This window comes from Luteitalea sp., from assembly GCA_009377605.1.
GTDB lineage: Bacteria > Acidobacteriota > Vicinamibacteria > Vicinamibacterales > Vicinamibacteraceae > WHTT01.
On record WHTT01000012.1, the window covers coordinates 57,672 to 102,066 of the forward strand.

The following is a 44,395-nucleotide window of genomic DNA, read 5'->3' on the forward strand; positions in this document are numbered from 1 at the left end:
CGGCAAGATGTCGTCATTGGAGGAGGGAACCGTGGAACGCAGGAATAGCGGGTGGAGCTCTTGGTCCGCTGCGGCGGGCGCTCTCACGGCAGCGGCTGTTGGTGTCGCCGCGTTTGCCGTGTCGGTTGCCGGCTCTCCGCGCACCCAGAACGGCTCATCTGGAGCCGGCGAGGAGGGGCGTGTCGAAATCGTGCCGCACGACGAGCAGCGCCGTGTGGACATCGAGGTGGACGGCAAGCCGTTCACCTCCTATATCTGGCCGACCACGCTCAAGAAGCCGGTCCTTTACCCGTTGCGAACGGCCGAAGGCGCGGAAGTGACGCGAGGCTTTCCTCCGAAGCCTGGCGAGCGTGCCGACCATCCGCACCAGGTCGGGCTGTGGTTCAACTTCGGCAACGTGAACGGCTTCGACTTCTGGAACAACTCCGAGGCCATCCCGGCTGATCGCGAGCCGAAGATGGGAACGATCCTCCACGAGAAGATCACGGAGACGCAGAGCGGCCCCGGAGAAGGGCGCCTGGGTATTCAGGCACTCTGGCGGCAAGGCGACGGGAAGGAGATCCTGCGCGAGGACACGACATTCGTCTTCAGGGCGAGCCCCGGCGTGCGAACCATCGACCGCGTGACGACGCTGACGCCGCTGGCGGCGTCGGTCGCGATGAGTGACACCTCCGGCGGCGAGCCCGCAGAGGCAGCCAAAGAAGGCGTGCTCGGTATTCGGGTGGCCAGAGCGCTCGAGGATCCAAACGAGGAGGGCGGGCAGTTCACCGATGCCTCCGGCAAAGTAACCAAGGTCGAACAAATGGATACGTCCGGCGTCACCGGCGTCTACACCAGCAGCGAGGGCAAGACGGCCGGGGATGTCTGGGGTACGCGCGGCCGTTGGACCATGCTCTCTGGTACCGTGGACGACAAGCCGGCGACGATTGCAATTCTCGACACGCCGAGCAATCCCGGCTTTCCCACGTACTGGCACGCGCGTGGCTACGGCCTCTTTGCCGCGAACCCACTCGGCCAAGCGGTCTTCAGTGAAGGAAAGGAGCGGCTCGACTTCTCGATCGCCGCCGATGAGCCAGCGAAGTTCCGCTATCGCGTGCTCATCCTGAGCAGCCAGCCGTCTGCCGAGGAAATGGAAGAGCTCTATCAGGAGTGGGTGAAGACGAACGAAGGTGAATCGGTGACAAGGTGACAGGGTGACAGGGTGACAGGGTGACGACACGTAGCGCGCGAGCGCGACGAGGGGCCCCTCGCTACGTACCAAGTGAGCTACCGAAACGTGGCGTTAAGGTAAGATGGGTTGATGTGCTGGCGTGGCCAACCTGAACCTCGAGAGGGCTTGCAAACGTGAAACGCCTTGTCGGACTGTCACCTTTCATCTTTGCAGCGAGCGTCGTGCTCGCCGGAGCGTTCTTTCTCGGATCCAAGCTCGTGATGGCGCAAGAAGCGGGAACGGCTCAAGCGTCGGCGGATCCGAAGGCCGAGGAGATCTACACGACACGGTGCGTGGCCTGCCATGGCGCCGACGGCGACTCGCAGCTTCCGGAGATGAGCTTTACCGACGGAGTCTGGAAGCACGGCTCTTCGGAGGGGGAAGTTGCGAAGACCATCACGGACGGCGTGCCTGGCACCGCCATGATGCCGTTCGAATCGCAGCTCTCACAAGAAGAAATCGAGACGCTCGCCAAGTACGTGCGGCAGTTCGATCCGAAGCTGCGCGAGGGGGACAAGGAATAGGGATCTAGGGATCTAGGGCTCTAGGGTTCCAGGGTTCCAGGCGTAAAGGGGCCGACGCTTCCACCGTCGGCCCGAAGAGCCTACCACCTGCATTCGCACGACCCGTTCCCTAGATCCCTTGGCCCCTAGATCCCTTGCCCCGTCACCCTTTCACACATCACAAAGCTGCACCGCTTCCCCGAGCGAGGTCAGCGGCTCGCGCGTTGGGATGAACTCGTGCGCGAAGTACCCCGTGTAGCCCTTGTCGACGATGGCGCGCGCGATGGCATCCCACTGGAGCTCTTGCGTGCCGTCGAGCTCATGACGGCCTGGTACGCCGCCCGTGTGGAAGTGGCCAATGTAGTCCCAGTTATCCGTGATCGTCCGGATGACGTCCCCCTCCATGATCTGCATGTGGTAGATGTCGTACAGCAGCTTGACGCGAGGTGAACCGACCGCCTTCATCACCTGGACGCCGAACGGTGTGTGGTCGCCCTGGTAGCCCTCGTGATCGACCTTGCTGTTCAGCAGCTCGACGCAGACGGTCACTTCGTGCTCCTCAGCGACCTTGACTACTTTGCCCAGCGCGTCGGTACAGTTGCGCACCGCTTGCTCATCGTCGATGTTCGGTCGCCGGTTTCCGAAGAAGACGATCACATTCGGCACGCCGGCCTTGGCCGCCCTCGGGATGGCCGAGGTGAGCGCCGACACAATCTCGTCGTGATTCGCTGGATCGTTCAGACCATCTGGAATCGAGCCGGCACGGACCGATCCCATCGAGCAGGTCAGACCGTACTCCTTGGCAACCGACCAGTCTTCCTCTCTCAAGAGGTCGATGGCCGTGAGGCCGAGGTCCGCGACGCCTTTACAAAACGTGCGGAATTCGACCTTCTCGTAACACCAACGACAGACCGACTGCTTCAAGCGCGCCTTCGAGACGACGTTCTCCCCCGCCGCCCCAGCGGCTGCGATCCTCGTGGCACCGGCACCCAAGGCTAGCGCCGCACCGCCCGCGGTCGTTAGCACATCCCGCCTCGTGATGTCCATGTTGCCCTCCCTTACCAGCTGTGCATCGTCCCGTCGACCCGCCGATTCACCGGGAGGTAAGCGGGGTCGTACGGGTACTTTGCCGCGAGATCCTCGTCGATCTCAACGCCCAAGCCTGGCTCGTCGCCCGGGTACATGTAGCCGTCCTGGAACGTGTACGCGTGCGGAAACACACGATCGGTCTCGTTCAGGTGCGGCATGTATTCCTGGACGCCGAAGTTGTGAACCGACAGATCGAAGTGGAGCGCCGCCGCGATGCAGACCGGGCTCATATCGGTGGCGCCGTGGCAGCCCGTGCGTACTTGGTGCATTTCGGCAAGGCTGGCAATCTTCCGCAGGTGCGTGATCCCACCTGCATGAACAACGGTTGTCCGAATGTAGTCGATGAGCTGTTCCTGTATGAGCTTATAGCAATCGAACACACTGTTGAACACTTCGCCCACGGCAATGGGCGTTGTCGTGTGCTGGCGAATGATACGGAAGCCTTCTTGGAGCTCGCCGGGCGTCGGATCCTCCAGCCAGAGCAGGTGAAATGGCTCGAGCAGTTTGCCGGCGCGCGCCGCCTCTATTGGGGTGAGGCGATGGTGGGCATCGTGTAGCAGGTGCACATCTGGGCCGAACTCGGCACGGACTCGCTCGAAGAGCCCGGGCAGAAAGTTCAGATACGCCTCGGAGCTCCAGCGGCTCTCGGTCGGCGCGGCGCCACGCTCAGCCGGCTCATAGAACATTGCGCCACGGCCGACGCCGTATGTGCTGGCCAAGCCGGGGATCCCGGACTGCACCCGCACCGCCTTGTATCCAAGGTCGAGGTAGTGCGCAACGGCCCGCACGGCATCCTCGACCGTTTGACCGTTGGCGTGCCCGTAGACGAGCACACCCTCGCGTGAGGCGCCACCAATCAACTGGAACACCGGCACGCCGGCGGCTTTGGCCTTGATGTCCCAGAGGGCCATGTCCACGGCCGAAATCGACGCCATGGTCACGGGGCCCCGGCGCCAGTACGCGCCTACGTACAGATACTGCCACGTGTCTTCGATTCGGCGGGCATCGCGGCCGATGAGCAGCGGAATGACATGGTCGTTGAGGTAGCTGACAACGGCAAGCTCACGCCCGTTGAGCGTTGCGTCGCCCAAACCGGTGACGCCGTCTTCGGTCACGAGCTTCAACGTCACGAAGTTACGACCCGGACAACACACGATCACCTTCGCATCGACGATTTTCATAAGACCTTGGTCCCTTACCTTTGCACGCGCCCGCTGACGTCTCCCTTGGCCACGCGCTCCACCTCGGCGACGGTCACCCGGTTGAAGTCTCCAGGAATGGTCTGCTTGAGCGCGCTTGCGGCAACAGCGAACCTGAGCGCGTCGGCCGGCGCCTTGCCGGCGATCACGCCGTAAATCAGCCCACCCGCAAAGCTGTCGCCGCCGCCAATGCGATCGACGAGACGCACGTCATAGCGCTGGCTATGATGGAACTCTCCCGAGCCCGCATCGTAGAGAGCCGCGCTCCATCCGTTGTCACTTGCCGAGTAGCTCTCACGCAGCGTCACGGCCACCAGCTGCACACCGTATTCGCGGACGATGCGCTCGGACACGGCGCGGTACCCCTCCAGATTCAAGCGACCGGTGGCGACGTCCGTGCCGGCCACCTCCAGGCCGAGAACGGACTGAATGTCCTCTTCGTTGGCGATGACCACGTCGACGAGGGAGACCAGGGGCCGCATGACCTCCTGCGCCTGCGCCTCGGTCCACAGCTTCTTGCGGAAATTCAGGTCGAGACTGACGCGGGCGCCCGACGCCTTCGCCGCCTCAATCGCTTCACGCGTGCAGGCGGCAGCCGAGGCGCCTAGTGCCGGCGTGATGCCGCTCGTATGAAACCAGGCAGCCCCCGTGCACACCTCGGCCCAGGGCACCATGCCAGGCTGCAACTCCGTGATCGCCGATCGCGCGCGGTCGTAGATGACGTTGGATCCGCGCTGCGACGCGCCGGTCTCCGCATAGTAGACGCCGATACGCTCGCCACCACGTTGAATGTGGTCGGTGTGTACGCCTTCGGCACGCAGTGCACGCACCGCCGCCTCGCCAATCGCGTGCGCCGGCAGCCGTGTGACGTAGTGGCTCTCGCAGCCACACCACGCCAGGCTCACCGCGACATTGGCTTCACCGCCGCCGAATGTCGCCTGAAAGACCGGAGACTGAAGGTAGCGCTCGAAGCCAGGCGGGCTCAAGCGCAGCATGATCTCGCCAAATGTCACGGTCTTCATGATCGCTTGCCGGCTCCTGCTCGCGCCGCGGTGATGTCCTCTATCGCTCGTCGAGCATTTGCCGTGAGCACATCGTAGCGCCCCTCCGCAATGGCCTTTGGATCGAGCATCGCGCTGCCGACGCCCACCGCCGACGCCCCCGCCTTGATCCAGTCGCCCACGTTCTCGAGGCTCACGCCGCCGGTCGGCACGATCTTGATCTGCGGCAACGGCCCCCGGAGGTCGCGGATGAAGCCGGGCCCGAGCGCCGTGGCGGGAAAGACCTTGACCAGATCGGCGCCCGCCTGCCAGGCGCTCAGGATTTCGGTCGGCGAGAAGCAGCCGGGCACGACCGCCGCATCATAGCGATGACACAGCTCGATCACGCCATGGTGAAGCGTGGGTGCGACGACGAAGCGCGCGCCAGCCAAGATCACGTGCCGCGCGGTCTCTGGATCGAGCACCGTACCGGCGCCAAGAAAAAGGCCCTTCGGGAGCGACGCCGCAATCTCCTCGATCAGCCGCGTCGCGCCCGGCACCGTCATTGTCACCTCGAGCGCACGCACGCCGCCTTCGGCCAACGCGTCGAACACCGCCCGCACGCGTCCCGCGTCCTGCATGCGGATGATGGCAACCACGCCACTCTCCTCGATGCCACGAACGATCTCTACACGTGAAGTCATAAAAGCAGGGACCTACCTTGAACCTCGAACCTCGAACCTCGAACCTCGAACCTCGAACCTCGAACCTCTTACCTTAGATCCACCGGCTCCAATCTCGGCGCGAGCAGGTGCACGCACCCTAGCGCGACGAGATAGGCAAACCCGGCCACCAGAAAGATGATGAAGTAGCTCCCGGTCGTTTCCAATAGCCGGCTCGTGATATCAGCGATGAAGAAGCCCCCGAGTGCTCCCGCCATCCCCGCGAGACCGATGACCGATCCCACGGCCTGCCGTGGAAACATGTCCGAGGCCACCGTGTAAATGTTGGCCGACCACGCCTGGTGCGCGCCGGCCGCCAGGCCGACCAGCCCCACGGCGGCCCACACGCTCGAGACCTGCGACGCAAACACGATTGGCGTGACCGACACCGCGCAAATGAACATCGCCGTCTTTCGCGCACGGTTCGGAGACCACCCACGCTTGAGGAAGTGCGACGACAGCCATCCGCCGGCCACGCTTCCGACGTCGGCAATGAGGTAGATGCCAATGAGCGGAGGCCCCATCGACATCAAATCCAACCCGTGGTTGCGGTGCAGGAAGTCGGGCACCCAGAAGAGATACAACCACCACACCGGATCGGTCAGGAACTTGCCGGCCGCCACCGCCCACGTCTGGCGCAGCGGCAGCAGTCGGCGCCAGGCGATCCTCTGTGTTGGCTCGGCGGGATCGCTTCGAATGTGCGCGAACTCGTCGCGTGAGACACGCGGATGCGTCTCCGGCACGCCGTAATAGCGCAGCCAGGCCACGAGCCACAGAAAGCCGAGCACTCCGGTGAACACGAACGCCCAATACCATCCGTAATACACGACGATGGGGGGAACGATGAGCGGCGTGAGGATGACGCCGACGTTGGTGCCCGCGTTGAAGATTCCTGTCGCCAGTGCCCGCTCGCGCTTCGGGAACCACTCGGCCACCGTTTTGATCGACGCCGGAAAATTGCCCGCTTCCCCCACGGCAAGCAGGAATCGGCTGATCGAGAACCCGATGACCGACGGCGTCCAGGCCAGGCCGACGCCGGCAAACAGCGCCACGAGGGGCGCGCCGATCGCTGGCGCCTCGGCGTGCAGGATGGCCGCAAGCGACCAGACGATGACGGCGATTGAGAAGCCGATCCGCGTGCCGACGCGATCCATCAGCCAGCCCGACGCCGCCATGCCGATCATGTAGGCGACTTGGAAGGACTTGACGATGTTGCCGTAGTCGAGCTCGGACCAGCCAAACTCCTGTTGCAGCGTCGGCTTCAGCAGGCCGATGACCTGACGATCAACGTAGTTGATCGTGGCGGCGAAGAAGAGCAACGCGCAAATGATCCAGCGGTAGTGTCCGATCGTGGAGCGCGGCGCCTCTGCACCGGGCGCCTCTGGAGGCGGAGAAACCGCCGGCCGAAGGTCAGTGGGCACGAGTATCCTTGGGCTGACTGCGTGTCATTGATTGACGCCGCTCGCGAGGAACCCGCCGTCGACAACCAGCACATGGCCCGTGATGAAGCTGGCCGACTCCGACGCCAGGAGCACGGCAGCGCCTTGCAGCTCTTCGACATGGCCGAAGCGCTTCATCGGAGTGCGCAGCAGGAACTCTTGCCCGCGCGGCGTACCATCGAGCAGCTGTGCGTTCAGCTCCGTTCGGAAGACGCCAGGCGCAATTGCGTTGACGCTCACGCCGTGCGGCGCGAGCTCGATCGCCAACGACTTGGTGAGCGACGCCACCGCCATCTTGCTGGCCGAATACGCCGCGACCTCGTGAAGCGACACGAACGATCCCAGCGATGCAATGTTGATGATGCGGCCCCAGCGGCGCTCGACCATGACCGGCGCAAAGACCTGACACACCCGCCAGGTGCCGGTGAGGTTCGTCTCGAGGATACCCTTCCACTCCTCCTCCGGCTGGGTGAGCGTCACCGCGCGCTTGGTGCGCCCTGCGCAATTGACCAGAATATCGGCGGCGCCCAGCGTTCTCAGTGTCTCGTCGCGCAGCTGCTCGAGCGAGGCGCGGTCGCCGACGTCCGCCGGACATCGCACTGTGCGCCGCCCGCGCCGCTCGATCTCGGCCGCGACTTCCTCGACGAGCGCCGTCCGGCGCCCCGTCGCCACGACGTCGGCCCCTGCCTCTGCGAGCCCCATCGCCAAGGCGCGACCGATGCCTGACGTCCCGCCAACAACAACCGCCACACGCCCAGTGAGATCGAGTCCACGAAATGCCATGATGAGGGTGACAAGGTCTGACCACGTGGAGCGCTAACCGTGACCCAGATGCCCGGTTCTTCTATCATCCGCCCCACGGGCTGTCAAGAACTAATGCGCTGATTCTAGGTAGGTTCCGCGCACCGTGCGCTGCCAATGCGGCTTGGATCAGACCCGAAGTGGTCAACCGACCGCATGCCCTACGTGTCTGATGGTATCTTCTCTGACGGTAAACTCCCGCCGTCTGCCTCCGCTGCGGCCTCGGGTCCGCCGTTGGCTGGTTCCCCGCTCGTGTCTTCGGCGAGCAGCCGCTCCCGCGACGTGCGCAAGTGCCTGTCCATTGCATTGCGCGCGCGGTCCGGATCGTGCGCCCGCAACGCCTGATAAATCGTGCGATGCAGGTCCGCCGCCTCCTTGAGCTGCGGACCGTGCGCCCGGCCGGCAGTCTGCCGCCGGTGCTCATAGAACAAGGCGGAGACCATCTCCACGAGCGACGCCAGAATCGGATTGCCCGAGGAGGTCGCGACCGCGCGATGAAAACGGATGTCGTGGACGAGGAACGCTTGCTTGTCGTCCATCGACGCGTACATGCCGGTGATCTCCTCGGCAATCGTCGCGAGCTGATCCCCCGTGGCGCGCTCAGCCGCAAGACCGGCGACGCCGACCTCCAGCACGCGCCGCGCCTCGAACATCTCCGTGGGCGTGAAACCGTGCAGCGCCGCGAGAAAGCTCAGCGGCTCGCTTCCCAGCATCGGTGGCCCACCACGAATGAATGTTCCGGCGCCGTGACGAGACTGCACAACACCCATCGCCGCGAGCGCGCGCAACCCCGCCCGCACACTTGGCCGACTCACGCCGATGTGCACAGCGAGCTCGCGCTCCGCCGGCAAGCGATCGCCCGGCTTCAACCCGCCGTGCTCGATGAGCTGGCGCACATGAGCCACGACCTTCTCGGCCGCAACGCTGTGAAATCGTGTGAGCGCTGAAACATCAACCGTCGAGGTCATACCAATGCACTACGTCTGATCAGGTTTTGGCTCTCGAACGGTACCACTTCCACAAGAATCGTGTCAAACGACGCCGATATCGACGCTCGCACCGTGAGACACGGCGCCCCGGCGATGAAACAGGGTGATGATTTGACACGCCTCACAAGTAGTGGATTAACCATTCGACTCGCCTTCCGCTCACCTAAACGGCGAGCCACTGACAGGGAGAATGCCCTGAGCGAGGGAGCGAAGCGACCGAGTCGAAGGGCCGAATCCTGATTCCTGCTAGGACCGATAGGCTTGCCGGCCAATTCCTTGCACGGGAATGCCCTGCGCCTGCAGGACCTCGTGCTGCAACGCGTACATTGCCGCCGCCGCTCGATCGATCGCGCGGACGAACGCAACCGACCCTTTCAGGATCGGCGCGACGCGCTCGCGGTCTTGAATGCGTGCCTTGGGGTACTCGTGCTCGACGATCAGGAAGGTCTCGGAAACGTCGAGCTTCAGGAGCTCACGTGCCGCCACTTGATGATCCAACCAGTCGACGGTGCGGTTCTGCAAGTACGCGAGCGGGTCGTGACGCGCCGTGCCTGGGAGCTCGTGCTCGCACAAGACGATCTGTTTCTTCCAGGCGTTCAGCTGATCCGCCGGATTCGTGGATGGCTGGCCGTTCACCCAGTCTCCACGCTCGAGCGTCTGTCCGCCGTAGCCCCACGCCGAGACCCCCACGGCGTCGATGACCTGCCCCTTGACGTGAAAGCCGCCAATCAGGAACTCGTACCCTTCGTCTTTGAGATATTGAAAGATCGAGCGCGTATCCTGGCCCATCAAGATGGCATGCGACGGATCGTAATGAATACGGAACTGGTCGCCGACGCCGTGCCGCTCGCAGATCCGATGGAGGGCGATCCACGCCCCCGGCGTGTACGCAATATTGTTGTGAAAGCTATCGCCCGTCGTCCAGCCCGGCATCGGACACTGTTCGACGCGATAGATCAGCCCCCGCGCCTTCGCCTCCTTCAGAAGCGGTATGAAGCTCTCCTCGAAGTCGCGCAAGTCCTGGTCCATGCTCTGGTCGAAGTTGCGACCAACGAAGCCGCAGACGGCCTCCACGCCGAGCAGCTCGCACGCCTCGAATACACGGCGCATGAAGTCATGCTTCTTCTTGAGAAGCGCCGCATCTGGGTGGAGCATGTTGTCGAAATAGCCGACTTCCGAGATGCCGATCTTGTGCGCGTCGAGCGCAGCCTGCACACGGCTTGCGCGTCCCTTCGTGAATGGCTGCCGTAGGTCGAGTGTGTTGGCCACCGGATCGAGCATGGCTTCAGGCGGCACGTCGGCCTGCGAGGGATGCAGCGCCGCGGACAGTTGGATGTAGTCCACACCGAGGTCATGCGCGAACGCCACCCAGTCTTCGATAGCGCGATCCGGATCCGCGTCGCGAACGTCGCGCGGCGTGAGCTCCTGCAACGCCGCCGTGAGGATGCCAACCTTCATGTACTTCGGTTCGAACGCTTTCACCGTCATGAACAGCCTCCGAAAAAGATGCCTGTCATCTTTTCCTCAATACTCGACCTTCACCCACTTGTTGCCTGCCCTTGCGCTCTCGAGCATGGCATCCACCAGGCAGTTTGCGCGGTAGCCGTCCTCGAAGGTGGCAAACGCGGGTGGTTGCTCGTCACTCCTCGGATCCCGTCCCTCGGCGATGTAACCGTACACGTCGCGCATCACGTTACAGAACGCATCGGTCCAGGCTTCTTGGTGTCCGCCGGGGAGGTGCGCATACCGGCGTGCCGGCTCGTCGAGCAGCGACGGGTCCTTCAGCAGGAGCTGGTTCGGCTGGTCGCGTCGGCCAATCCAGAGCTCGTTTTGCTGCTCCTGGTACCAACGCAGCGACCCGGTTGCGCCGTTCACTTCGAGGAACAGGTCATTCTTGTGGCCGGCGCTCACCTGGCTCACGGAGAACACGCCCCGCGCGCCCGAGTCGAACCGCACGAGCACTGTCGCGAGGTCCTCGACCTTCATCTCCACTTCTTCCAACTGCTCGTCGGCCCTGGCCGCCGCAAACGCCTCGCGCGAGCCGGTCGGCTTCTTGCGCTTCGGAATGGTCGTCGACAGATCAGCAAGGACCTCGGTAATGCGTGTGCCGGACACGTGCTGCGCCACGTCGCACCAGTGTGAGCCAACATCACCGAGCGCCGACGAGGCGCCACCCTTGTCCGGCTCGAGCCGCCACGAGTAGTCGGTGTCCAGCAATAGCCAGTCCTGCAGGTACTGGCCGAACACGAAGTGCGGCCGGCCGATGTCGCCGCGCGCGATCATGAGTCGCATCTGCTGCACGAGCGGGTTGCCCCGATAGTTGAACGTCACGGCATGAACGACACCCTTGGCGCGGGCGCCATCGAGCAGCTTGCGGGCCTCCACGGCATTCATCGCCAGCGGCTTGTCCGAGACGATGTGCTTGCCCGCTTCGATGACTGCGAGGTTGACGGGATAGTGCAGGTAGTTCGGCGTGGTGTTGTGAACCACCTGAATGTCCGGGTCTCGAATGAGCGCTTCATAGCTCGCGTACGACTTCGGCACACCGAGCTGCTCCGCCTTGGCCTTCGCCGATGCCTCGCTGCTCGCAGCAATGCCCACCACGTCCACGAACCCCAACCGCCGCACGGCGTCGAGATGATGCGGGCCGACAAAGCCGGCGCCAACGATACCCATGCCAACACGCTTCATATGTCTCCTCGCTTCATCTCTTCCTTGAGGAAGTCCATCGTCCGCCAGCACATGGCGAGGATAGACCAAGTGGTGTTCTGCGTGCCACCCGAGACGAACGGCGCCGCGTCCGCGAGGTAGACGTTCGAGACGTCGTGCAGTCGACAGAACTTGTCGGTGACCGACGTCTTGGGATCCTCGCCCATGCGCGCGGTCCCGATCTCGTGAATCGACCAGCCAGGCGGCAGCGGCTCGCGACGAACCTGGATGTTCTCGGCTCCAGCCACTGTCAACATCTCTTCGATCTGCTCCGCCATGTCCTCGACCATCTTCATCTCGTTGTCGCCGAACCGGTAGTCGAAGCGCAGCACCGGAATGCCCCACGCGTCCTTCACCTCCGGATCCAACAGCACACGATTCTCTTTGCGCGGCAACACCTCACCGAACCCGCCCAGGCTGATGGGCGCCGGATACCACTCGCGCACTTGCTCCTTGAACGCAGAGCCGAACCCCTCGATCTCATGCGCCATGGCGGGATACTCGGCGCAGCCACCGCCACCCTGAAAGTGATAGCCCCGGATGAAGCGCGGGTGGCGGTCCGTGAGGTTCCGAAAGCGCGGCACATACGGCGCCACTGGCCGCCCATCGTCCAGCGTCGGCGCCGTGCCCTTCCGAATGGGAATGTACCCGCTTCCCCCGATGCCCATGAGATGCTCGCTGAGATAGCAGCCGAGGACGCCCGACGAGTTGCCCAATCCGTTCGGGTAACGGCGCGACCGCGAGTTGAGCAGAATACGTGTGGACTCGAGGGCGCCGGCGCCAAGGATGACAACACGCGCCTTGAAGTCCATGACATCGCGCGACACCCCATCGATCACGCGGACGCCGGCTGCCTTGTTGGTGGCCTCGTCGAAAAGCACTTCCGACACGATCGACTGTGGACGAACGGTCAGATGCCCGCTGTCGCGCGCCGGATAGATCAGCGCCGTGGGCGAGTGGAACGATGCGTTGAGGTCGCACCCGCGGCCGCAGCGCCCCCGCCCCATGCAGCGCGCGCGGTACTTACTGAGAACGCCATCGGTCGTCACACCCGCGCGTCCGGGGATGTAGTGGCGGTCGAGCTTCGCGATAGCGCGCTTGAAGTGCACTTCGACGCAGTTGAGCTTCGACGGACGCTGGAAGATACCGTCCGGCACCTGCATGAGCCCTTCCTTCGTGCCCGAACATCCGAGCAACTCGTCGACCCTGTCGTAGTACGGCTTGACGTCCTCGTAGGAGATCGGCCAGTCGACGTCGTACCCGTCGTGACTCGCAGCCTTGAACTCGAGCGGGCCATAGCGCAAGGCGCCACGGCCCCAGAAGTTCGTCTTGCCACCGAGGATCCGCGCCCGAACCCACGCAAACGGCGTCCCGGTTGTCGGGTGCTCCTTCTCGTTCACCACCCAATTGCGCGTGAAGGTGCTCCCGGCGTACGACATCAACTTCTTGTACGGTGCGAACTCCGGATGATTCCCGTACGGCCGGTCGTACATGTTGTACTCGGCCACGGCGATGGGCCGCTCGCCCTCGGGTAAGCGGCCGCGTCGCAGCGACGCGTACGGCCACTCCATCGTGCGGTACTCCTTTTGACCGTCGATCATCCGCCCGGCCTCGAGGAGCAGCACCTTGACGCCCGCCGTGGCGAGCTGGAACGCCGCCATGCCCCCGGCGGCACCGGAGCCCACGATAATGACATCCCATGCGCCTGAGCCCGGATGGATGGAAGAGGCGAGCTTGCGCGTCTCTTCCATCGCCGCGGTCAGATCAGGTCCTTCGATCGTCAGATCTCTCTCGCCTTGCATCGCCTTCCTCTGCCACATTGAACGCGGGGCCTTCCACCTTCGCGCTTTGCGCGTCGGTGGACGAGTCAGGCCCCGCGACCGAATCTCACGGTTTCTGGCCGCAATGGGGGCACGGCTCGCCGTCGACGGTCTTGCAGCCGACGAACTCGGGCAGATGCTGGTTGCCCTTGTACCCGAGCTCTTTGTGGATGCCAATCTCCGACGTATAGTAGCCGCGGACGGTGGCCTCCTTGGTGGTCTTGAAGAACTTCTCGAGTCCCGACTGCGGATCACGTTCGTGCTTGCTCATCTCCGTGAGCAGCTCGGTCGTCTGGGCGGCATTCAGCAGTGCGAATGACGCTTGGAACCGCTCCCGGCTCAGGCGATCCACCTCTGACAGACCGTCGGTCCACGTGGCCTGGGTCTCTTCATCCGATTCACTGAGCAACAGGTCGATGTAGTCCGCCACGCGCGCCGCCCGCGCACCCGGGGAATGTCGATCGGCAGGAATGATGGCTTCCGCCAACGCGTCCAGGTCCTTGTACTGTGCCGGGGTCAGGAAGCGGAGCGTCGGCGGCGCCTGCGATTGCTGAATGCGGGCAAAAGCACGGGCGCCCTCGTCCGAGAGGTACGGCCACAGCGCAAAGCCGCCGACGCCGGCGCCCAACGCCTTGAGCGCCCCCCGCCGCGTCACGCCTCCGACCGAAACCAATTCCTGCTCGCGAAGATCTTCTGGCACGTACCCAATTCTCCACACGTAGCGCGCGTGGCCTTCAGGCCGCGCTCGCTACAGGCGAAGGGGCTAAAGCCCCCCTCGCTACGTCCTTGCCCTTGATCCCTTGATCCCTTGATCCCTTGATCCCTTGATCCCTAGATCCCTTGCCCCCTAGATGGTCCGTCTCTTCATCTCTTCCTTGAGGTAATCCATCCCGCGCCAGCAGAGCGCCAGGATCGTCCAGGTCGGGTTCTGGCAGCCGGCCGACACGAAGATGCTTCCGTCGACGACGAAGAGGTTCTTGACGTCATGCGTCTGGCCGAAGGAGTTCGTAACAGACTTCTTCGGGTCGGTCCCCATGCGTGCCGTGCCGAGCTCGTGAATCGACCAGCCTTCGGTCAGCACGTCGCGCGTCACCTTGATGTTCTCGGCGCCCGCCGCGTGCAGCATCTCCTCCGCGGTGTCCGCCATGTCCTTGGCCATCGCCAGCTCGTTGTCACCGAAGCGGTAGTCGAAGCGGAGGACAGGGCTCCCCCACGCGTCCTTCACCGCAGGATCGAGCTCCACCCGATTCTCGTGCCGCGGCAAGACCTCGCCAAACGCACCGATGCTGATGGTCGCCGGATAGTGCACACGCACTTGCTTCTTGAACGGCGATCCAAAGCCGGAGAGGTCGTGCGCGAAGCCTGGGTACTCGGCACAGCCCCCACCGCCTTGGAACCCATAACCACGCAGAAACGCGGGATGCTTCTCCTCGATGTTCCGGAACCGGACGATGTAGGCGCTTTGCGGCCGGCCATCGTCGAGGCTGGACGCACGCCCCTTGAAGACTGGAAGGAAGCCGCTTGCTCTGGGCCCCATGATGTGCTCGCAGAAGTGATGTCCCACGAGGCCCGATGAGTTCGCCAGCCCATTGGCGTGCTGCTCCGACTTGGAGAGGAGCAGGAGCCGCGTGCTCTCGAGCGTGGAGGCTGCGACGACGACGACGCGCGATTTGAAATCGAGCACGTCGCGCGTCTCCGAGTCGATGACGCGGACACCGCTGGCCTTGCTCGTCGAGGGATCGACCAGGATCTCCGCCGCTATCGAGTTCGGCCGCACCGTCAGATTCCCGGTGTCGCGCGCCGGAAAGATGAGCGCGGTCGGCGAGTGCATCGGTGCTTGCAGATCGCAGCCGCGACCACATCGTCCTCGCCCCATGCAACGCGAGCGGTACTTGTTCGCCACACCGTCGGTCGTGACACCCGCGCGGCCGGGGATGATGTGCCGCCCCATCTTGGCAACCGCGGTCTTCAGGACCATCTCCGGACAATTGAGCTTGACCGCTCGCTGGAACTTGCTGTCGGGCAGCTGCGCGAGGTTCTCGACCGTGCCACTGATGCCGAGCAGGTCGTCGACCTGGTCGTAGTACGGAGCAATGTCCGCGTACGAGATCGGCCAATCCTCACCGAAGCCATCACGGCTGGCCGCTTTGAAGTCGTAATCCGACAATCGCAGGGCGACGCGGCCCCAGAGGTTGGTCTTGCCGCCCAAGATGCGCGCGCGCACCCAGGCGTACCGCGTGCCGGTGGTCGGATGCTCCTTCTCGTTGACGAGCCAACTGCGCGTGAAGGTGTTGCCAGAATAGGAGAGCAGCTTCTTGTGCTTCTCCAACTGCGGCGCCGTGCCGTACGGCCGGTCGATCATGTTGTACTCGGCGACGTCGAGCGCGTGCTCGTCTGGCGGCAGTCGATGGCGTCGCTCCGTCGCGTACGGCCACTCCATCGTGCGGTATTCCTTCATGGGATCCAAGAGGCGGCCCGCTTCGAGCAGTAAGACCTTCACGCCGGCGGTCGCGAGCTGGTACGCGGCCATGCCGCCGGCCGCGCCCGAACCGATCACAATCACGTCGTACGGTTCCTTGCCCGGCGTGATACGTGCAGCCTCCGCGCGCGACTGCGCGAGCTGCGCCGTCACGACCTTCTGCTCGTCTTCGTATTTCGGCTGCGCGGGTGCCTTTGGTGCGGATTGCATGGTGTTCATTGTGCCTTCGGGTCTTTGTATCCGTGCTCAGGGTGCGTGCATCCAACGAACTCGGGCAAGTATTGATTGCCCTTGTACTCGAGCTCTTCGTGGATGCCGATCTCTGAGGTGTAGTACCCGCGGATGGTCGCGTCCTTGGTTGCGACGAAGAACTTCTCGAGCATCGACTCGGGTGCTGACTCGTTCTTACTGATCTCCGTGAGCAGCTCGCCGGCCTGCGCGGCCGAGACCTTGGCGAACGGCGCGCCGTGGCGTTGCTCAGAGGATTTGTCCAGGGCCGCCAGTCCTTCTGTCCAGTTCTTCTGCGTGTCCGCGTCGGATTCGGCGAGCAGGAGATCGATGTAATCGGCGACGCGTGCCGCTTTGGCACCCGGAGAGTGATCGTCGGCCGGAATGATCGCCTCGCTCAGGATCCCCACCGTCTCGTACTGAGCAGCCGTGAGGAACTCGAGCGTCGCCGGTGCCTGGGTCCGCTGCACGATCGCCAGTGCCTCGGCCGCCTCGGACGAGAGAGACGGCCAGACGACGAAACCACCCACGCCGATGCCAAGCGTCCTCAGCACCGCCCGGCGCGTCATACCCTGTTCAACGCGCTGCGCTTCCTCGTCAATTCGTTGCTGCGCCATGACTGCTCTCCTCGATGACCGCTCGGGCGCGGCCAGCTTGTCCGCCGAAGCTTTATGCGAAGGCGGAAGCCGCAACCCACCACCATCACCTTGTCACCCTACCACTTCGTCACACCGTGTCACCCGCTGGCCTATCGATCTCCACCGGCGTGCCGCGTCGTGCCGACTCGTAAATGGCCTCGACGACCGCGACGCTACGACGACCTTCGCGCACATCGCATCGAGGACGCGAGCCATTATCGAGCGCGGCGAGAAAGTCCTCGAAGACGCGGCGATGCGGTGTCGCGTCGGCGACCACGGGTGAGCTGGCGCTCGCCGTGGCACCGACGTGGGCGCCGGAGGGACGCGACTCTGCCGTGGCATCGATGAGATCGCGACGAACGACACGATCCTGCTCGACCACGATCGTACCGCGGGTTCCGGTGATCTCGATGCGCCGGTTGGCCCCAGGGTACGCCGCCGTAGTGGCTTCGAGGGTGGCGACGGCGCCGCTGGCGAACTCGAGCAGCGCCACGACCGTGTCCTCCACCTCGATGGCGTGCAGCGTCGTGCGTGTCCATGCGAAGACGCGCTCGATGTCGCCCATCAACCAGAGCAGCAGGTCCACGGTGTGGATGCCCTGGTTCATCAACGCACCACCGCCGTCGAGCGCCCACGTGCCGCGCCATCGTGACTTACTGTAGTACTCGAGTGGACGATACCACTTCACCTGTGCCGTGGCGAGCGTGAGCCGGCCCAGAACGCCTGCCGCCAAGTCGTTCTTGAGCGCTTCGAGGTCCGGGGCGCACCGCTCCTGGAAGAAGACGCCAACGGCGAGCCCGGTGCGATCGACGGCGTCGATGATGCGATCGACACGCGCCGTGCTGATCTCCAGTGGCTTTTCCACGAGGACTGGCAGGCCGCGGGCGATGGCGGCGGCAATCTGCTCGCCGTGCAGGCCAGAGGGGCTGCCGATGGCCACCAGCTCGAGAGGCCGGTGTGACAGAAACGCCTCGATGTCGCTGTAAGCGACCGCCTCGTGCCGCGCCGCCAAGCGCTCCGCTTTCTCGCGGTTCGCGCCGCAGACCGCGCTCACGCGCACGTCCGGCAGCGCCGACGCGGCGTGGGCGTGCGTATCGCTGATGTTGCCCCCCCCAAGGATTCCCACATGAACCGTCATCGCTTCGGAGGTGCTCCTGGCTCGTCGGCGTGGCTGCTGCCTCGCGGCGGACCGGCTGCGTCCCGGGTCGTATCGAATGGGGTCAGGAGTGAGACCGGAAAACGGTCAATCCCCTCGGTGCTCATCGCTTGGGACTGCGCGAGATGCTGGCTCATCGCCGCCCGTGCCGCTTCCGGATTGCGGGCGCGCAGCCAGTTGTAGATGGTGCGGTGCATTTCGGCCGCCTGCTTGAGATCGCGCTCCCGGCCGACGTTGCGGCGCCGGCGCTCATAGAACATCGCCGATATCATTTCGACGAGCGAGGCGAGGATTGGGTTTTGGGAGGCGGTCGCCACGGCGCGGTGGAATCGGATGTCGTGTACCAGGAACGTCTGCGGATCCCCGAGCGACGCAAACATGCTGGCCATCTCGTCGGCAATGGCGGCAAGATCCTCACCCGTCGCCCGCTCAGCCGCGAGGCCGGTGGCGGCAATCTCGAGCACCCGCCGCGCCTCGAACATCTCTTCGGCAGTGAACTTGTGCAACGCGACGAGGAAGCTGAGGGGCCCGGTCGCCAGCATCGGCGGACCGTCGGCAATGAACGTCCCTGCGCCGTGCCGCGTGTGAATCACCCCCATGGCCGCGAGCGCCTGCAATCCAGCGCGAACGCTCGGCCGGCTGACGCCGATACGCGCGGCCAGCTCCCGCTCGGAGGGCAACCGCGCGCCCGGGCCCGCCTCACCTCGCTCGATGAGATCGCGGACGAAGCCGACCACCTGGTTCACCGTCATCTGCTCCGGCGACTTGGGTGCCCGGACCATGCGAACGCCTCACGCGCCGACGAGACAAACGCCACCGCGTATGACCAAAATATCTCCTTCTCCCAGCATGTCTTCGCCAAACTGCCGCTTCGGTCGGAGAATAGCCGGACCAGGGCATCAATGCAAGGGACCAAGGGACCAAGGGGTCTAGGGGTCTAGGGGTCTAGGGGTCTAGGGGTCCAGGGGTCCAGGGGTCCAGGGAAAACAGCTCAGCGACCTGAGCGTAGTGGTCGTCGCTACTGCTTCGTCCGTCCCGCCAGCCCGGCGCGTTCGCGCAACGCCCTTGATCCCTTGCCCCTTGGGCCCCTGCCCCCTTGATCCCTTGATCCCTTGATCCCTTGATCCCCTTGGCCCCTGTCTCTGTTATAGGATCCTCCCCGCCATGCCACATGTCCTCGGTATCGACGTCGGCACGGGCGGCACGCGCGCCCTCGTGGTCGATCAGCAGGGGGCCGTCGTCGGCGCCGCCACGGCGGACCACGTGCCGTTTGCCTCACCGGAGACAGGATGGGCGGAACAGGATCCGCGCGACTGGTGGCGCGCGACAACCGAGGCAGTGCCGCGCGCGCTTGCCCAGGCGAAGGTCGAGGGAGCGTCTATCGCGGCCGTTGGCTTGACCGGCCAGATGCACGGCTCGGTGTTGCTGGACGACCGCGGTGAGGTCGTGCGGCCTGCGCTCCTCTGGTGCGATCAGCGCACGGCGCGCGAATGCGCGCACATCACGGAGACCGTCGGCGCGGCGCGACTCATCGAGCTCACGTCGAACCCGGCGCTGACCGGATTCACGCTGCCCAAGCTGCTGTGGGTGCGCGGTCAGGAGCCGGCGGCCTGGAAGCGAGTGGCCAGCGTCCTCTTGCCGAAAGACTACGTGCGGTTTCGGCTCTCCGGCGTCCGCGCCACCGATGTGGCCGACGCCTCCGGCACGCTCCTCTTCGACGTCAGCCGCCGCACCTGGTCGGAGGCCATGCTCGACCTGATGGATCTGCCGGCGTCGTTACTCCCCGACGCGTTCGAATCCCCTGACCAGACGGGTGTCGTCTCGGGAGAAGGTGCCGCGGCAACCGGCTTACGCGCCGGCACGCCGGTCGTGGCGGGCGGCGGTGATCAGGCTGCGGGCGCCGTCGGGATCGGCATCGTCCGGCCGGGTGCCGTGAGCGCGACGCTCGGCACGTCCGGCACGGTGTTCGCGGCGACCGACCGACCCGCACGAGATCCGCATGGTCGGGTCCACACGTTCTGTCACGCAGTGCCCGGTACGTGGCACGTCATGGGCGTGACACAAGCCGCCGGCTTATCGCTCCGCTGGTTCCGCGATCAGTTCGGCCTTGGGCCCCAGGCAAACATGGATGGCGATCCGTACGATCACCTGACCGATGAGGCTGCCGATATTGCGCCTGGCGCGGACGGCGTGCTGTGGGCCCCTTATCTCATGGGGGAGCGCACGCCCCACCTCGATCCGCACGCGCGCGCCGCGCTGGTAGGCTTGGCGGCCAGCCACACGCGTGGACATGTCATTCGCGCCATCCTCGAAGGCGTCGCGTTCAGCCTGCGCGACAGCTTCACTATTCTTGGCGAGATGGGCGTCCCCGTAACGGCCGTGCGTCTTGGCGGCGGCGGCGCCCGGTCGAAGGTCTGGCGGCAGATCCAAGCGGACGTCTACGGCCAGGAGGTCGAACGGCTTCGGACAGACGAAGGTGCTGCCTACGGCGCCGCCTTGCTGGCCGGTGTGGGCGCCAGGATCTGGCCCAGTGTCGTGGCAGCCTGTGACGCGGTCGTGCGCGTTGCAGATCGCACGGTACCCGACGCCGCCGCGGCGCAGCTCATGGACCGCCAGTATCGCGCGTACCGCGCCATCTATCCGGCCCTTCGCCAGGTGCGTGAGGCGCGAGATGCGTAAAGCGTACATCCGTCCGTTGAGGTGGTAGAAGGACCATGACAGACACAAGCGCATTCGAGCCCAAGCCGGAGCACAAGTTCTCATTTGGTCTGTGGACCGTTGGCAACCCAGGCCGCGATCCGTTTGGCGAGCCGGTTCGCCCGCGGCTGGCGCCACCCGATGCGGTGAAGCTCCTCGCAGAGGTGGGCGCTTCGGGGGTTAATTTCCACGACAACGATCTGGTCCCCATCGATGCCACGGCTGCGGAGCGCGACCAGATTGTCAAGGACTTTAAACAGGCGCTCGCCGATTACGGCCTGACGGTGCCGATGGTCACGGTGAACCTCTTCACGGATCCGGTCTTTCGGGACGGGGCCTTCACCGCGAACGATCCGGACGTTCGCGCGTACGCGCTCCAGAAGACAGTGCGCGCGATGGCGCTTGGCGCCGAGGTGGGCGCCAAGATCTTCGTGCTCTGGGGCGGTCGTGAGGGCACGGAGACCGACGCCTGCCGGCGGCCAGACGAGGCGGTGAAGCGCCTGCGCGAGGCGGTCGACTTCCTCTGCGCGCACAACCTCGCGCAGCGCTACGGCTATCGCTTTGCCCTCGAAGCCAAGCCCAACGAGCCGCGCGGGGATATCTACATGGCGACGACGGGCGCCTATCTCGGCTTCATTGCCACGCTCGCCCATTCGGACATGGTCGGCGTGAATCCTGAGGTCGCGCACGAGCAGATGGCGGGACTCAACTTCACGCACGCGGTGGCGCAAGCGTGGGAAGCAGGCAAGCTATTCCATATCGACCTCAACGATCAGAACCCAGGCCGCTACGATCAGGATTTCCGCTTCGGCGCGGCCAACCCGCGGTCAGCGTTCTTCCTCGTGAAGTTTCTCGAAGACGTGGGCTACGACGGTCCGCGTCACTTCGACGCGCACGCGTACCGCACGGAGGATCTGGAAGGGGTCAAGGCGTTTGCGCGCGGCTGCATGCGCACGTATCTCATTCTCAAGGAAAAAGCCGCACGCTGGAATGCTGATCCCGAGATTCAGGGTCTCTTGAGCCGAATCGGCTCCGATGCCGCGTCACGGCTTGGCGTGTACTCGCCGGACAGTGCGAAGGCTCTCGAGGCTCGGACGTTCGATCGCGCGGCGCTCGCCAAGCAGGGCCTGGCGTACGAGCAACTCGATCAGCTCACCACAGAGATCCTGCTCGGTGTTCGGTAGGGTCACAACGGGTACGAGAGATGAGGCTAGCTCTGCGACACGCTCAGCGCGGTGGGCGAGCGCCGCATGGTCTATGAGTTGTGCTGACTGATGATGTGGCCCGAACTGCCTGACTAATACATGGCTGTCTTCAGGCAAATGACTCGCGTGGTCGCCGGCCACCGTTTGGACGTCCTGTTCTACGACCTATGTCGGAATCGACGGTTGAGCAGACACGCCCGCGCCTGAGGCGACAGCCGTGGGGTGATCCCTCAGCACGTCGAGGGCGTAGTGCAGGTCGAGGCGTTCGCCGAACCAATCAGGCGTGGCCGTGTCCGGGCCGATGGGAATGCCAGCTGCCGCAAGTCGCGCAGTGCTCGGCGCGAGTGTGTCGCAGACGTCGTTGCCACGCCAGCGTGGTGCCGGTGGTGCAATGGGGAGAGGCCGACCATCCGGCCGGCAGACGCTGACCGTCCCATCCAGCGCCCTCGTGAGCGTGAACCCCTCTTCGTGGACCGCCCGATGGTGCCGTCGGCACAGCAAGGCAAGGTTGGTCAGCCGCGTCGCGCCGCCGTCGCACCAATGGTGAAGGTGGTGCGCGTCGCAGTGCCGCCCGGCGCACCCGGGAAACTGGCAATGGCGATCACGCGCGGCAAGCGCCCGCCGGATCGCGGGCGGAATCGTCCTCCGCTTCCGCCCGACATCGAGCACCGAGCCGTCTGGCGCATGCCGCATCACCACCGTCGACGCGTCGCAGGCAATGCGTCGCGACGTTTCAGCGGAAACGCGCACGCCACCCGCATCCTCCAGCACGGCCTGGCCCGCGTCGGGGGCGACGGCTTCCCCAGCGGCCGGTTCAGCGTCTGCCTTCAGCGTGTCTTCGTCCACGTGGATGACCACTTGATAGCGATCGCCTGCCGTGCCGCGATCCAAGTCACTCGCCAGCGCGCTTTCGGCAAGGAGGCCGAGCGCATCGGCGCGGCGTTGGCCGGGTGTGACTTCCGCCGTGGCATCGTCGCGTGGATCGCTGGCGCTCTCACGAAACAGCCAATCGCCTGCCGCCTCGAGCGCCCGTTGCACGACGGCCCCGAGCTCCGGCGTCAGCCGCCCGCGCATGACCAGCATCCCGTCCTCATCGACCCAGGTCTGGAGATATCGCTGCTGATGGCGTTGTTCGGTCTCCCGTGCTTCGTCCAATCGATCGGTCCGGCGCCAGGCGCGCACCACCCGCTCGACGTGCGACGCGGTGCCACCCTGCGCCGCCTCCAGGAGCCGCGATTCATTCTCGGGGTTCGCGATCCGTGTGAGGGCGCGGAGTCCCAATCACGAAGCGCGCGTCAGAAAATTCTTGTCAAGCAGAAAATGCGGTCCGGACCGTGGACATCGGTAACAGCTCTGACCCGGACATCGAGTGTGCTCGTCGTACGACGACGTCGAGTCGCTCGTACTCTCGTGCTCATATCGTCCCGGCCCGGGAGAACGCACGCCCGCGGACTCCAATGCATCGTGCCCTATGAGGCGCAACCCGCAAAGCCGGTCGGGTCGAACCGTGCGATTCCTAGTCAGACCCGGTCAGGCGCAGCCAGCGCCCGTCGTGCCAGTACCACACCACGGACGCCTTCTCGGCGAACGCATCGTCAATGCCGTCATGATCGAGCACCGAAGGCGGCTCAGGTCCGCCGTACTGCTCGTGATGCTCGCGAATGTACTCCGCGTCTACAGTGCTGATCGCCCGTGAGAAACCAATCTCGCCCGGATTCACGACCTGCAGATAGCCAGCGTCCGGGATCGGGGCGATCTCTGCAACCTCCCTCGCCGAGCCGCCGCGAAACACCAGGATGGACGACGACCGGTTCACTGAGCAGAGCACCGCGAAGTCCAGCTGCTCGGAGGTCGTGAACCGACCGCTGATGACGTTGTGTGGACGTCCGCCACCGAATGTCTGTGGAACGGTGCAGCCACGCTGCTGCAGCTCCGCCTGCACCTTCGCCGGCAAATCGGTGAAGGTCGACGGGGGCAATCGCACGATGGCGAGGTCCGCCCGAGACCACTCTTCCGGCGAGGGCGATTGCGTTTCGAGTGATTGAGGAGTCGTTGCTACAGCGATCAAACCACAGAGCAACGCACTGCGATTCGCACGCGCCGAGCGGATCACGGCGCGGCTTATTCGGAAACGGCGTGGAAATGGTATCTGCACTCGCGCGACCTCGTGAGCTAGCGTCACTTATTATGCCGCGATGCGCATATATACAGAGCTCCTGTGATAGGTTCGCCGGACGCGCGTATATAAGACCAGATGGCCTTCGAGCAGACGATGCCGGGGCGGCTCACACGCTGGATTGCCGCGGAGCCAGACTGGGACGCCGTCTACGCGGAACAGCTCCCCCGCGTCTACAACTTCTTTCGCTACCGCTTCGGCAACATCCCCGAGGTGGAGGATCTCACGGGACGCACGTTCGAGAAAGCCTGGCTCGCCCGGCATCGATACCGGCGTGATCTGGCGGCGTTCAGCACCTGGCTCCTGAGCATCGCGCGCAACGTCGCGGCAGACCACCTTCGCGGTCGTCGCATCAACGTGCCCCTCGAGCAGGCGGCATCGATCGCCGCGCACGCGGGGACGCCGGAAGACGCGGCTGTACAGGGGGCAGACGCCGAGCGGCTCGCCGCGCTCCTGGCCACGCTGCCGGCACGCGAACGGGAGCTGCTGGCGCTGAAATATGGCGCAGGGATGACGAATCGGGCGATCGCCGCAACAACTGGCTTGAGTGAAACCAACGTCGGCACGATCCTTCACCGAGCGGTGCAAACGCTGCGGGCTCGTTGGTGAGAGACGCCGATTTCGAGGAGATCTACCATGGACGACACTTGGGTGAACGCGCTCAGGCGCGACCCGTCGCTGCAGTTCGCGGAACAGTTGCGCGCGCGCTTGCGAGCCCAGGAAGCACCGTCGGGGTCGCACTGGTCGCCGCTCCGACGATTGGTGCCGTTGGTCATCGGCGCCGTGGCTGTCGCGGCACTGTTCTCCCTGCCAAGCGTGCGCGCCTCCGCCGCATCGTTCCTGGCGCTCTTCCGCGTCGTGAACTTTGTCGCGATTCCAGTCGATCCGAACCGCCTCGATGCGCTCGAAGCACGGCAGCTCGATTTGCAGCGCTTGATTGGCGATCACGTTCAGGTGCTGCAGGACCCGGGCCCACCTCTTGCGGTGGCTTCAATCGAGCAAGCGGCGACGGTCGCCGGGTTCGATGTACGGGTGCCACGCTGGCTGCCGGACGATACGAAGATCATCGAGATGTCAGTCCGCGGCGAGCACGAACTGCTCGTCACCGCGGATGCGACCCGGCTGCAGCAGGTGATGGAAGCACTGGGGATCACCGACCTGCGCGCCCCTGACGGCCTCGACGGACAGATCGTCACGGTACGCGTGCCGCCCGTCGTCATGGTGCGATACGAGCACGGCGGCCGGCGAACGAGACTTTTCCAAGCGCAGTCGCCGGACGTGACGATGCCTGCGGGCGTCGATGCTGCGTCGCTCGGAGAGATCGGGCTGCGAATACTCGGCCTGCCACGTGAGGAGGCGCGCCGGTTCGCACAGATGATCGATTGGAACACGACGCTACTCGTGCCGGTGCCGCCAACCGCCAGGTCGTTCAAGCAAGTCGATATCGCGGGCAACCCCGGCGTGGCCATCGAGCACCGACCACCGAATCACTCGCCCACGAATCTCGTCCTCTGGTCGAGCGAAGGTCGTGTCTTCGCCCTGGTGAGCATACAAGGGATGTCTCAGGCTCTGGCGATGGCAAACTCAGTCCGCTGAACGTGCCGGTCATCGAGACACACGCGCTCGGCAAGCAGTTCGGTCCCACGCTGGCGGTCGCCGATCTCACGCTGTCGGTTGGCGCAGGCGAGGTCTTCGGCTTCCTCGGCCCGAACGGCGCCGGTAAGACGACCTCTGTGAAGATGCTGCTTGCGCTGGTCGACCTGCCGGATGCTGCAGATCGCCCGCTCAGGGGCTACAGCAAGGGCATGCTGCAACGGGCGGGCCTGGCGCAGGCGATCATCAACGACCCGGATCTCGTCTTCCTGGACGAGCCGACCTCGGGCCTGGACCCGCTCGGCCGGCTGCTCGTACGCGACATCATCGGCGAGCTGCGGGCGCGGGGCACCACCGTCTTTCTGAACTCGCACCTGCTCAGCGAGGTCGAAGCCACGTGCGACCGTGTCGCCTTCGTGAAGCAGGGGCGCGTTGTCCATGAGCTGGCGCTGGCGGGCCAACCAGCGAGCCTCGACATCGAGATACGCCTGGCACCCATCGACTCGTGTCTCCTCGAAGGCTTGCTCCACTTCGGAACCAACATCGCCCAGACGGGCAATGACTCCCTCCAAATGCGCGTGGCGACCGAGAGCGTGATTCCTGAGGTCGTGCGCTGGATCGTCGATCGACGCGTACGAGTCTACGCTGTGCATGCTCGTCGCAAGTCGCTCGAGGCGTGGTTCGTCGAAGTGATTGGTGAGGATCAGAGACCCGGGTAGCCGACCATGCGCAGCCTGCTGACGATCGCACACCTCACGCTCTCGGAAGCGCGCCGCCGCCGCATCGTTTCAGCCGCGGCGCTTTGCGCGATGGCCTTTCTGATCGTCTTCGGCACGGCGCTCTTCTTCGCACACGCCGAGATGGTGCGCAACCCGCGCACGTCCTTCGTCGAACGGCAGATCGTGCTGACGCTGCTGACGCTTGCAGGGCTGTACGCGGCGAACTTTCTCTCGGTGCTGTTCGCCGTCCTGCTGCCGGTCGATGCGCTCTCCGGCGAGATAGATTCCGGCGTGATGCAGACCCTCGCCTCCAAGCCGATCCGCCACGCCGATATCGTCCTCGGCAAGTGGCTCGGTCACCTCCTGATCGTGGCGACATACCTATTGCTCTTGACGGGAGGCGTGCTGCTCAGCGTGTGGGTCATTGCGCACTTTGCCCCCATCAACGTCGATCGCGCGCTTCCGCTGATGCTTCTCGAGGTCACGTTGCTGCTGACCGTCTCGATTGCCGGCGGAACCCGGCTCAGTACCGTCACGAATGGCGTCATGGCGCTCGGCTTTTACGGCATCGCGTTCATCGGTGGCTGGGTGGAGCAGGTGGGCGCCTTCGGCGGGATCGAATCGGCCAAGACCATCGGCATCGTCGCCAGCCTGATCAGCCCGCCCGACGCGATGTGGAGGCTCGCGGCGTATCATCTGCAGCCGCCAGTGGTGCGTGACCTCGGTGCGGCGGTGTTCTCCGTGGCCGCGGTGCCCACGCCGCTCATGGTCTGGTGGGCGGTAGGATTCACCGCCCTGACGCTCATCCTCGCTGTGCGGTCGTTCGCTCGTCGTCCGCTGTAGCACCATCATCCACTCAGGTGGTGGACGAGCTCACGGCACGTGGCGTCTCCTTCGCCCGTTACGACGGTATCGAAGCCGACACCTGACGGCGCCCTGTGAAGCTGGTCAAGAGCCGTCGAGCAGAATCGTCTTGATACGTCACGCGAAGAGATCTCGCGCGCTGACGAGCGACAGCTGCTCTCGTGCCGCACGCTCGCGAAGCTGGGGCGTGAAGCCTCGACGCGCGAAGAGCGCCAATTGCGCGCGTGCGGCGTTCGCGCCGAGCTGGTCGCGGGCGGTGTCGAGCTCGCTGCATTCACGGCCGCCGACGGTTGTCGCCCACGTGACCGAGCCGAGCAGCGTATATCGCCCGGTGTGGTGCGCGACAACGTCGATCTCCAAGCGGCCGTCTCGAGACCACCACGCACCGACCTCGTCAACTCGCCCGGCGACGTCGGCCGGTGCATAGCGTGCGACCCAGGCGCGGCAGCAACTCTCGAAGACGGGGCCCATGTGGTTGTCGAAGTCGGCTTCGATCTCGCTGGCGACCTCTTCGACCCGGCCCAGCTCGAGCCGACTACGATTTGGAAAGACGTATCGGAACCAGAAGCGGACGTATGGATCCGCGATCCGATAGGAACCCCGGCGGGCCCGCGCACCGGGCACACACGGCGTCCGGAGCTCGACGTACGCCAACTCTTGGAGGCGGTCGAGCCGATTTGCCAAGCTGGGCCCCACCAACCCAGTGCGGCTGGAAATCTCGTTGAACTTGGTATCTCCCCGGGCGATCGACCACAGCACCGAGAGGTAGCTGCCCGGCGACCTGATCCCCTCACCACCTCGCAACAGATGGAGGGGATCGTCGTACAGCGGGCGACCGCGGACCAGGATCCGCTCCCGCAGGATGCCCGCCAGCGAAAGGTCGCCGGCCCAGGCTTGATACTGCGGCGTGCCACCGAGCATGGCAAACCGGCGGAGGAGATACTCTGGATCGTGCCGACTCGTGAACCCACGCGCCTGCCGGTAGTCGAGCGGCCCGAGTAATGGCCGAAACGTCGCGCGGCCGTGGAGTGGGGAACCATGGCCCAACAAGCCCTCGAGGAACGAGAGGGCACTCCCCGCGACGATCATGACGATCGGCACCTCGTCTCGCTGCCATCGATCCCAGTGACGCTGGAGCATCGACGGGAGCGCCGGCTGCCCTTCGCAGAGCCACTGGAACTCATCGAGAACGACCGCGAGGGGCGCTGACCGAGCCTCTGCATCGACGAAGCGCAGCGCGTCCTCCCACGAGGCGAAGGCCAGCGGCGCCAGGGTCGGCAGCAGACGAGCAGCCTCCCGGGCAAAGAGAGCGAGATGTCCACGCTCGTCTTGCTCGTCAGCCTGAAAGCTGAGCACGCGCTCCCCAGCAACGGCCACCGATAAGAGAAAGCTCTTGCCAATGCGCCGGCGGCCGCGCAGCACGACGAGTGCCGGACGCTCGCTCAATGCGCCGCGCAACATGGCAAGCTCGCCCTCGCGGTCTATCAGCGCCCTGGCCATGAAGGACGATGATAGCGGACCGAGGCATTTTAGTAAAGTGTATGTTACTAATGTATGATTTACTAAAGTTATCTTCAGTCGCGTCGGCGCGCTACGCCCCTGCCTTACGGAGCATCACGAACTCGCCGATGTTCTCGGATGTCAGCAGGCCGACGAGGCGAGACCCATCCAATACCGGGAGCACGGGCCCGCCAGCTTCCTGCAACCGAGCCAGCGCGCGATCGAGCATCTCGCGGGCGTCCACGACGCCGAACGTCGTGCTCATCGCCTCGCTCACCTGCGCGGCAAGCCCCTTCTCGGTGACCGCCTTGATCAAGCTGTCGCGCGTGAGCACCCCGATGAGCCGTCCATCCTCTACGACCGGGAAGTTCTGTTGCGAGCCACTGATGACCAGATCCGCGGCGCGCTGCAGCAGATCCTCGCCCCGGAGTGTGTGGAACTCGGTAATCATCGCGCGGTAGACCGGCACACCCGCCAGGGCAGATCTCAGGCTGACCATCGAGCTCTCCGCGGAAGCCCCCAACCAGACGAAGAGAGCGATGAACACGAGCACCGGGTTCGTGAAGAGACCAAGGAAGCCGAACAACATCGCGAGCCCTTGTCCGAGCGCCGCGGCGATCTCGGTAGCGCGCACGTAGTCGAAGCGCGTCGCCAGCAACGCACGCAAGGCACGTCCGCCGTCCATGGGGAATGCCGGAATCAAATTGAACAGCGCGAGCGCAACGTTGATATAGAGGAAGTCGCGCCCTACATTAGACGCCCCTTCGGGACGCTCCGTCAGCAGTTGCCACACCGGCACCTGCGGCGCAATGAGGAGCAACACGACGAACGTGAGGATCGCCAATCCGGCGTTGACGGCCGGCCCTGCCAGCGCCACCCAGAGCTCTTGCCGCGGGTCTTCCGGCATCCGCTCGAGCCTCGCCAGGCCACCGATTGGCAGCAGCGTGATGTCGCGCGTCCGAATCCCGAACCGTCGAGCGGTGAGCGCGTGGCCGAACTCGTGCAAAACGACGGTGCCGAAGATCGCGAGCACGAACACCACCCGGCCGACGGCCTGCGCCACGCCTTCGCCCGTATGCCACCCGCTGAGCAGGAGGAAGACGATGAACGCCACAAATGTGACGTGGAGGTAGATCGGGATACCGGAAACGGTCGCGATACGAATGGACCAGGACATCTCAGGAATCAGGATTCAGCCATTCGACTCGAATGGCTCAAAAGCGCACCGTGAGACCGAGGGCCCCGTTGACGGTCACACCTCTTGCTTCGTCGAGCTCGAAGGTGTCGCGGAACCAAACAGCCCTGGCCTCGCCGCGCAAGGCAAGCCCCCGGAACACGCCTCGCGACCGCGTCATCAGAGGATACGTCATACCAGCGCCGACGAAGAGCACCTGCCCTGTGTCGACGATCTGCCGCCCCTCGTGCAGTTGGCGCACATATCCAGCACCGCCCCGCACGAATGGTATCGCGCGCGCAATCTCGAGCCGCGGCAAGCGCACGGCGAGCGCGCCGTCGATGATCAGCTGCGTGAGACGATCGGTCGCCGTGACGGTGTCCGGCACCTCGACGTCGCTGCTGACGATGGTTCGAATCTGTGGCCGTCCAAGCCCCGCGCCGGCCTCGAGCGCGACGTTCGGGCTCAGCCGATATCCGATCATCCCTTCCACGGCCGGCGCAGAAGTAATCCGTGTCGTGGTCTCGAACAGGGCGAAGTCATCTCCTTCAGGCACCCCGTTACCGGGAATCGATCCCGTGGTCTGGCCGAGCCCCGCGTCGCTCCACCACGCCCCGCCAATGGTGATCTCGAACCGTCCACGCAGACGCGATTCACCCTTTGATCCGGACTCCGGTGTGGCCGCACCTTGATCGCGTGCCTGGGCAGGCTCTCGTGGGCGCGATCGACCGCCGGCGTGACGCCCGGCCGGCACCCCCTGAGCGGCCGCCGTATGGACCAGCAGCAGCACCGCTGCGCTGGAGAGCAGCAAGGATCGCATCATCGCGACCTCACTGGGATCGCGATCTCCCCGGTATCGTGGCCCGCCTCAACGTGCGCGAGCTTGTCATGCACCGTAGCCAGGAAGTCGACATCGATCCGACCCATGTCGTCGAAGAAGCTATCAAGATCACCATCGTCGAGCGGCTCGACGCGCACGAGCCACGGCCCGGCCTCGACGCCAGCGATCACGAACCGGCCGTCGTCTGACAACGAGAAGCCCCCGACGAACTGGCGCGTACGTAAGTTGAACGCCGTGACGTGCGCACCAAAGACACCGCGGCCGTTCTTCGTGACGCGTCCACTGATGCTGCCCGTACGCATCCGGAAGCCGCCAGCCGGATAGAGATCCGACAGGCCGGCGATATCGTCGGCCATCGGGATCCGTCCCTCGATGCTGCCCGGCGAGAACGCGATGGGAAACATCACCGCCCCAGCAGCCAGCACGCGCCGCCCGCCCCCCGCCACGAGCTCGGTCTCGCCGAGGGCCGAGTGCGAGAGGCCGGCCAGATGCCCAAGCTCGTGCAACGCGATCGATTCCACGTCGAACCGCCCCGGCTCACCACGGCCCGCTGTCGTCCAGGGAAACGCAGCATTGAGGAAGATGTCAGCCTCCAGGATCTCACCGTTCACGATGTCGATCGTGATGCTCGTCGCGCCGAGCACGCGCTCGAGCTCGGGCCGGTCTTCGAAACCCAACGTGCTCATCCCATCTTCCTCGCCAGGCAGCGCGTCCGTGAAGCCCCCACGCGCGAAGGTGATCGACGCGGTTGGTACGCCTTCCCACGACTGCGCAGCGCGCTGAACCGCCTCGTCGAGGTCCGTCCGCGTCACGCCGGGCACGATCTGATTACTGACGAAGTAGCGCACCGGGAAATCGGCCCACCGTAGAGCCACCATCTGCTCCTCGACACGCACGCCAAGCTTCAAGTAGGCCAAGGCTGGTGACGCGATCACGGCCACCACCAAGAGGGCTGCTCCGAGCGCCTTGGGCCCCTTCATCGCCGCGCCCCCGCCGCGGACGCGACGAGCTGGCGGAGCGTCACCTCGAACGTGCTCAGCGCGACCGGTCGACGGGAACCGTCACCGCGAACCACCCGGTGCGTGCGTGACGTCGCCTCGAGACCTGCCGGCACGACCACACGCCTCCCCGCGACCTCGTCATCGAGCACGCGGTACGTGCCTTGGAAGAGCCCCAGCACATGGGGCGTCGATCGCGCGCGGGCGTTGAGGAACAAGACGACCTCCTCTCCATCCACGTACTTGGGTGCGCCAATCACCAGCGTGCGATACCGGCCGAGCGTCCCGCCTGGCACGCGAAAGACAACGTTCTTCCCGAGATCTCCTTTGTAGTAGGTGATGACTTCGACGTTCACGAGCCGCTCGATCTGACGGCCCGTGCCTTGACGAGCACGAACGCTCACGACACGCCCGCGCACGATGGCGAGCGAATCGCGGACGAGCTCGTTCAGATCAGCGGGCACGACGACCGTGGCCCTTGTGGACGAGGGCACGACAGTCAGCGTGCAGACAAGCAAACACCACAACAGGTAGCGGTGATTCATGGAGAACTAATCTACAGGGCGCGGCTCGGGGCGTCAAAGAAGGTGCAGAGTGTTACGTGTAAGGCGCGAGGTGCTGAGTGCCGGGTTGCGGGTGCGAGCCCAGTTACTTCGTTCTCAAAGAGGCCATACGAAGAGGATGGCTGGAACGGCCACGGCGACGATGACAAGCTCGAGCGGAAGCCCGACCCGCCAGTAATCGCCGAACCGATAGCCTCCGGGTGCCATCACGATGGTATTGGACTGATGTCCGACCGGTGTCAGGAACGCACAGGATGCGCCGACGGCCACCGCCATCAAGAACGGATCGCCGTTGCACTCCAGCGACCTCGAGAGCTGCAGCGCGATCGGCGCCATGACGAGCGCGGTCGCGGCGTTGTTGACGATGTCCGACACGATCATCGTCGCCACGAGTAGTAAGGTCAGAACCGCCACGGGTGTCAGATCCTGGGTGAGGTACAGGATGCCATTGGCAAAGAGCGTGGTCGTGTCAGTGCGCTCCAGTGCTTCACCGAGCGGCAACATCGCCCCGAGCAACACAATCGTCGGCCAGTCCACATCGCTGTATAGCTCCCGTTCGGAGAGAATCCCGAGCACCACGTACACGGCTGCGGTAGCAATCAGCGCCAGCGGCAGCGAGACGACACCACTGGACCCAAGCGCGAGTGCGGCGCCAAAGACGACGAGCGCGGTGATGATACGCCGGGGTTGCCCGAGCCGAATCGGCCGCCGCGCGAGAGGCAGCAGCCCGGCGTCGAAGATGCGGTCCGTTTCGTCCGGCGCGCTCTGCAGGAGCAACACGTCGCCGGCTTGCAGCGTGAGGTCGGTCAGTCGCGTATCGATCGGCCGGCCGGCGCGCGCCACCGCGACCAACGCCACGCGATCGTCGGTCAACCAGCTCAAATAGCTGGGATATCGACCCACGAGCGGCGAGGTGGTTCGGATGACGGCCTCGGCGAACACGCGCTGTTGCGGGACCTCCTTCTTCTGGGAATCGTCGCTCTGCTCGGCGCTTGGCTCTTCCGCTGGGCGGGTACTGGCACCGCTGTCGAGAAGCTCCAAGTGATAGCGATCGACGAGATGCTGCAACGGATCAGGATCGCCACGCACGAGCAGGATGTCGTTCGCGGCAACGAGCCGGCCCGGCGCCGTTGCCAGTCGCGTCGCTCCGTGCGCGACGCCGACGACGATGACGTCATCGTTCTCCTCTCGCACCGATCCCAGCGGCTCGCCGATGATTGGACTCTCGAGGGGCACCCGCGCCTCGGCAACGTAGCGTTCGACCTCGAAGAGCGGCTGTCCCGCACCCGCGCTGCGCCGCTCGGCCGGCACCAACCGCCAGCCAACCAACACGAGGAATGCCACGCCGACGGCGGCCACCGCGAGGCCGACGGGCATATAGTCGAACATGGCAAAGGGCGTACCGAGCGCTTCCGCACGATACGCAGCGATGATGATGGTCGGCGGCGTGCCTATGAGCGTGGTCATCCCCCCCAACAGGCTTGCGAAGGCGAGCGGCATCAGCAGCGTCGCCGGCGCCCGTTGCCGCTCGGCGGCCGTGGCCAGCGCAACCGGCAGCAGTAGCGCAAGCGCCCCGACGTTGTTCATGAATGCGGACGCCACCGTCACGGTCACCAGGAGCACGCCGATGTGCAGCAGCCGCCCGCGGGTCAGCGGTTGCAGTTGCTGCGCCACTGCATCCACGACGCCGGAGCTCCGGAGGCCGTGGCTGATGATGAGCACCGCCACGACGGTGATAACCGCGGGGTGACTGAAGCCGAGAAACGCCCGGTCGATGGGAACGAGGCCCAGCAATACCGCGGCGACGAGCGTGGCCACCGCCACGAGATCGTGGCGCCAGCGGTGCCAGACAAAGAGCGCCACCGTCGCAGCGAGCAGGATCAGGAGCAGGATCTGAGGCTGGGTCACCCGATGGATGATAGCGCAGAGGGTCGAGGATTACGGCTCAGGGGCTCAGCGACGATTAGCCTCGACCGGCGACCTGCAAGATGGCTTCGGCAGCACGGCGACTGGCACCTGGGCCACCGAGGCGCGACTTGACCTGGCGTACGGCGTCGCGCGTCGCCTCATGGTGTGCAGAGTCCGTGAGGTATCGCAGCGTGTGCGCCGCGACCGCTTCCGGTGTGAGGCTATCCTGGATCAGCTCGGGCACGATCTTTCGGCCTGCTACCAAGTTGACCATGCCGTACGTGTCGATCTTCACGAAACGCTTACCAACAGCATAGGTAAGCGGCGAGAGGCGATAGACGACCACCATGGGCTTCTCGTGAAGCGCCGTCTGCACGGTCGCGGTGCCGGATGCCGTGACGACCAGGTCGGCAGCCGCAAGCAGCTCGTCGGTCGCACCCTCGACAACCGGTGCCACCTTGCTTTCGGCGAACAGCTGATCGTCGAGGCCTGGAGCACGTGCGACGACGAACTGGGTGTCGCGCTGGGCATCCGCAATCAGACGCGCCGCCGCGAGCAGCACTGGTAAAATCGCCCTCACCTCGTTGGGCCGGCTCCCCGGCAGCAAGGCAACGGTCGGACGGTCCGGCCTGAGCCCGAGCCGGGACAGGAGCGCCGCTCGATCCTCGCGCACCTCGATCAACTCGACGAGTGGATGACCTACGAACGTCACCGGAATGCCCGCATCGCGGTAGATGGCGTCCTCGAACGGAAAGATGACGAGCACGCGTTGGACGAACTGCTTCATCGCCGTGAGTCGGCCCGATCGCCAGGCCCAGAGCTGCGGGCCGACGTAGTAGACGATCGGTATGCCCATTCGGTGAAGGGCACGGCCGAGCCGAAAGTTGAAGTCTGCAAAGTCAATGGCGACGAAGACGTCCGGCCGGCGCGAGCGCGCCGCCGCGAGGAGACGCCGATACATGCCATACGTACGCGGTAGCTGGCGAATCACCTCGGTCAGGCCGGTCACCGCGAAGCCACGATAGTCGCCGATGAGCGCGGCGCCCGCTGCCACGAGGCGCGGTCCGCCGAATCCAAATGCCGTTGTCGCCGGATCGATGGCACGCAAGCGCTCCACGAGCGCACCGGCGTACAGATCACCTGAGGGCTCGCCGCAGGAGATCATGACGGAAGCCATTCACCGTGCGGCCGGCGTGGCCACGGCACGTGGCAGGAAGTCTGCTGTCGTGAAGTCCAGGTCCGCCAAGGCGACCTGCTCGAACTCGTCGATCCCGATTGCCTGCAGTTGCGGCGCGATCTTGCCCGCGTCACCGACGAGCACGATCGACAAGCGATCCGGCCGGAGATACTCTCGCCCCACGCGGGCCACGTCCTGAACGGTCACGGCCTTCACGCGATCACGGTAAGTCTCGAGCTCGTCGACACCGAGGTCGTAGAAGAGCGTGTTGAGCACCTGCATGGCTATCGCGTCGGGTGTCTCGATGTCGAGGGGAAAGCTGCCCGTGAGGTAGTCTTGTGCGCCTTGGAGCTCGCGCTGGCCGACCGGCTCGCGCTGCATCCGCCAGAACTCGTCGATCACGAGGCGCAGTGCTTCTCCAGTGCTCTCGGAACGTGTATCGGTGCTCGCAATGATATCGCCGCTCTGCTTGAGCGGATCCATGTCGGCCGAGGCACCGTAGGTGAGGCCCCGCTCGGATCGCAGCACGTTGTGCAGTCGATTCGCGCCCTCGCCGCCCAGCACGTTGATCGCGAGCATGAGCGGCATGTAGTCCGGATGCTTGCGTGCAATCCCAATCTGACCGACGCGGATCTCCGTTTGCACGGCGTTTGGCCGATCGACTACCACGACCCGGCGTGCCGGCGGTGGCGGATCGGTGGCTTGGAGGCTCGGGAGCTCGCCGCGCTGCCAGTTGCCGAACACACGCTCCGCGCCTTTGAAGGCCTCTTCCGCCGTCAGATCGCCCACAATGGCCAGCAAGCAATTGTTGGGAACGAACCAGCGCCCATGGAACTCGGCGAGATCGTCGCGTGTGATGCTCGCAAGCGATTCCGGCGTCCCCTCGGCCGGAATGCCGTACGGGTGAAATCCGTACACCAGGCGATCGATCGTCGAGTCGGCGACGTAGTCCGGGTCCTCGTAGTTCACCTTCAACGCGGACAGGCGCTGGCTGCGCTGCCGCTCGATCTCCTCCGGCGCGAACGCGGGATTGCGCGCGATGTCGGCCACGAGATCCAACGCATCGTCGAAGCTGTCCTTCATGACGAGCGCCTGCACGAAGCTCAGGTCCGTCCCGGCGCCGGTCACCAGCGAGCCGCCGATGTAATCGATCGTGTCCGCGATCTGCTGGGCCGAACGCTTGCCCGTGCCTTGGTCGAGCAGCAGCCCCATGAGGGACGCGACGCCTGGCTTTTCCCGCGGGTCCATCGCCGCACCCGCCTGTACCAGCAATCGCGCCGTCACGGCAGGCTGCTCGTGGTGCAACACCACGACAACACGCAGGCCGTTGGAGAGCGTGCGAATCTCGTACGGTGGGAACTCGAGCTCGCCCTCAATGGGCAGCGGCTGCGGCGGGCGCTCCTGTACCGCAGTCAGACCGGTCAGCGTCAGAAGCGCCGCTATCGCCAGCGCATAGATAGATGTATAGGCTGCCATCGTTACCTGTCCCCCGGGGCGACCCTCAACGGCCGTTCGCACCGGTCTCGCGCATGCCCTTCGGCAGAATGGTCAGCACCGTTCGGCTCTCGGACTTGAAATAGGTGCGCGCCACACGCTGGACATCATCCGCGGTCAAGCCCTGAAAGATGTCGAACTCACCATCAGCCGTGGTCACATCGTTGTGAATGACGACGGCGTGTCCCAGTTGCTGACCCTTCCCGCTCACGGTCTGTCGCATCACGATGTAGTCACGCGCAAACTGGTTCTTCGCGCGCGTGAGCACATGCTCGCTCACGGGCTCCTTCCCGAGCTTCTCCAGCTCGTCGATCAGGGCGTTGGCCACCTCTTCCGGCTCATGGCCCGGCGCCACGATCGCAGCGGCATAGAAGAGACTCGGGTCTTCGTTCAGGCTCGCGGTGCCAAACGCCGTGACGGCCGATCCCTCTTTGTACACAAGGCGGCGGTAAATCCGTGAGCTCTGTCCGTCCGACAAAATCTTCGCCGCAACGTGCAGCGGATAGGAGTCCGGGTTTCCATCGAATGTCACATGATGCGCGACCACGACAACGGGAAGGGGCCACTCCTCTTCGAGCGTCAGCCGCTTCTCAGCGGTTTGCGGTGGCTCGCGCGGAATATCGCGGACCACCGGCTTCGCCGGCTTCGGCACACGACCAAAGTACTGCTGGATGAGATCGCGCGCCACCTTGGGATCGAAGTCGCCCGCCAAGACCAGCGTGGCGTTGTCGGGACGGTAGTACGCCTCATGAAACGCACGCACCTCCTCAATGGAGGCCGCTTCGAGGTCGGCCATGCTGCCGATGACCGGATGCTTGTATGAATGCCTCGTGTACGCTTGATCGTAGATGATCTCGCTCAACCGGCCATACGGCTGGCTCTCGACGCGCTGCCTTCGCTCCTCCTTGACCACCTCGCGCTCGGTCCTGAACGTCTGCTCCTCGACCTTGAGCGAGGCCATGCGATCGGCCTCGAGCCACAAGGCGAGCGGCAAGTACTGCGCAGGCACGGTCTCGTGGAAGACGGTCGCGTCTTCGGTCGTAAATGCGTTGCTCTGCCCTCCAATCGACGCAATCCACGACGTGTGCGCCTCGGACGTCACGTTCTCGGTCCCCTTGAACATCATGTGCTCGAAGAGGTGCGCAAAGCCGGTCCGGCCGGGCCGTTCGTCACGAGACCCGACGTGATACCAAATCTGAACGTTCACGATGGGCGTGGAGTGGTCTTCGTGCAGGACGACGGTCAGACCGTTCGGCAGTGTCGTGATTTCGTGGTCGAGGGGCGGCGGTCGCACGGCCGCGTCACCGGCCAACACCACGAAACAGACCAGTATGACCGCAAGCAGCCCGGATCTCGTTGCTCTACGATGGTGGAAGAGCGACATGTAAGTTGATTATGGCTGACAAGGTCGGGGGTGACAAGGTGGGGCCAAGGCTCGTGGCACCACGAAGATATAGGAAGGTCGACCGAAGAATACGAAGAGTTTCACCACGAAGAACACGAAGAGCACGAAGAAAACCAATCGAAATTCTTCCGTCGTGAACTTCGTGTCCTTCGTGGTTGAACCTTCGTGTCCTTGGTGGTTTAACCTTCGTGTCCTTCGTGGTTTGACGTCCGTGTCCTTCGTCGTTTCTGCTCCAATTCCCCAACCCGCTCTTCGAGCGTGCTGAGCCGCTTCTTCAACTCTGGAAGACGGCGAAAGATGGCAGACGCCTTGAGCCACTCGCGATTGTCGATCGCCGGATACCCGGAGATGAACGAGCCAGGCTCGACCGAGTTGGGGATGCCGGTCTGTGCCGTGGCGACGGTGCCACGCCCCACGGTCAGGTGTCCGGCGACGCCAACCTGTCCAGCCAGTGTCACTCGATCCTCGATCACCGTGCTCCCGGCGACACCCACCTGAGCCGCCAGCAGCACATGCTCGCCGATCTTCGCCCCATGGGCCACCTGCACGAGGTTGTCGATCTTCGTGCCGCGTCCGACGACGGTCGTTCCCACCGACGGCCGATCGATGGCCGCGAGCGCGCCAATCTCCACGTCGTCACCAATGATCACCGTGCCGATCTGCGGGATCTTGTGATGCGATCCATCCGGCCGCTGGGCAAAGCCAAAGCCGTCGCCCCCCACCACGGCGCCGTCCTGCACGACGACGCGATGGCCCAACGTGACCCGCTCGCGAATCGTGACGTGGGAATGGATCACACAGCCCTCGCCGACGACCGCGCCCTCGCCGACGTACACGAAGGCGTGCACGATCGAGCGCGCTCCGATGACAACGCCTCGCTCGATCACGACAAAGGGCCCCACGAACACATCGGGACCGAGACGCGCCGTGTCGGCCACCACTGCCGATTCGTGCACACCTGGAACATCCTGCGCTTGTGGGTGTAACAGCTCCAGCGCCTGGGCAAACGTTAGATAGGGATGCGGCGAGCGCAGCGTGGCACATGGCGTCTCGACGCCTTCCGCTGCGATGACGGCCGTGGCACGCGTCGTGTGAAGCTTCTGCGCGTAGCGCGGATTTGCATAAAAGGTGAGGTCGCCCGGTCCGGTGTCCTCGATGCCGGCCACCCTCGTCACCTCGAGGGTGCCATCACCTTCGAGCCGGCACTGCAGGCGTTCGGCGAGGTCGCGGAGCTTCAAGGCGCGGGGGAGTATATCACGCGCTTCCGACCGTCATCCGGTCGAAGAACGTGGGTAAGTGCTCGAGGCGCAATCGCGCGGCCAGCTCGCGAACGCGCGTCCGTCGCTCGGTGCGGTCGTGCGCCACCTCCGTTCGGAGATCGGCGAGATCGCGACTCGGTGTCTGATGCCACGCGACGCCGGCGAGCCCCTGCCTCGCACCACGCCACGACAGCAGGTGACCAACCACTCGAAACGCGAAGTAGTACGCCACGATGTTGGGCCCCGGCACCAGGACCAGCACACCCGACAGCGCAAACAACAGCGCGTCGACGATCAACCAGCGCCAATGCCGAGTCGCATCTCGTTCCAGCGCGGCTCGGACGACACGCATCGCCTCGTCACCATCCATATCATCCGGATGGACGAGCGCCACCTCGGTCTGCCGGCGCAGGTGCCACAACAAGCGCTGCTCGGCGATGCGCTCCGCAATCCAGTGCAGCGCCCGCTGCTTGAGACGCGTGCTCAACCGTGTCGGATGGGCATCGTACGCCCCCTCGCGTGCGCGAGCACGCTCGGCCTCCGCTGCGGCAAGCATCTCGCGAAACTGCGCAGCGAGACGATGGCGCCAACCGGTCGCGCTGGCACTGGGTGCCACATCCTCATCCGGGACCTCACAGTACGGCTCGTATCTGCCGTCGCCGACCGGGACGAGAAACACGTCCATCACGATGCCTTCTACGATAGCATCGGGGTCGCAGGTTCCATCATGCTACCCTGTTGCCCATGACGCAACGCGAAGTGTGGGCGACCGTCGTCCTCTGTGCCGTGGTCGTGCCAAGCGCCGGCGTGGTGCAGGGTCTGCCAGCAGTTGGAGCCCTCCAGACTGCACAACCGTCGCAGGCACCCGCCGTTCCCCAAGCCACGGGCCAGCCTCTGACCTTGGAGGTCCGTGTATTCGACGCAACCGATGAGGTGACGTCGGAGACGCGGGTTCGCGTGTTCAAGGCAGGTAATCGAACGGACCCGCGAACCATTCGTGCGACGTCGGGCGTGGCGACCGTGGACGTTCCCGCTGGCTTCTATGATCTCCAGGCGGTGCGCGAGCGTGAGGGACAGGTTGCCGGCATCCGCTGGGCGGAGCGGCGGCTCGTCCAGCGTTATCCCGATCAGCAAGGCCGTCACATGGAGATGGTCAATCTCCAGCCCGGGTACGGTGCGCTGCAGATCCGGCGAAGGTCGTCCACCGAGCCGGGCGACGTGACGTGGCGCGCAAGCATCTACAAGAGCGGTAATGCCACAGAAGAAGCTGGTAGGAGCAACAAGGGCGACGGCTATCTGCTCTTTGTGGTTCCGGCCGGTAGCTACGACGTCCAGGTCCTTCCGGCGATCGGTCAGCCGATCTGGCTTCGCGATGTCGAGCTGCCGGCAGACCAGACGCGGTTCAAGACGTGGGAGTGAGGGGCGCCTTCACTTGCCCGGCGTCAGCCGGCGACGCTCGGGCCGCCGTTGACCGTTGATTGAGACGTTCGGCTTTCCCGCCGTTTCCCAGGCACCGTTGATGGCAGCAGCAACGGCGGCGATGGCATCGCCCATTCGCCCTTCGAGAATCGGCCGCGCTTCCGCGAAGAACGTCTCGTAGTATCGCTCGTCGTACATCTCGCGCGCACCGATGGCCTTGGTATCAGCGGCGAAGACGCCCGGGGCGAGGCGAGCGCTCTCGATGAGCGCCTCGAACATCTCGTCGCGTGGCCGGCGAATCGGAGGTCGTTGCGCCGGCGCAATGTGCAGCTCGTCCCGGAATCGAAAGAACAGCTCACTCTCGAAGCGCTCGTGGATGCCGTGCTGGTTCGACAGCTGACCGTCGTAGTTGGTCACGGCATGAAACGGCACATGCGCATCGGCCACATAGTGCGCGAGCACGGCGGCGAAGAACTTGACATCCTCGGCACCGTAAGACACGGCATCATCCTGCTGGCGGGCAAACGCTTGGACGAGCCGCGCGTAGATCTCCTGCGTGCGCCATGGCAGCGTGCCGTTGTCGCGCACTTTCTCTGGTCCGAACTTCAGAACGGCCTCGTGATAGTCGCGTGGCAGCGCGCTGAATGGATAGGGCCCATACGCGTCGAGATCGAGGAAGTGTCTGGGAGTCTCTTCGTCGAAGCCCACGTTGCGCCAAAGATCAGGGTCAATCGAGTGCTCCACGATCATGGCGCGGTGCTTCTCGAAGAAGGGTCGAATCTCTGGCGACAAGAGTGCGATGGCGCGGTCAGTGATGTAGCGGTGAACATCGAAGCTCCAGGCATGAGCTGTTGTCGCCGCGCTCCAGAGCAGGACGCCAGCAAGGAGGCCAGCCGCCTGCGCTGCGCGACGGCGAGCCAAGGCCGTCTTCGCTGTGCGACGGCGGGCCAAGGCACAACATAGGCATCTCATCATGCAATCATAGCAGCAGGCCATGCCGTATCTGGGCGCACACGTGTCGATTGCCGGTTGGCTCGCCTGCCGATGGTCATCGAGACTGCCAAGCATCCACGTCTCCCGCGCGGGGCATTGGTCGACGCGCTCGATGAGCGGAATCTCGCCACGCTCCGCGGACTGTTACAATGACGCGGATGTTGACCACGGCTGACATCGATCGCATCGCCGCGCTGGCGCATCTCGAGCTCACACCGGAGGAGCGCGAGCTGTACGCACGTCAGATCGCCGAGATTCTCGCCTATGCGGAGCAGGTGCGAGAGGTCGATACAACCGGCGTCCCTCCGACCTCGCATGTGCTCGCACCAGCCATGCGCGTGCGTCCGGACGAGAAGCAACCCTGCCTCGATCCGCGCGAGAGCCTCGCCAATGCGCCGGACGCTCAGCGAAGCGCCGGCTTCTTCAGGGTCCCCAGAGTCATCGGTGGATAAAGACAGCGGTCAGGGGGTCAGGGGCCAGGCGCAACCTGATTCCGGTCCGACGACCTGGACCGCAGAAGAACTTCGTAGCGCGGTGGTCCGCGGCGACGTCTCTGCCACGGAAGTTTGCCAGGCGTCGCTCGAACGGATCACCGAGGTCAATCAGACGCTGAACGCTTTCACGACCGTCGACGCGGACGCCGCGCTCGCGCAGGCCGCGGCGCTCGACCGCGACCGCACCGCCCTGGCGAAGCTGCCGCTTGCCGGCGTCCCCATCGCGATCAAGGACAATCTCTGCACGCGTGGCCTGGCGACCACGGCCTGCTCGCGCATCCTGACGGGCTTCGTCCCTCCCTATGACGCCACGGTCGTCGCGCGGCTGCGCGCCGCCGGCGCCGTGATCATCGGCAAGACGAACTGCGACGAGTTCGCCATGGGCTCCTCCACCGAGAACTCTGCGCTCGGGCCAACACGCAATCCATGGGCGCTCGATCGCACCCCGGGGGGATCCAGCGGAGGGTCGGCGGCCGCAGTGGCCGCCCGCCTGGTTCCGTTCGCGCTCGGCTCGGAGACAGGCGGCTCGGTGCGCCAGCCGGCGGCAATGTGCGGCATCGTGGGCCTGAAGCCGACCTACGGGCGCATCTCGCGGTACGGTCTTCTCGCCTTCGGCTCGTCCCTGGACCAAGTGGCGCCGCTGACACGCGTCGTGCGCGACGCGGCGCTCCTCATGGGCACCCTCGCCGGCGCGGATCCCAGGGACGCCACCAGCGCGTCCGAGCCCGTGCCCGATTACGTGGCAGCGCTCACCGGGAACATCCGCGGGCTACGTATTGGTGTGCCTCGGCGCCTCCTCGAGACCGGCGTGGATCCAGAAGTCACGGCGCGGTTCGACGCAGCCGTGGCGGCGCTACGCGATCTCGGAGCGTCGGTCACGGACGTGGAGCTGCCGCATGCGCGGTACGCGATTCCCGTGTACTACCTCGTCGCGACGGCGGAAGCCAGCTCGAATCTCGCTCGATACGACGGCGTGCGATACGGCTACCGGGCGCCGACCGACGAGCATGACGGCCTCACGAAGATGTACAGCCGAACACGCGACACCGGATTTGGCGCCGAGGTGAAGCGGCGCATCATGCTCGGCACGTACGTGCTGAGCGCCGGCTACTACGACGCGTACTACCTGAAGGCACAGCAGGTGCGCACGCTCATTCGCCGCGATTACGAACAGGCGTTCGACACGCTCAACGTGCTCGTGCTCCCCACCAGCCCGACGCCCGCTTTCCGTCTCGGCGAGCGGGTGAACGATCCACTGCAGATGTATTTAGCCGATGTGTTTACGGTGAGCGCCAACCTGGCGGGCATCCCAGGGGTGAGCGTTCCGTGCGGTTTCACGCGCGATCGCCTGCCGGTAGGGCTCCAGATCCTTGGCCGTCCCTTCGACGAAGCCACCGTGCTGCGTGTTGGCGACGCTTACGAACGCGCATTCATGCAACAACGAGAGGAACCCGGTTCCTTGTCCAGATCAGATCGTCGCGGGTGAGAGCAGCGACACGACGAGCCATACAGCCAGACCGATCAAGACAACCGGCAGGAGAACGATTGGCAACAGCATCACCAGGAGACCACCAAGCCCGGCGAACAAGAGCGCTGCAAGGACCGGCACGAGGATCACACCAGCCACCACAGCGAGGAGCTTCAACACCAGGAACGGCAAGAACAGCAAGCCGAACAGGAGGCGAATCGGCAGGGTGATCACCCAAACCAGCGCCTTGAGCAGGAACAAGCCGCCCAGCACGAGCGCTCCGAGCGCTGCCGCCGCCAGCACGATTCCGCCGAAGAAGAGGAATTCCATACGCGCCCCTTGGCGAACCCACTCGAGACCGAAGGATCGCCACTCGTTTTGGGGGTACTACGATGAGGGCGCCTCTCGAGTTCCGGGCGGGCAGTGACAAGGTGAGGGGGTGACAAGGTGAGGGGGTGACAAGGTGAGGGGGTGATTTGGTGGTCT

The 44,395-nt window shown here is 64.8% G+C and carries 42 protein-coding genes (1 of these 42 running past the window's edge); 12 read left to right on the forward strand and 30 right to left on the reverse strand.

Annotated elements, in window-relative coordinates; all coding sequences use genetic code 11:
* The 3 genes from GEV06_05935 to GEV06_05945 all read left to right on the forward strand — a co-directional run.
* A protein-coding gene (locus tag GEV06_05935; GenBank protein ID MPZ17434.1) for a gfo/Idh/MocA family oxidoreductase crosses the window boundary here: on the forward strand, window positions 1–48 show its end. The gene continues 1,302 nt to the left of window position 1, outside the view; the window shows 48 of its 1,350 coding nt (coding positions 1,303–1,350); the start codon falls outside the window, past its left edge; it ends in the stop codon at window positions 46–48.
* Window positions 8–1,189 carry a hypothetical protein gene (locus tag GEV06_05940; protein ID MPZ17435.1) on the forward strand — a complete coding sequence of 394 codons (1,182 nt, stop codon included), beginning with the start codon at window positions 8–10 and terminating at the stop codon, window positions 1,187–1,189. Before GEV06_05935 ends, GEV06_05940 begins: the two co-directional genes overlap by 41 nt.
* A gap of 155 nt (window positions 1,190–1,344) precedes the next feature.
* Complete coding sequence (locus GEV06_05945) at window positions 1,345–1,734, forward strand: c-type cytochrome (GenBank protein ID MPZ17436.1); 390 nt, start codon at window positions 1,345–1,347, stop codon at window positions 1,732–1,734.
* A 150-nt stretch (window positions 1,735–1,884) separates the two neighbouring features.
* Here GEV06_05945 and GEV06_05950 read toward each other — a convergent pair whose 3' ends face one another.
* From GEV06_05950 to GEV06_06020, 15 genes are all read right to left on the reverse strand, one after another.
* The gene (locus GEV06_05950) at window positions 1,885–2,760 is read right to left on the reverse strand and encodes a TIM barrel protein (GenBank protein MPZ17437.1); all 876 of its coding nucleotides are present in this window, start codon (window positions 2,758–2,760) and stop codon (window positions 1,885–1,887) included.
* Between the two features lie 11 nt (window positions 2,761–2,771).
* Complete coding sequence (locus GEV06_05955; GenBank protein ID MPZ17438.1) at window positions 2,772–3,983, reverse strand: D-galactonate dehydratase family protein; 1,212 nt, start codon at window positions 3,981–3,983, stop codon at window positions 2,772–2,774.
* 14 nt (window positions 3,984–3,997) lie between these two features.
* Window positions 3,998–5,023, reverse strand: coding sequence for a sugar kinase (locus tag GEV06_05960; protein ID MPZ17439.1), 1,026 nt, complete (start codon window positions 5,021–5,023; stop codon window positions 3,998–4,000).
* Window positions 5,020–5,685 (reverse strand): bifunctional 4-hydroxy-2-oxoglutarate aldolase/2-dehydro-3-deoxy-phosphogluconate aldolase, encoded by a 666-nt coding sequence (gene eda / locus GEV06_05965; protein ID MPZ17440.1) that lies wholly within the window; start codon window positions 5,683–5,685, stop codon window positions 5,020–5,022. The genes GEV06_05960 and eda overlap by 4 nt, the downstream gene beginning before the upstream one ends.
* A 68-nt stretch (window positions 5,686–5,753) precedes the next feature.
* On the reverse strand, window positions 5,754–7,124 hold the full coding sequence (locus tag GEV06_05970; protein ID MPZ17441.1) for an MFS transporter: 1,371 nt from the start codon (window positions 7,122–7,124) through the stop codon (window positions 5,754–5,756).
* Between the two features lie 24 nt (window positions 7,125–7,148).
* Window positions 7,149–7,925, reverse strand: a complete 777-nt coding sequence (locus GEV06_05975) for a glucose 1-dehydrogenase (GenBank protein ID MPZ17442.1) — start codon at window positions 7,923–7,925, stop codon at window positions 7,149–7,151.
* 179 nt (window positions 7,926–8,104) lie between these two features.
* Window positions 8,105–8,911, reverse strand: coding sequence for an FCD domain-containing protein (locus GEV06_05980; protein MPZ17443.1), 807 nt, complete (start codon window positions 8,909–8,911; stop codon window positions 8,105–8,107).
* 267 nt (window positions 8,912–9,178) lie between these two features.
* On the reverse strand, window positions 9,179–10,420 hold the full coding sequence (locus GEV06_05985) for a TIM barrel protein (GenBank protein MPZ17444.1): 1,242 nt from the start codon (window positions 10,418–10,420) through the stop codon (window positions 9,179–9,181).
* Between the two features lie 36 nt (window positions 10,421–10,456).
* Window positions 10,457–11,623 (reverse strand): gfo/Idh/MocA family oxidoreductase, encoded by a 1,167-nt coding sequence (locus GEV06_05990; GenBank protein MPZ17445.1) that lies wholly within the window; start codon window positions 11,621–11,623, stop codon window positions 10,457–10,459.
* The gene (locus GEV06_05995; protein MPZ17446.1) at window positions 11,620–13,392 is read right to left on the reverse strand and encodes an FAD-binding protein; all 1,773 of its coding nucleotides are present in this window, start codon (window positions 13,390–13,392) and stop codon (window positions 11,620–11,622) included. Before GEV06_05995 ends, GEV06_05990 begins: the two co-directional genes overlap by 4 nt.
* A 136-nt stretch (window positions 13,393–13,528) precedes the next feature.
* Window positions 13,529–14,179 carry a hypothetical protein gene (locus tag GEV06_06000; protein MPZ17447.1) on the reverse strand — a complete coding sequence of 217 codons (651 nt, stop codon included), beginning with the start codon at window positions 14,177–14,179 and terminating at the stop codon, window positions 13,529–13,531.
* A gap of 129 nt (window positions 14,180–14,308) precedes the next feature.
* Window positions 14,309–16,150 (reverse strand): FAD-binding protein, encoded by a 1,842-nt coding sequence (locus GEV06_06005; GenBank protein ID MPZ17448.1) that lies wholly within the window; start codon window positions 16,148–16,150, stop codon window positions 14,309–14,311.
* Window positions 16,151–16,155: 5 nt separating this feature from the next.
* Window positions 16,156–16,785, reverse strand: a complete 630-nt coding sequence (locus GEV06_06010; GenBank protein MPZ17449.1) for a hypothetical protein — start codon at window positions 16,783–16,785, stop codon at window positions 16,156–16,158.
* 109 nt (window positions 16,786–16,894) lie between these two features.
* Complete coding sequence (locus GEV06_06015) at window positions 16,895–17,944, reverse strand: gfo/Idh/MocA family oxidoreductase (protein MPZ17450.1); 1,050 nt, start codon at window positions 17,942–17,944, stop codon at window positions 16,895–16,897.
* Window positions 17,941–18,744: an FCD domain-containing protein gene (locus GEV06_06020; protein MPZ17451.1), complete on the reverse strand. Its 804-nt coding sequence runs from the start codon at window positions 18,742–18,744 to the stop codon at window positions 17,941–17,943. Before GEV06_06020 ends, GEV06_06015 begins: the two co-directional genes overlap by 4 nt.
* Before the next feature lie 382 nt (window positions 18,745–19,126).
* On the opposite strand from GEV06_06020, the gene xylB reads away from it, so the two are divergent.
* Window positions 19,127–20,641 (forward strand): xylulokinase, encoded by a 1,515-nt coding sequence (gene xylB / locus GEV06_06025; protein MPZ17452.1) that lies wholly within the window; start codon window positions 19,127–19,129, stop codon window positions 20,639–20,641.
* A gap of 35 nt (window positions 20,642–20,676) precedes the next feature.
* A complete protein-coding gene (locus GEV06_06030) occupies window positions 20,677–21,843 on the forward strand; it encodes a xylose isomerase (protein ID MPZ17453.1) in 1,167 nt (388 codons plus the stop codon).
* 186 nt (window positions 21,844–22,029) lie between these two features.
* Here GEV06_06030 and GEV06_06035 read toward each other — a convergent pair whose 3' ends face one another.
* Both GEV06_06035 and GEV06_06040 read right to left on the reverse strand, forming a co-directional pair.
* Complete coding sequence (locus tag GEV06_06035; GenBank protein ID MPZ17454.1) at window positions 22,030–23,145, reverse strand: DUF222 domain-containing protein; 1,116 nt, start codon at window positions 23,143–23,145, stop codon at window positions 22,030–22,032.
* Window positions 23,146–23,380: 235 nt separating this feature from the next.
* On the reverse strand, window positions 23,381–23,848 hold the full coding sequence (locus tag GEV06_06040; protein ID MPZ17455.1) for a hypothetical protein: 468 nt from the start codon (window positions 23,846–23,848) through the stop codon (window positions 23,381–23,383).
* Window positions 23,849–24,118: 270 nt separating this feature from the next.
* Here GEV06_06040 and GEV06_06045 point away from each other — a divergent pair, with 270 nt between their 5' ends.
* Genes GEV06_06045 through GEV06_06060 form a run of 4 tightly spaced genes read left to right on the forward strand, consistent with a single transcriptional unit; the run spans window position 24,119 to window position 27,195 of the window.
* Complete coding sequence (locus tag GEV06_06045) at window positions 24,119–24,649, forward strand: sigma-70 family RNA polymerase sigma factor (protein ID MPZ17456.1); 531 nt, start codon at window positions 24,119–24,121, stop codon at window positions 24,647–24,649.
* A gap of 27 nt (window positions 24,650–24,676) precedes the next feature.
* Window positions 24,677–25,636, forward strand: coding sequence for a hypothetical protein (locus tag GEV06_06050; protein MPZ17457.1), 960 nt, complete (start codon window positions 24,677–24,679; stop codon window positions 25,634–25,636).
* Between the two features lie 2 nt (window positions 25,637–25,638).
* Window positions 25,639–26,352, forward strand: a complete 714-nt coding sequence (locus GEV06_06055) for an ATP-binding cassette domain-containing protein (protein ID MPZ17458.1) — start codon at window positions 25,639–25,641, stop codon at window positions 26,350–26,352.
* Window positions 26,353–26,358: 6 nt separating this feature from the next.
* Window positions 26,359–27,195, forward strand: a complete 837-nt coding sequence (locus GEV06_06060) for an ABC transporter permease subunit (GenBank protein MPZ17459.1) — start codon at window positions 26,359–26,361, stop codon at window positions 27,193–27,195.
* A gap of 138 nt (window positions 27,196–27,333) precedes the next feature.
* Here the strand turns inward: GEV06_06060 and GEV06_06065 are convergent, their stop codons facing one another.
* The 11 genes from GEV06_06065 to GEV06_06115 form a co-directional block, all read right to left on the reverse strand.
* On the reverse strand, window positions 27,334–28,716 hold the full coding sequence (locus GEV06_06065; GenBank protein ID MPZ17460.1) for a hypothetical protein: 1,383 nt from the start codon (window positions 28,714–28,716) through the stop codon (window positions 27,334–27,336).
* A 91-nt stretch (window positions 28,717–28,807) separates the two neighbouring features.
* Complete coding sequence (locus tag GEV06_06070; GenBank protein ID MPZ17461.1) at window positions 28,808–29,893, reverse strand: CBS domain-containing protein; 1,086 nt, start codon at window positions 29,891–29,893, stop codon at window positions 28,808–28,810.
* Window positions 29,894–29,930: 37 nt separating this feature from the next.
* Window positions 29,931–30,713, reverse strand: a complete 783-nt coding sequence (locus GEV06_06075) for a hypothetical protein (protein ID MPZ17462.1) — start codon at window positions 30,711–30,713, stop codon at window positions 29,931–29,933.
* Window positions 30,710–31,711, reverse strand: coding sequence for a matrixin family metalloprotease (locus GEV06_06080; protein ID MPZ17463.1), 1,002 nt, complete (start codon window positions 31,709–31,711; stop codon window positions 30,710–30,712). Before GEV06_06080 ends, GEV06_06075 begins: the two co-directional genes overlap by 4 nt.
* Complete coding sequence (locus GEV06_06085; protein ID MPZ17464.1) at window positions 31,708–32,274, reverse strand: hypothetical protein; 567 nt, start codon at window positions 32,272–32,274, stop codon at window positions 31,708–31,710. Before GEV06_06085 ends, GEV06_06080 begins: the two co-directional genes overlap by 4 nt.
* Before the next feature lie 114 nt (window positions 32,275–32,388).
* A complete protein-coding gene (locus GEV06_06090) occupies window positions 32,389–34,200 on the reverse strand; it encodes an SLC13 family permease (GenBank protein MPZ17465.1) in 1,812 nt (603 codons plus the stop codon).
* A 55-nt stretch (window positions 34,201–34,255) separates the two neighbouring features.
* Window positions 34,256–35,377, reverse strand: a complete 1,122-nt coding sequence (gene lpxB, locus GEV06_06095; GenBank protein ID MPZ17466.1) for a lipid-A-disaccharide synthase — start codon at window positions 35,375–35,377, stop codon at window positions 34,256–34,258.
* A complete protein-coding gene (locus GEV06_06100; GenBank protein ID MPZ17467.1) occupies window positions 35,378–36,853 on the reverse strand; it encodes a hypothetical protein in 1,476 nt (491 codons plus the stop codon).
* Window positions 36,854–36,878: 25 nt separating this feature from the next.
* Entirely contained in the window at window positions 36,879–38,255 is a 1,377-nt protein-coding gene (locus GEV06_06105) for an insulinase family protein (GenBank protein MPZ17468.1), read from the reverse strand.
* Window positions 38,256–38,455: 200 nt separating this feature from the next.
* Complete coding sequence (gene lpxD, locus GEV06_06110; GenBank protein ID MPZ17469.1) at window positions 38,456–39,514, reverse strand: UDP-3-O-(3-hydroxymyristoyl)glucosamine N-acyltransferase; 1,059 nt, start codon at window positions 39,512–39,514, stop codon at window positions 38,456–38,458.
* 16 nt (window positions 39,515–39,530) lie between these two features.
* Entirely contained in the window at window positions 39,531–40,220 is a 690-nt protein-coding gene (locus GEV06_06115) for a hypothetical protein (GenBank protein MPZ17470.1), read from the reverse strand.
* 59 nt (window positions 40,221–40,279) lie between these two features.
* Between GEV06_06115 and GEV06_06120 the strand changes: the two genes are divergently transcribed.
* Complete coding sequence (locus GEV06_06120; GenBank protein MPZ17471.1) at window positions 40,280–40,954, forward strand: hypothetical protein; 675 nt, start codon at window positions 40,280–40,282, stop codon at window positions 40,952–40,954.
* Between the two features lie 9 nt (window positions 40,955–40,963).
* Here GEV06_06120 and GEV06_06125 read toward each other — a convergent pair whose 3' ends face one another.
* The gene (locus GEV06_06125; GenBank protein ID MPZ17472.1) at window positions 40,964–42,022 is read right to left on the reverse strand and encodes a hypothetical protein; all 1,059 of its coding nucleotides are present in this window, start codon (window positions 42,020–42,022) and stop codon (window positions 40,964–40,966) included.
* Window positions 42,023–42,096: 74 nt separating this feature from the next.
* On the opposite strand from GEV06_06125, the gene gatC reads away from it, so the two are divergent.
* Both gatC and gatA read left to right on the forward strand, forming a co-directional pair.
* Window positions 42,097–42,399: an Asp-tRNA(Asn)/Glu-tRNA(Gln) amidotransferase subunit GatC gene (gatC, locus tag GEV06_06130; GenBank protein ID MPZ17473.1), complete on the forward strand. Its 303-nt coding sequence runs from the start codon at window positions 42,097–42,099 to the stop codon at window positions 42,397–42,399.
* Window positions 42,338–43,927 carry an Asp-tRNA(Asn)/Glu-tRNA(Gln) amidotransferase subunit GatA gene (gene gatA / locus GEV06_06135; GenBank protein ID MPZ17474.1) on the forward strand — a complete coding sequence of 530 codons (1,590 nt, stop codon included), beginning with the start codon at window positions 42,338–42,340 and terminating at the stop codon, window positions 43,925–43,927. The genes gatC and gatA overlap by 62 nt, the downstream gene beginning before the upstream one ends.
* On the opposite strand, the gene GEV06_06140 is transcribed toward gatA, so the two are convergent.
* Entirely contained in the window at window positions 43,910–44,239 is a 330-nt protein-coding gene (locus GEV06_06140; protein MPZ17475.1) for a hypothetical protein, read from the reverse strand. The two genes, gatA and GEV06_06140, sit on opposite strands and share 18 nt — an antisense overlap.
* Window positions 44,240–44,395 lie beyond the last annotated feature (156 nt).

Bases quoted from the DNA above. Each gene is read 5' to 3' on its own strand.
- GEV06_05940 (MPZ17435.1), top strand. From the start codon at position 8: ATGTCGTCATTGGAGGAGGGAACCGTGGAACGCAGGAATAGCGGGTGG.
- GEV06_05950 (MPZ17437.1), bottom strand. From the start codon at position 2,760: ATGGACATCACGAGGCGGGATGTGCTAACGACCGCGGGCGGTGCGGCG.
- GEV06_05955 (MPZ17438.1), bottom strand. From the start codon at position 3,983: ATGAAAATCGTCGATGCGAAGGTGATCGTGTGTTGTCCGGGTCGTAAC.
- GEV06_05960 (MPZ17439.1), bottom strand. From the start codon at position 5,023: ATGAAGACCGTGACATTTGGCGAGATCATGCTGCGCTTGAGCCCGCCT.
- eda (MPZ17440.1), bottom strand. From the start codon at position 5,685: ATGACTTCACGTGTAGAGATCGTTCGTGGCATCGAGGAGAGTGGCGTG.
- GEV06_05975 (MPZ17442.1), bottom strand. From the start codon at position 7,925: ATGGCATTTCGTGGACTCGATCTCACTGGGCGTGTGGCGGTTGTTGTT.
- GEV06_05980 (MPZ17443.1), bottom strand. From the start codon at position 8,911: ATGACCTCGACGGTTGATGTTTCAGCGCTCACACGATTTCACAGCGTT.
- GEV06_05985 (MPZ17444.1), bottom strand. From the start codon at position 10,420: ATGACGGTGAAAGCGTTCGAACCGAAGTACATGAAGGTTGGCATCCTC.
- GEV06_05990 (MPZ17445.1), bottom strand. From the start codon at position 11,623: ATGAAGCGTGTTGGCATGGGTATCGTTGGCGCCGGCTTTGTCGGCCCG.
- GEV06_05995 (MPZ17446.1), bottom strand. From the start codon at position 13,392: ATGGAAGAGACGCGCAAGCTCGCCTCTTCCATCCATCCGGGCTCAGGC.
- GEV06_06005 (MPZ17448.1), bottom strand. From the start codon at position 16,150: ATGCAATCCGCACCAAAGGCACCCGCGCAGCCGAAATACGAAGACGAG.
- GEV06_06010 (MPZ17449.1), bottom strand. From the start codon at position 16,785: ATGGCGCAGCAACGAATTGACGAGGAAGCGCAGCGCGTTGAACAGGGT.
- GEV06_06015 (MPZ17450.1), bottom strand. From the start codon at position 17,944: ATGACGGTTCATGTGGGAATCCTTGGGGGGGGCAACATCAGCGATACG.
- GEV06_06020 (MPZ17451.1), bottom strand. From the start codon at position 18,744: ATGGTCCGGGCACCCAAGTCGCCGGAGCAGATGACGGTGAACCAGGTG.
- xylB (MPZ17452.1), top strand. From the start codon at position 19,127: ATGCCACATGTCCTCGGTATCGACGTCGGCACGGGCGGCACGCGCGCC.
- GEV06_06030 (MPZ17453.1), top strand. From the start codon at position 20,677: ATGACAGACACAAGCGCATTCGAGCCCAAGCCGGAGCACAAGTTCTCA.
- GEV06_06045 (MPZ17456.1), top strand. From the start codon at position 24,119: ATGGCCTTCGAGCAGACGATGCCGGGGCGGCTCACACGCTGGATTGCC.
- GEV06_06050 (MPZ17457.1), top strand. From the start codon at position 24,677: ATGGACGACACTTGGGTGAACGCGCTCAGGCGCGACCCGTCGCTGCAG.
- GEV06_06060 (MPZ17459.1), top strand. From the start codon at position 26,359: ATGCGCAGCCTGCTGACGATCGCACACCTCACGCTCTCGGAAGCGCGC.
- GEV06_06065 (MPZ17460.1), bottom strand. From the start codon at position 28,716: ATGGCCAGGGCGCTGATAGACCGCGAGGGCGAGCTTGCCATGTTGCGC.
- GEV06_06070 (MPZ17461.1), bottom strand. From the start codon at position 29,893: ATGTCCTGGTCCATTCGTATCGCGACCGTTTCCGGTATCCCGATCTAC.
- GEV06_06075 (MPZ17462.1), bottom strand. From the start codon at position 30,713: ATGATGCGATCCTTGCTGCTCTCCAGCGCAGCGGTGCTGCTGCTGGTC.
- GEV06_06080 (MPZ17463.1), bottom strand. From the start codon at position 31,711: ATGAAGGGGCCCAAGGCGCTCGGAGCAGCCCTCTTGGTGGTGGCCGTG.
- GEV06_06085 (MPZ17464.1), bottom strand. From the start codon at position 32,274: ATGAATCACCGCTACCTGTTGTGGTGTTTGCTTGTCTGCACGCTGACT.
- lpxB (MPZ17466.1), bottom strand. From the start codon at position 35,377: ATGGCTTCCGTCATGATCTCCTGCGGCGAGCCCTCAGGTGATCTGTAC.
- GEV06_06100 (MPZ17467.1), bottom strand. From the start codon at position 36,853: ATGGCAGCCTATACATCTATCTATGCGCTGGCGATAGCGGCGCTTCTG.
- GEV06_06105 (MPZ17468.1), bottom strand. From the start codon at position 38,255: ATGTCGCTCTTCCACCATCGTAGAGCAACGAGATCCGGGCTGCTTGCG.
- GEV06_06115 (MPZ17470.1), bottom strand. From the start codon at position 40,220: ATGGACGTGTTTCTCGTCCCGGTCGGCGACGGCAGATACGAGCCGTAC.
- GEV06_06120 (MPZ17471.1), top strand. From the start codon at position 40,280: ATGACGCAACGCGAAGTGTGGGCGACCGTCGTCCTCTGTGCCGTGGTC.
- GEV06_06125 (MPZ17472.1), bottom strand. From the start codon at position 42,022: ATGCTTGGCAGTCTCGATGACCATCGGCAGGCGAGCCAACCGGCAATC.
- gatC (MPZ17473.1), top strand. From the start codon at position 42,097: ATGACGCGGATGTTGACCACGGCTGACATCGATCGCATCGCCGCGCTG.
- gatA (MPZ17474.1), top strand. From the start codon at position 42,338: ATGCGCCGGACGCTCAGCGAAGCGCCGGCTTCTTCAGGGTCCCCAGAG.
- GEV06_06140 (MPZ17475.1), bottom strand. From the start codon at position 44,239: ATGGAATTCCTCTTCTTCGGCGGAATCGTGCTGGCGGCGGCAGCGCTC.